Here is a 57,671-nt window from a genome sequence, read left to right as displayed (position 1 = left end):
GCAGACCGTCTGCACCGATACGCGCAGCTCTCGAGCAATCCTCGTATTCGGGTGTCCTTCGTGCGCCCACAGCGCGATGCGTGCCCGCATCACATCTCTCTGCGTCGCGGTCTTCCGCTCAATCAAAGACAGCAGTTCTTCTCGTTCTTTCTTCGCCAACTTCACTGGCGTTGCATGACGACCTTGGCTCATCCCGAAATGATAGCCAAGACAATTATTTAATCAAGCTATTTACTGGATGTTGTACTAGTTCCTTCAACTTCAAATCGGCGTGCACGTACATTGCGGTCGTCTCAACCGACTCGTGTCCGAGCCACAGTGCGAGAACTGAGCGGCCGACGCCGTGCTGTAGGAGATCCATTGCCAGGGTGTGTCTCAGGCAATGGGGCGTTATGTGCTTGCGAGCCAGTGAGGGGCAGTGACTCCGCGCGGTCGCAAGGTGTTTCGCAAGCACATATTGCAGTCCGTCATGGCTGAGTTCCGTGCCCCGCGCATTGGGGAAGACGGGATCGTCGGGGGCGCCGTGACGTTCTTTTAACCAGCGACGCATCACTGTGACAGTATCCTTACGCAGCGGTGTGCAGCGGACCTTGCGTCCCTTGCCGAGACAACGTACGTGGGCACCGGGGCCGAGGACGATGTCCTGACAGCGAAGGCCGATCAGTTCGGCGGCACGCAGTCCAGTTTGCACTGCGAGCAGCAGCATTGCGTGATCGCGACGTCCCGTCCAGTTGTCTAGAAGCGGTGCCGCCAGCAGCGCCTCAACTTCAACTCGCGTGAGGAACTCGACCGGGCGCCGAGTGTAGCGTTTGTTCGGCATACCCAGCACACGTTGAGCCAGCGCGCTGTATTGTGGCGCATGTAGGGCCACATAACGGAAGAAGGAGTGGATGGCGGCCAGGCGCACATTGCGGCTACGGGCACTGTTCTCACGTTCCTGTTCGAGATGATCGAGGAACGCGCCGATTAAAGGCGTATCAAGTTCCGGCATCGTCAAATCCGACGGGGCCTTGTGAAGTCGTCCCTGTGCGTAGTGCAGCAGCAGGCGGAAGGTGTCACGATAGCTCAGAATGGTGTGTGGACTGACTTGCAGCTGGCGCATCAGCCGATCGGTAAAAAACCCTTCCAGAAGAGCTGGAAAGTCTGATGTGCCGTTCATGGCCGATGCCCCCTCGTTCCTCCTTCCACCCTTCGCAACGCCTGTCGCAATAGCTGGGGAGTGGCGGTCAGATACCAGTAGGTGTCCGATATATGCGTATGACCGAGGTAGGTGGATAGTTCGGGCAGGTGCTTCTCGACATCAATACCGCGACGATACCATCCGATCAGCGTGTTGATGGCTAATCGGTGACGGAAGTCCAGCAGCCGGGGTCCTCGCGAGTCCCCCGGTTGGCGCAAGCCGATCTGGCGCGACAAGTTGACAAACGTGTAGCGTACGCTCCACTCAGTCAGACGGGTGCCACGTTCGGACAGGAAGAAACTTGGGCTTTGTGGGTTGGGACACAGACGGTCGCGGCAAGTGGCATAGCGCTGCAGGGCACGTTGCGTAGAAGGATGGACCGGTACATAACGAGACTTGCCGAACTTGGCGCCATGAATCGTCAATACTCCGCTTGCGAGATCCACTGCATCACGGTCCAGTTGTAATGGCTCGTTGGTGCGCATGCCGGTAACCGCGTACAGGCCAAATAGCGTGGAATATGTGAGCGGCCGCAGCCCGATGATGGATGGCAGGTGTCGCGCTGCAAGGATGAGGCGGGTGACTTCCTCATCGCGATATATGTACGGAGACGACCGGGCTTGCCGATAAGGGAGCAGATCCGGCGGTGGCACCACGGTGCGCGGATCGGTTGCGCTGCAGTACTGCGCGAAACGGCGCACCATGCCGAGGCGATTCGCCCACTGGGCCGCTTGCGTGCTCTCTGGCTGGGTGGCCCACTGCAGTGCCAACTCCGTCGTGATGTATGTGGCGCCGGCGCGTTCTGCAAAATCGACGAACCGTTGCAGCATTCGGCCTGGCTCGCGAAGCTTGACTCCGAGGGCGCGGCGCACGCCAAGATACTCAATGAGGGAGATTCGTAACGTGCTCATTACATGCCTCCCGGCCAAGGTTGCGCGATACCTCGCAGTGCCCGGATGTCCACCTTTGCATAGATCTGTGTGGTATCGGTTTGGACATGGCGCAGTAACTGACCTATCTCGTCTAGAGAAGCCCCCTTACGCAACATGTTTGTGGCGAGCGAGTGGCGCAGCAGATGGGCTCCTTTGAATGCCGGATCGAAACCGGCTCGCGCGAGCGCCCGGCGCACAACATCGCAAATGGCGGCGGATCCGGAGAATCCACATCGCGGGGCCCTGATGCGGACGAACACGCGCCGCGTCTGACAGGGAGGGCGAGCGTAACGGAGATAGTGGACCAGTGCGGAGCCGACATCCCGCGGCAACGGCAATCGTTCTGCGCGGTCGCCTTTGCCGTGTACAACGAACTCGCCAGCCTGCCAGTCGAAATCATCCAGGGTCATCGCCACCACTTCGCCAGCGCGCAAACCGAGCCTGGACAGAAACAGCAGGATCGCGAAGTCGCGCTGGCCTGTCAGGGTGCTGCGGTCACAGCAGGTGAGCAGGCGTTCGACCTGATCGCTCGTGAGCGACAGGGGTAGGTGCGACAACCGCCAGTTCGCTACGGCTGGCACCGCGGCGGCGAGATCCACTGTGATTGCGCCACGCTGATGCAGAAAGCGCAAAAAGCTACGCAACGCCGTGACCATTAACTTGGCGTAGCTTCGTCGAACATGGCGAACTCGTTCAAGAATAAACCGGTGAATGTCGTGCAGACGTAGTTCGTCAAGGCGCGGCTCCTCTCGCCTGAAACGATGCATCAGAAAGCGTCGTACCGTGCGCTGGTAATTCTCCACGGTAGCGGGCTTGAGCCCGCGCTCTGAATAGAGGAATCGTGCGAAGTCACGCTCAACCTGTCCCAATGCGGTGTCATCGATCGTCTCAGGTGGCGTTGGTATGCAACCGAGCCCGCGCAAACATAGGAGCAGTTGCCATCCGGTGCGCTCATCGCCGCGCCGGGTGCCACGTCGGCGGTGGCGTGCGAGAAATAGCCCAAGCCGTTCCTCATCGAGGTCGGTGACTAGCATCTTGCGACGCTGAAGCCAACCGCTGAGAGCAACGAGAAGTTGCAGCTTGGTCTTTACCGTTGACAGGGCATAGCCCTGCCTTCCAAGGAACGTTGCGAATCCCTCAATATGAATGCTCAACGGGCCCGCACATGAAGATGTCGCCCAGGCTCCGCCAACACCGTTCCGCTCTGACATGGTCTGTCTCCTCGTAACTCTGGCAAACTCGCCAGCTATAGGAGACCACAGGATTATGCCGAGTCGCACGCACCACCAACCGCGAGATTCGCCATACCGTCCGGCCATCTGTAAGAGACACTCGGAATAATTCGCCGCGCGGAATTATGCCGCAGGGTGTGCATGGAGACGCGCTTGTCGATGTGTGCGGCCTGCGCGGCGGCATGAATGGCGCGGTTCAACTGTCGCGTGCTGAGCGCGTCGACGGGATCGAGTCCGGGAAAGAGCCACCCACCATCCAGCATCCTGCCCTGGGTCCGGGCGACGTGCCACCAGGCGCGCAGGCGCTCCAGCAGCACCGGCGAGAGCATCGCGTAGCGGTCCCGACGGCCCTTGCCCTGCTCAATGCGCAGCGTCATACGCTGGCTGTCGATGTCGGTGACCTTTAGCGCCACCACTTCGCTGGCGCGCAGCCCGGCGCCGTAGGCGACCGACAGCGCGGTCTGGTGTTTGAGATTGCCGGCCGCCTCGATCAGCCGCCGCACTTCATCGGGGCTGAGCACGACGGGCAGTGTGCGGGGCACGCGTACCGGGTGCATCCTGACCATCAGTTCAGGCCGGTCGAGCGTGACTTCGAAGAAGAACTTCAGGCCGGTAATGGCATGATTCAGTGACACGGGCGATGTGCCGTGATCGACCAGATGCAACTGGTAGCGCCGCAGGTCCTCGACGGTGGCGGTGTCAGGCGAGCGGCCGAGAAACCGGGCAAATTCGCGCACGATGCGCAGATAGATGTCCTGCGTCTTCGGCGACAACTGGCGCATGCGCATGTCGTCGATCATGCGCTGGCGCAGTGGACTGGCGTTTGCCTGTGGGGAGGTCATGATTGGGCTCCTGCTGGAAAACGAGGCGGATTGCCTCATTTGCCAACATACGGAACCGCGCGACGGACCTCCCGTGAACCACACGCGCTGCCCGGAGCCCTTACCGCGCGAGCGGTTTCGTTCACCGACCCAGTTCGGCCTTCCGCAAGCCAGGCTCGAATGTCCACTATAGGGAAGGAAGGTGCCCGGCATTCTGCTTTGAATGGGCATTTTCTTTGCATCTATTGCCAGTTGGAATCACTGTTGGGCCGCCGAAGGTCTATAACTGAATCGGCAGTCCAGGGGGAACGTTTACCCAGTTGCTGCAGACGTGGAAGCGCGTGACTTGTGACTGTGGAAGGAGGTTTAGCGATTACGAGCGACGACCCCATGCTTTGCCTTTTCGAATCCCGATTAGCTTTGATATTGGAGGTCATCATGCAATGCGGGTACCGTGGGTGGATCATCGACGCGACGCCCGACTTCTCCCTTGGGAAATTCTTTGCGCACGCGCGACTGGTTCGCGTTTCGGCTGACGATGACGTGGATGGTGAAATGCACATCGAGCGGAATCTTTCCTATTTCGACACGGAGGATGAGGCGATCGAAGTTGCCCAACGATGGGCGTTTGCATGGATCTGTGAGCGCGACGGCGTCGATGGTATGCAGCATGAGACACCAGCATCCCTAGCGGCATTCCGGACGAAATTCCATCCAGCTGTAATGCCGCATGCAACGCGCACACGCTGAATTGTTCACGTCAGCGCGCCTTGCAATGGCCTAGCCTGAAGGGCGGGGGACATAAAAAGCGGCGCCGCCGGCCTGGTGTCGGGGCGCCGCCTGAGTCACACGCTCGCGGGACTGGGGAGACCGCACGAGTGACTTGAAGATATCGTTCGCCACTGCTCGCTTCAAGACGAAAAATGTTCGTTTGTAACAATGGAAAAGGCATTATTTACATCAATTAATCCGATGATTTTGGCGATGCAACCGGCCACAATGATCCTTTAGCAAGCGCGCGCGACGTCGCGTCTTTGTGAATTTACAAATTCAAGATTCTCTTACAAAACTGTTCGTCAGTTGTGATTGTGCCCAACCACACGGACGTCTGCTAGCCGCGAAACTGGCGCGCGGGTCGCAACCGGTCTGGGGCCCCCAAGCGATCGAAGCGCGCGTTCGCTCAGCGCTTGCGCTTGTTCGCAGCTTCTTTCTTACTGGCCGGCGGCCGGCGACACTACGCTCGGGGTTGCCAAGGTGTTGTTGCTCTTGGGAGCACTTGTGCCCGATGTCGCGCTGCTGTTCGTGCTATTTGGAAGGCCCGAGTTCGGCGCTCTGGCGGCCATGCCGCTGTCCGAACTGGTGGCGCCTGGCGTGCCGTAGCCGCTCGTTGCACCGTTCACCTGGTTTGCCGGACTAGCCGTGCTGCCCGACGAGCCGCTGCCGCCCGGACCTCCCGCCGTCTGTGCATATGCGCCGGCCGACAGGGTGAGTGCGGCGACGGCCGCGATTAATGCGCTGTTTATCTTGCTCATGATCGGTCCCTCCTTGCAATATGACGCAGACGATCGCCGCCTGCTTGATCACGAGTGCAGCAACCACCGTGCCGTCTGCTCTTATTCGAACCAAAACGACGCGCGTCGTCATGAGCAGTTCGTCGGCGCTTACCAGTTCCGCCACGCCCGTGCGGCCGCGCCGCCGCGTGAAATTTTGACGTCGGGCGTCGGGAAGACGCGGCGTGACCGGAATCCACCCGAACGAGCTAATGCAATGAAGTGGGAAGTGGGCGACATCGGCGCCGACGAAGTATCGAAGATCTGCGCACTTGTCCTCACCGACCGATACTGGCGGAATTCTGAAGTTCGTTGTCGCCCCGCTCGGGGAGTGAGAGCGTTGCACGCGGTCCCCAACGTCGCCGTTATCCGCGCTGCTCGGTTTCCAGCCACACTGCTTCGCGCGGGCAACGGTTGTCGGCCAGGATCGCCTTGACCGTATCGTCGCTGACCCCGCCCATCCCATGCAACAGATCGCGGCGATGCTCAAATTTCTCTAATCGACCCCTTTGAGCCGGTGGACGCCTTATCAGGCAGACGGCAGGTTTCCGGGCAGAAGAGTCACTCCTTTCCGCGCATTTGTGCACCGCACGCCGGCCTTCGGCGGAGCCGTTCGTCGTCTCGTTCTGGAGCGCGTCACAAAACGGCGCGGGTGTCTCGAAAGGCGCAAACTGCTTCGATAACACAGAACCCGTGGCGCCCCTTTGACGGGTGAGATTCGTCGAAACGGGTTTCATGCGCCCTACCGCTGTAGTCGAAGCCACGTGGCAGATGATCCATCGCATTGTCTTTTGGTGATATGCGCAGCGTTGCGTAGATGATATGACCGCGGGGCTCAGAATCGACTCTAACAGTCCGTGTGTATGAGCGGTCCAACGGAGGAAATCATGTCTGCGACCGAACCCTGGATATGTCCAACGTGTGCAAATCACGTCGCCACGCCTTTCTGCCCGATGTGCGGCGAGAGCCCAGTTCGGCCTCACGACCTTACGCTGCGCGGGATCGGAGCAAAGGTCCTGCACGCGTCGACGAGCATCGACGGGCGCCTGCTTCGCACGTTCTGGGTGTTGCTACGTCATCCAGGCGAGCTGACGGTCGCGCATCTGAATGGAAAGCGCATGCCTTATGTCCCGCCGTTCCAACTGTTTCTCATCGCAAACGCGTTCTTCTTCGCAATGCAGTCGCTGACCGACACCCAGGTCTTCGGCTCGACTCTGGAGTCCCATCTTTATCATCAGGATTGGAGTCCGCTCACGCGGTCGCTGGTGGCCGAACGCGTCGCGAAACTACAAACGGACCTGCCTCAGTACACGCCCACTTTCGACCGTGCGGCGGTGCTCAATGCCAAGTCACTCATCATTCTCATGGTGGTTCCGTTCACTCTGTTGTTGCGGATGGCCTTCCTCCGCGCGCGCAAGCCTTTTGTCACCTTTGTCTATTTCTCACTCCATCTCTATGCGTTCTTGCTGTTGCTGTTCTCGCTCGCGCTGGCCGTCGCAGCCATCGAGATCCGTCTAGGCGGCCTCGGACTCGATTCACCCGTCGTCGACAACCTTCTTTCGATCATCAATCTTGGCCTCTGTGGCGGCTATGTGTTTCTTGCTTTGAAACCCGTCTTCGGCTCTCACGGGATCCCACGGCTCATTAAGGCGGTAGCTACAGCGCTGGCGGCTGGCCTCATCGTTCCAGGCTATCGATTCGCAATCTTTCTGATCACGCTATTCACAGCGTAACCACCGAATATCTTGTGCAGTGCGCCTTTTCAAGGTGGGCCCAAGCAATGCGAAGTCGTTTGAAGCTCTTCTTTTGGCGCAACGCGGTGACATGGCACGTGATCTCCCGGCTTCCAATGCCGACGGTCTGCGGCTAGTGAACAGCGACGCCGTGCCTGACCGCAAGCGTGTCGAAGCACCGAGGAAGCGGCCCGAACGATCGGCGAACTAAGGTCCCGCTTTCTGGGCGTAGCCGACGTCAGAACGTCCCAGTGAAAGCATAAGTCAATGTCCGTAGTTGGCCCGCGTGCCGCCTCGTGCGATTTGCATACTTAGCTCGAACCTCACGGCGGGCCAGCCTCTGCCTCACGGAAAGTCATAGTGTCTTAAACGAACTGGGCCCAACAGCGAATGGATCAAGGGACACGGGTCCCTCGGTCGTATCCCAGCGGCCCAATCGTCGGCGACACGGTCAATGCTGCGCTCATGGCTGCGCGTCGACTCTCTTTTCACTCCGTAGCGAAATAGCTCCCCTGGCTCGCCGACTCGCCCCTCAAAAGTAGGAACGCCTTCGGGAACCATAAACCATGGCTGTTTGCGACGGGGGTGTATACGTGCGCTATTGGGGTAAATTCGCTTTGACTCTATAAAATCCCGGGTCTGACTGTCGCCAGCCCTACTCTCCAAACCCCTTCACGTTCCGGCGCCTTAGCTGCACCACATCGCGAAGTGGAGGCGCCCCAAACAGCCGGCTATATTCACGGCTGAACTGGGAAGGGCTGTCATACCCGACCCTGATCGCCACCGACCCGACATCCCCGTTCTGTCCGAGTAAGAGTTTCCGAGCCTCGTGCAGCCGCAGTTGCTTCTGATACTGCAGCGGACTCAGCGTCGTGACGTTCTTGAAGTGATGATGGAGCGACGACACGCTCATGTTCACCTCCTGCGCCAGCATCTCCACCCGCAAAAGCTCGGTGTAGTGATTCTGGATCCACTCGATCGCCCGCGCGATCCGGTACGTCTGGCTCCCGTTCACAGCGATGTGTCGCAGTCGCTTCCCCTGCTCGCTTGTCATCAGCCGGTAGAGCAATTCCTTCTCGATGAGCGGCGCGAGTACTGGAATGTCACCCGGAGTATCGAGCAATCGCACGAGCCGCAGCGCTGCATCGAAAACCGGTGCCGACAGCGAGCCTACGGCGATGCCTTCTCCCGCCGACACGGCACCCGGTTCCGGCAGATGCACCTGCGTCGCCAGTTCGACGATGCGCTGCGAATCAAGCGTGAGCTTCACGCAGAGATAAGGCGCGTCGGGCGACGCTCGCGTAACCTGCGACGTCATCGGCAAATCGACGGAAGTCACGAGGCAATGCAGATGATCGTAGTCGTAAGCCTGCCCCGCTACCACGACCCGCTTGGCGCCTTGTGCCGCGAACACGAACGCGGAGCTCGTCACTCCGCAGCCGAGATCGGCGGGCGCAGAGTATCGGTAGAAGGTCAGCGAGGGAATTGCCGTCTGATGCGCGCCGTCCACTGGCGCGAAGCGGCTGATGAGCGCGGCGAGTTCGCGGCGTGCCGTTTCTCGCGACGCCGAAGGATCGAACCAGGAAGAATTCTGTTTCATGTGCATTGAACTCCGTTGACGGAATCGAGCATACCTAACCGCTATCGGGCAGCCACGGCCGGCCTGCTCGATTTGCAGCATTGTTCAATAATTTTGCAGGATTGTGTAAGCGCAATGGCAGGCGGTCGGTCACACTGCCGCGTACACCCGGCGCCGAGTTCGGGCTTTCCCCACAGAGAGGTTCCATGTCTACATCGTTTGTCCTCAACGGCAAGAACGTTACGCTCGATGCCGATCCCACTACGCCTCTCCTCTGGGCAATCCGCGAGAACGCGGGCTTGCACGGCACGAAGTTCGGCTGCGGCATGGCGCAATGTGGCGCCTGCACGGTTCATCTGGAAGGCGAAGCCACCCGTTCGTGCGTGCTGCCGCTCGCCGCCGTCGCGGGCAAGCGCATCACGACCATCGAAGGCATCGAAAGCCGGCCCGCCAAAGCCATTCAGGTCGCATGGGTCAAGCTGCAGGTCCCGCAGTGCGGCTACTGTCAGTCCGGACAGATCATGTCCGCGACAGCCTTGCTCGAACATAACGCCACGCCCACCGACGCCGACATCGACGCCGCGATGAACGGCAATCTCTGCCGCTGTGCGACCTACACCCGGATTCGCGCGGCTATCCACGAAGCCGCTGCCACCCTGAAGGCCTGACCATGACGACCGATCTCGATCTCACAGGTGCGGTACGCCCATCCCGCCGGACCTTTCTGAAAGCAGCCGGCGCCGTCGCGGCAGTCGGTCTCACCATCGGCTTCGAATGGGCGGGCACGGGCCGCCGCGCGCTCGCTGCCACGATGCCCGAGGCGACGTTCGCACCCAATGCATTCCTACGCGTCGCGCCCGACAACAGTGTCACGGTTATCGCCAAGCACGTCGAGATGGGCCAAGGCGCGTACACCGGCATCGCGACAATCGTCGCCGAAGAGCTGGATGCGAACTGGCATGAGGTACGTGTCGAAAGCGCGCCAGCCGACGCGAAGCGCTACGCGAATCTCGCCTTCGGCACGATCCAGGGCACGGGCGGCAGTTCGGCGATGGCCAACTCGTGGATGCAATTGCGCGAAGCCGGCGCGAAAGCACGCGCGATGTTGGTCTCCGCCGCCGCTGCGCACTGGCAGTTGCCCGCGACCGAGCTGACAACGCGCGACGGCAGCGTTCATCACGCGGCCACGAATCGGACCGCGACCTACGGCTCGCTCGCGTCGGCCGCAGCCCGCTTGCCGGTGCCGGACAAGGTCACCCTCAAGTCGCCGAAGGATTTTCGTTTGATCGGCCATCAGCTGCCGCGCGTCGACGTGCCACCGAAAACCGACGGCACAGCGCAGTTCACGCTCGACGTGACGTTTCCCGGCATGCTGGTCGCACTGCTGCAGCGTCCGCCGCTCTTCGGTGCGACGGTCAAGTCGTTCGATGCGTCGGCCGCGAAAGCGGTGCCGGGCGTCGTCTCGGTCGTGCAGGTGCCGGGCGGCGTTGCTGTGGTCGCGAAGGGCTTCTGGGCGGCGAAGCAGGGCCGCGATGCGCTGAAGGTCGAATGGGACGATTCGAAGGCCGAAAAGCGCAGCTCGGACGCGATCATGGCCGAATACCGGCAGCTCGCCGAGCAGCCCGGCGCATCCGCCCGAAAAGACGGTGATGCGACACAGGCGCTCGCGGGCGCGGCGAAGAAAATCTCCGCCACCTATGCGTTCCCGTATCTCGCCCACGCGCCGATGGAACCGCTCGACGCGGTTGTCAAGCTCACCGCCGACAGTTGCGAAATATGGGCAGGCGATCAGTTCCAGACGGTCGACCAGGGCAACGCCGCACACACGGCGGGGCTCGATCCGCAGCAGGTAAAGATCCACACGCTGTATGCGGGCGGCAGCTTCGGGCGGCGCGCGAACACGCGGTCGGACTATATCGTCGAGGCCGTGTCGGTCGCGAAGGCGCTAGGTGCGAACGGCACGCCGGTCAAGCTGCAGTGGACCCGCGAGGACGACATCCACGGCGGCCTCTACCGCCCGATGTACTTCCACAAGCTCGACGCGGGTCTGACCGCCGACGGCAAGCTCGTCGGCTGGCGCCATCGCATTGTCGGTCAGTCGATCCTTGCCGGCACGCCGTTCGCAAGCGTGATGGTCAAGAACGGGATCGACGGGACGTCCGTCGAGGGAGCCGCTAACGTGGCCTACGCGATTCCGAACATCTCAGTCGAACTGACGACCACGCAGACCGGCGTGCCCGTGTTGTGGTGGCGGGTAGTCGGCAGTTCGCACACGGCATTCGCGGTCGAGGCGTTCATCGACGAAGCCGCACAGGCCGCGGGCAAGGACCCGTTCATCTTCCGTCGCGACCTGCTCGTCCACGAACCGCGCATGCGGGCCGTGCTCGAACTCGCCGCGGAGAAAGCGGGCTGGGATCCGGCCAAACCGTTGCCGAAAGGCCGCGGGCGCGGCATCGCGGTGGCCGAGGCGTTCAAGACGTTCGTCGCGCAGGTCGCGGAAGTCTCCGTCGACAAGGACGGTAACGTGAAAGTGGAACGCGTCGTCTGTGCGGTGGACTGCGGCACGCCGATCAATCCCGACGTCATCGCCGCACAAATGGAAGGCGGCATCGGCTTCGGTCTCGGCGCGGCGTTGCACAGCGCGATCACGTTGAAGGACGGCAAGGTCGAGCAGAACAACTTCGACGGCTACCAGGTGCTGCGAATTGCCGAGATGCCCAAGGTCGAGGTGCATATCGTGCAGTCGGGCGAAGCACCGACCGGCGTCGGCGAGCCGGGTGTCGCGCCGGTCGGGCCGGCGGTCGCGAACGCGGTTTTCGCGGCCACTGGCAAACGGCTTCACAGCTTGCCGTTTCCGGCCGCTGGGGAAAAAAGCGCCTGACGGTCGTTTCTTCAGGACCGTTCGACATGCGCCGTACCCCCGGCGGGGGGCGGCGTTTTTGTCAGGCATCCCTGGACCGCTTTCCTGCACCAACTGGAAACCGATGAGCCAACCAACAAACGCGTGTGCGTACTGAGATACGAACATCGTTGCAGCTCGGTAAGAGTCGTGATTGACTCCGCTGGCTGTGTTTAGGTCCGATTGACTTAGGCGAGCCGGCGGAGCCTCTTTACGGACAACTCTCCCGTCCAGGTCTTTCGATGTGTTGGAGTAAAACGGGTGAGTCGTGACCCCGCTGGCAAGCGCCGCCACGCCTCTATGGATGCCCCGACGCGCGAATCAACGTACCCAATGCTTTCGAGCACATAGCTAGACGGCACTGGTGGTCTTGCAACTCCCACAGTAAGATTCGAAATTCGCGCTCCGGCGGGCGGGCGTCATGAGTGTGGGCAACGACGGCTAACTTAGGTTTGGATATCGGGTCGGCGACTGAAGTTAGCGGCACCCAGAGTTATTAGCCGAACCCTGACCTGGTGTGGGTTGCCTTGGCCTGAAGGGCGACAATCGGACCCACAGCGGCCGCTCGAGCCGCCACAGCTCCAACGGCAATTATCAAAGTGGACCGGCCATTCGGGCCGGCCCGTCACGAGCAACAGTTCGGGCTTTGTGGACGTTCGTCGATTGACGGTAAGCACAGCTCAACACGGCGATATGCGCGGGTGACGACCAGTGCTTTCTCACCTTGATCGGAAACTGCGGAAAAAAGCGCTGGCGTGAATCGGAGTCATTGCAGTGAGTGCGGCTGCCACAGATCCCGCTAGCAGCCCAAGCTTACTGCATGAACCCTGCGTGACGCAGCGCCTCCTCAGCGGCCTCATGGTCTTGAACCGATGTTCCGCCAGAAACACCGATGCCCCCCACCAGACGCCCTTCGTGGAAGATCGGTACGCCACCGCCGACCGGCGTCAGCCGCGGATGGTGCGCCAGCGGCGCAACGGCGGGCTCGGTCATGTACTGATTCCATTGGTGCGTGGCCATGCCGAACGACGCGGCGGTCCATGCCTTGTCGATGGCTACGTCAACAGTCAGGAACGGGACGGAATCGGAGCGCTCGAAAGCGCGCAGATGGCCTCCTGCATCGGTAACGGCGATTGTCGCGGCGAACCCGCGCGCGGCGCAGGCGCGGCGCGCTTCTGCCAGCAATGCTTGCGCGGCTTCCAGGCTGATCGTTGTCGTGCTGATGATTTGCGATGTCATGTTGATGCTCGTTGTTAGAAGGGTTCAGCGATTGGCAACGACGACCTTGCCGATCATGTTGCCCGCCTCGACCAGCGCATGCGCCTCGATCAGACCTGCGGCGTTGATGCCGTCAATGCGTCGGGTCAGAGTGTGCTTGAGGCGGCCCAGATCGACCAACTCCGCGGCGCGGCGCAGCAAGGCGTGTTGCCGTGCGAGGGTGTCGGTGGTGAACATCGCGCGGGTGAACATCAGCTCCCAGTGAATCGAGATGGATTTCCCCTTGAACGGACCGATGTCCAGACCCACCGGGTCGTCGATGAGCGCGAACTGGCCCTCCGGGCGCAGCACGGCGGCGATTTGAGGCACATAGGCGGCGCTGTTGTTCAGCCCGGCAACGTGGGTGACGTGCTCGATGCCGAGCGCGGCCAACTGGGATGCCCAAGGCTGATGGTGATCGAGGACGTAATGCGCGCCATGAGCCAGCACCCACTCGCGGGTTTCCGGCCGCGAGGCCGTGCCGATGACGGTCATACCAGTCAGCTCGCGTGCCAGTTGGGTCAGAATCGAGCCGACGCCGCCCGCCGCTCCGATTACGAGCAGCACGTTGTTGTCGGTCGGGTCCACTGCCTGAACACGCAGACGGTCGAACAGCAGTTCCCACGCGGTGATCGCCGTCAGCGGCAACGAAGCGGCCTCTGCGAAGTCCAGTGATGTCGGCATAGGTCCGACGATGCGTTCGTCCACGGCGTGCAGCTCGCTGTTGCAGCCGGGCCGCTTGATGTCACCGGCGTACCAGACACGGTCGCCTGGCTTGAAACGCGAGGCCAACGCTCCGGTTGCGCGGACGATTCCCGCCGCGTCCCAGCCGGCGATGCGCGCCCCCCCTTCTGGAATATCGCCGCCGCGCCGGATTTTGGTATCGACCGGGTTGACCGACACCGCTTTCACTTCCACCAGCAGATCGTGGTCGCGCAGTTCCGGCGTCGGCAGCTCGATGTCCTGCAGCGCCTGCGGGTGGCTGATGGAATGGTTCTGATAGAAGCCAATGGCTTTCATACACGTGGTCTCCAAGGGTGTTTGAGGCCATGTTATCTTTCGTCGAGATGCGTATAAATACCCGCAGCGCCCAAACACTTTCTGCATTTCAATGAAAATGATTCGACTCGATGACGTTCAGATCTTCGTGCACGCGGTGGACTACGGCAGCTTCTCGGAGGCGGCGCGCCAGCTGAATATCGCGCCTGCACATGCGAGTGCATCAGTGCAACGGCTCGAAAAGGCACTGGACACGCGCCTGTTCACGCGGTCCACGCGAAGCATGCAACTATCAGAGGCCGGGGAGCGTTACCTGCCGCATGCGCGGATCATGATTGGTGCGCTCGAGCAGGGCGAGCAGGCCCTGGCAAACGGCCGGGGGGCGCTGTCCGGCCCGCTGCGGCTGTCCGCTCCGTCTGACTTTGGTCGAAACCTGCTGTTGCCCTGGCTGGATGAATTCCAGCACCGGCACCCTGGTTTGTCGCTGCACGTGAAAATGAGCGACCGTGCGGCCGACCTGATCCGCCAGCCGCTGGATGCAGTCGTGCGCTACGGAGCGCTGCCAGATTCATCCCTACTGGCCATGAAACTGGTTGACAACAACCGACGCGCATTGTGCGCCGCGCCTGCGTACATCGAACGGCATGGCGCACCGGCTAAAGTTGACGACCTGCGGCGACACAACTGCCTTCGGTACGTCTGGAGCGAGCAGATACATGAACGCTGGCGCTTTACCCCGCCTGGCGGCGAGCGCACCGTGGCAGTCACAGGCAATCGCATCAGCGACGATGCCGATGCAGTTCGTCGCTGGGCGATAGCCGGGGAAGGCCTTGTCTACAAGTCGCGACTGGACCTCATCGACGATTTGAAGGCAGGGCGACTGGTGGAGTTATTTCCACCAGAGTATTGCGAGCCTGCGCCGCTGCACTTGATTTGTGCTCACCGTGCGCAACTGACGCCGGCGATTAACGAGTTGCATGCCTTCCTGCGTGAGCGCTGTTCTGCATTGCTTGCCAGTTACCCATCGGGTGGCTCCCGATCTGCGTGACGGAGCTCGCCCTCCCAGGCGTCTCGACTTGACGCTGAGCGATGCGCAATGATTGGCTGAAGCCAGGGCGCAACGGACACCTGAATGTCTGAACCCTGTTGTCCGCGAAGGTCGTTTGCTGGCCGAACTCTGCCTTTACCTTGGGCACCCCCAAACACGTTGAAGCAATTGGTGAGGTTGACCCGGTTCGACGGATAGATCTGCAGTTGAGTTTAATGCGGCGTGGCACCTCCCGATAAGATCAAATCGCGGGTTGTCCACGGCCGGGCGGCGGGTCGCCTGTCACGACCATGACGCTGCCCGGCGGTGGACAACCCGCGCGACGATAAGCTTTGGTCTTGCGCATGCAGGTTTTCGAACTCGAGCGGCGAACAGTAGCCGATGCTGCTGTGGAGGCGGCGTATGTTGTACCAGCTCGTGCGACACGTGTCGCCGTCCGCCGGACGCAAATCGGCAATGTAGTGGATGGCAAAGTCTGTTTCTGTCTTGTCACGCGCGGCTTGCCGTGCCGTGACCTGCCGTACGACCGGCAGTTGTCTACCTGGACGTGCGTGACTGGTAACGGTCAGGTGCGAAGCTCCAGGGACAACGTCTCGTCGAAAGACGTCATCACTGGCGACAGTGAGTGACGACGCTGCAAGCCGCAATGCGGCGTGGAGGCCAGGCAAGTTCCGCATGCGCAACAGATGTGAACCGTTGATAAACCTCGTAAACAACAACGGGCCGAAGCGGCTTACAGGCCCGAGCCAAAAGGCACGCAGCTGGATGCTCCTTTGGGTTGTAGGAGCACGTCGTCGCGACGCTGCCGGGGAAAAGACGGGCGCTAAACGGACAGACCCGCTGCAAGGAGAAGTTCAACTTGCATCTGGGTCGGCAGGAACGGGAACGTGGTAAGCCCGATTCTCCGCCATCGGTCTGAAGCTGGACCTGTGGCAGGCGAGCCGTGAGGCAAGCTGTTGGGGGAGCGGGTAAGAGAACGCGGAAAAAGCGAATGCCGGACTGTAATCGCCCGGATAGGGGTTCAAAATTTGCCCCGACCTGAAAGGGTGCTGACTTCCGTATGGTGCAGCTGTCGCAGACGCGCACCTGAGGTCTCATGAAAGGCAGCTTGAGAGTGGCCGGCGCGAGCCGGTTCAGCGCCCTTCACCTGAGTGATCAGGCAGACCGACGACGCGAGGGTTTGCGAAGGCCCTGTGCGATTCCGGCAAGGCCGGCGTCAGTGCGACGCTTAACGCGGTGCTCGAGCCGTATGCGGGGAAACTCGCACGTACGGTTCTTCGGGGGCTCCGTGTCCGCAAGGGCACGGGGCTACCCAATTCCAGAAACGAGAAGAGACGCCGCCGTGCCTGTTCGTGCGTCGCGAAGTGTTCGCGACAGAGCAGTTCGGCTTCGAGTGTGCCGAAGAACGACTCGCACATCGCGTTGTCATAGGCGTCGCCGGCGGTCCCCATCGACGGTTGCACGCCGGCTTCGCGGCAGCGCCGCCCAAAGGCAATGGAGGTGTATTGACAGCCCTGATCGGAATGTAGAATCACACCGTCATGGCGTCGCTGCTGCAACGCCATGTCCAGCGCCCGTAACATCAGTTCGGTGTACAGATGGTTTGACATCGCCCAGCCGACGACGCGACGGCTGAATACGTCCAGCACAACCGCCAGATAGAGGAATCCTTCGCCCGTGGGTACATAGGTCGCATCTGCGACCCACAGCACGTTTGTCGCGTCGGCACTGAAGTGCCGACGCACCAGATCCGGCGCACGCCGGGCGCCTGCGCGTGGCCGTGTGGTGCGCGGCCAGCGCCGCCGGCTTGCCCCGCACAGACCCGCCATACGCATGAGGCGCGCCACCCGCTTGCGTCCCACGTGTACGCCTTCACGCGCGAGCTGCGCATGGATACGCGGTGCCCCGTATGTGCCGCGCGAGCTCGCATGTAGCGTGCGGATGCGCGCGAGCAGTTGCGCATCGCTACGCGTGCGCATCGCGGGCTCTCGCACCAGCCACGTGTAATAGCCGCTCGTCGAGACGCCGAGCAGCCGTGCCATCATCGCAATGGGCCAGCGGGCCCGGTTCGCTTTCATGAATCCGTACCGCCCTTCGGTGGAATGGATCCCGTCTCCCTCGCGAACCAGGCTGCCGCGTGAGAGAGGATGTCGCGCTCCATCTTCAGTTGCCGGACTTCACGACGCAACCGTGTAAGCTCCTGCCGTTCAGCTGTGGTCAGACCGTCATGCCGCACGCCTGTGTCGCGATCAGCCTGCGCCACCCAGTTGTAGATGGTCTGTGCAGTCGGCTCGAACTCCTTTTCCAGTTCCTCCGGCCTGCGTCCGGCCTTCACCAGCTCGACCATTTGCGCCCGAAATTCCGCCGGGTACGGGGTACGATGCTTGCCCATAATCGGCACCTCCTTCTCCAAAGGATAGATGTCCGTTTTTGCGGGTCAATCTCATGGTTGGCGAGCCTCTACTTCGCCATTGTCATTTGATTTCGGGGCTAATGCGCCCCCGGGATGACAACGCCTTCAACCGCCCACAGCACATCGCCTCATCGGATCCAGGCTTGAGCGAAAGCCTGGAAGCGGCCACCTCGGCGTTTTCGCTTTTACGAGAATCGAACGATCAGCTTTGCTCCCCGCTGCTGAGCTCTTCGAATTGCGTTGCTCACCAATGCAACTTGCGGATTCAATTTGCAAGGACTCCCCCCGAGAGTCAAGATCGGGGTTCGATTTTTTTTCGACGCTTGCAGACATTCGACGCGCGCATGCGGGTGGGCCGGTTGGCGTAGTCATTTCATTTTCCTCAAGTCGGCTGCTGCTGTGACGTCGAAGCAATACCAGCAACAGACTGCGTCTTTGCAAACGGCCTTGTTGCCCGAGACGTATCGGGCGGGCCATGATATGAGTCGCCCAGGAGAACCCTATTTGAAAACCGGCGAACAGGCGTCAGTAAGTAAGCCTCATGCGGTAACGACTCGCCAACAGAATCGTCGGGTTCTTCTCCTGTTCGGTCCGACCTCGTCTTGCTATCGCGTCGAGCAGTAGTTGAGCATTGTGGAGATCAGGTCAGGTGGTAGCGGGCGGTAACGGCGGATGCATGGGGTGGCGTTGCCAGGCGTCGGCATCGTAGTGTTCGTCCCTGGCGAGCATCGCCCACAGCATCCGGGCGTGCATGTTTGCAATCGCAATCAACGTCTTGTGATAGCCCTTGCGTTCATGGAGTTGCCTGATCCATCGTTGCAGTCGGCGCTGCGTGCCGACCCCACGCACGCAAGCCGCCTGCAACGTACTTCGGGCGCCCTGAACCAGCAGCGTGCGCAGATAGACATTGCCGCGCAGGTTGAAATGTCCGAGCCGCGTCCTGCCACCTGAGCTGTGCTGGCGCGGGGTCAGGCCAAGCCAGGCGCCGAACTGCCGGCCATTGCGGAAGACCTTCGCGTCGGGAACGGTCGCAGCCAGGGCACTGGATGTCACCGGACCGACGCCGAGCAGTTCGCCGGCGCGTCTTGCAACGTCACTGCTTCTGGCGTGAGTGGCAATCTGCTGGTCGCAGCGTGCAAGCCGCAGGTTCAGCGCCGCCAGTTGTTCCCGCACCTCCAGCAGCATCGCACTCACCGGGTCATGCAGCCTGGCGTCTTCGATCAGGATTGGCAACGCGCTGATAAAGCGGTCCGCAGAGCGTGCGATCACCACGCCGAATTCAGCCAGCAACCCGCGGGTCCGGTTCAGCAACGCGGTACGTTCCTCCTGCCAGCCATTACGCACGCTATGCCACGCCAGAATCGCCTGCTGCTCGACGGATTTGATCGCCACAAAACGCATCGTCGGCTGCCGCGCCGCAACGCTGATGGCCTCAGCATCGGCTGCATCATTCTTGCCATCCGGTCTGAACGGCTTGACGAACTCGGCTGGAATAAGCCGGGCCGTGTGACCAAGCGCAGCAAACCAGCGGCCCCAGTGATGGGAGGAGCCGCAGGCCTCCATCGCGACGCGGCACCGAGGCAGTTGCTCGGCCCATCGCATGAACGCATCGCGTCGCAGCACACGCCGCTGCAGCACAGCGCCAGTGGCATCGAGCACGCAGATCGCGAACACATCCTTTGCCAGGTCGATTCCGACGGTAGTAAGCTGGACCATGACTTCCCCTCCTGTTCAGATTGATGGCTGACACCTCAATCCTGGCACTCGATGCCGTCCGACCTCAACGTCGCCTCAGGTTGGGGAAGTCCCTCACATTTGAATAGGGCGCATATCGAAGCATCCGGCACGACGCTCTGCCATGTTGTAGCGTGTTGCGGCCGGGGTTCAAACCGGCAGGCCGGCACCCCACGGCTGTGAGACTATCTGACATGTAAATCTCTCCCCGATATTGCAGGTTGACTAGCATCCATGAACCTCCTCCGCGAAGCAAACGACGGCAGCGGAACCAGGCCAATCCCACTACCACGACGTCGCGGGCTCATCTTCCCCGCGTTCGCGTGGTCCGGCTTCTCGTCCGCGTTTGCCTCCATCATCGTCGGCAGTCATCTTCAGGCCTCGTTAGGCACGCTCGACGCACTGTTTGCCGCGACCCTCGGCAACTGGATCCTCTTCATCTATTCGGCGGCGATCGGTTTCGCTGCTGGCCGCTGGGGCTTGAGTTCGCAACTCGTACTTGAAGGAGTCTTCGGCCGATGGGGCGCCGTGATCCCGGGCACGTTGCTCGGGTCACTCGTCACAGGCTGGTTCGCCTTTCACGTTGCGGTGACGGCCTTAATCCTGGCCGCCGTACTGCATCTGCCGGGCGATTCGACACTCGCAATTTGCGTCATAGGCGTTCTGTTCGCGATGCCGGTCATCGTCCGCATCAGCCACGGCTTCAACATGACGGCGATCGCGATCCCCGCGATGACGCTGTTCGCCGCAATCGTCTTTGCTCATCAACTCGTACCTAAATGGGCTGTGCTGCTGGACGGTCCGATCGGAGGAACGCTGCCGTTCGGCACGGGCGTGTGCATTGCCTTCGGCACCTTCGTCGTGAGCGGTACGATGACCGGTGACATCGTGCGTTTCTGCCGCACCGGAAATGAAGCGGTACAGGCGACCGCGTTCGGCTTTCTGCTGGCGAACCTGCCGTTCCTGATCATCGGTGTGCTGGTCGCGGCGTCAGGCATCAGAGTGAACGACCTGTTTACTGCAGGCAATGCGCTGTCGTGGCTACTGCTGGTGCTCGTCATCGTTTCCAATTGGACCACCTGCGATGCATGCCTGACCAACGCCGGCGTGACGTTCAAAAGCGCATTTCCGACACTGCCGTGGATGGGAGTCGCGGGCGCCACCACGCTTCTCGGCATTTTTCTGGCCATTACCGACAGCGTCGGCGACGTGTCCAGCTGGACGCTGCTACTTACAGCCATTGCATCGCCAATCGGCGGTGTGATCGTCGCGGACTACTACGTCCTGAGGGTGCGCGTGGGCTTTTCGCGCACCAGGGTGGCGCCGGTGAACCTGGCCGCGCTATTTGCGACTGGGGCAGGCATGATGGTGGCGTTTCTTTGTCACCGGCTGATCCCCGGCGTAGTCACGCCTTTGATTAGCGCGCCCGCAGCCGGCTGCCTGTATCTCGTTTTGTCCGGTATCGCTTCGCATCGTCTGGGCGCAGATCTCGGCGCGGACTCTGCCGGGGCGGAAGCGCTCGACTGACACATATGTTCGGCACCCGAAAGAGAACGGTCACCCCGCGTCCTCCGGCCGAGGCGAGAACCGGCATTGTGGTCATCGTCCTGATTTCCTCGCTTGCGTTCCTGCTTTTCCAGGCACGCAAAGACGCGCTCGACAATCTTCGCTTGCATGAGGCACGTCTTGCGATCCAGTTCGCCTCTGCCGAAGCCCGTTCCAATACGTCGGACGGTGTAGCGCTCATCGATGACAGCGCACGCCATTCGACCAACCGGCTCGCAGGCATTGCCGCGTGGCCGGGGCAGAAGACGATCGCGGTTCCGCTCCCATCGGACTGCGCGGATAATCCCGCCTGCCGTCCTCTGGCAGAGGCGCAGAACGAAGACACCAAAGGTCGGTTCGTCATCCGCAACGGAGCACTGTTCGCGTCGCTTCGTGGCAGCAAGGTCGCCGTCATGACGTCCGCGCCGCTTTCCGCGCTGGCGGCTGGCCTGTTCGGCCGCATTGCGATGGACGTTGCCGGCGTGTTCTTCCTGGGGTGTCTGCTGCTGCTCGTGCGCGAGAGCCGGTTGAGCGACTACTCCGTACACCGCTTGCTCGACGCGTCGCCAATTCCGCTTCTGCTGGTTGATGCACAAGGGCAGATCGAATTCGCCAACCGCCAGGCTCTTGATCTCTTTGTGGACGACCCACCGCGCTCACTCGGCAGACTGCGGGAAGCCTTGCGGCGGGAGGCACAACTCTTCGCCTGGCTGATTTCTCAACAGGAAACTGGCGGCGCGATCGAAACCAGCGAATTCGAAACCGGCGCCGGCGCCGGTGCGGTGCGTCACCTGCTGGTCTCGCGGCAGTCATTGGTGGTTCGCTCGAAGCGGATGATCATCGCAAGTGTAGCGGACGTCACGGTGAGGCACGAAGCCGAGAGCGCGCTCGTCAAAGCGAAGAACGCGGCCGAGGCGCTCGAGCGGATGAAATCCGAATCGCTTGCGATGATAAGCCATGAGCTGCGAACACCCGTCAACGGAGTGCTCGGACTCGCGCAACTGCTCGTTCGCTATGAGCTTCCCGACGGTGCTGCGCAGATCGTGCGCCGCATGATTCAGGCGGGCAAAACGCTGGCCGTGATCATCAACGACATCGTCGATCTTGCATTGCTCGAAGTCCGGCACATCCGGCTAGACCGTCGCCGCTTCGATTTGCGTGAAGTGATCACGGGGGCCGCCACGCTGGCGAGTGCCGCCGCCGCGGAAAAAGGGCTAATGGTTCGCGTGAGCGCGCTCGCGCCGTTGCCGTCAGCCGTATTCGGCGACCCCGCGCGCTTGCAGCAGATCATCATCAACCTTGTCAGCAACGGCATCAAGTTCACCGAGTCTGGAGATATCGAGGTCAAGACGGATGTCGCGGCGCGCGGCGACGATTCGATCGAGATCGTCATCGAAGTGACCGATACGGGAATCGGCATCGCACCCGATGTCATCCCACGGCTCTTCCGGCCGTTTTCGCAGGCGGAAACCGGACACGAAAAGCGCTTCGAAGGAACCGGTCTCGGCCTTGCGATCAGCAAGGGGCTCGTTGAAGCAATGGGCGGCTCGATTTTGGTACGCAGCGAGGTCGGGCAAGGCTCGACCTTCGCGGTTCGTTTGTCGTTCGCATTGGCGGAGCGTGAAGAAAGCGCGCCGCAGAACCCGCCAGCATCGCGCGTGCTGGTTGTCGATGACGTGGCGCTGAATCGCGACGTCGTGAGCGAATTGCTACGCGCCGAAGGGTGCGATGTGATGTCGGCCGGCTCAGGGCAGGAAGCGCTGGATATCCTCAAGACGCAGCATTTCGATCTCGTGTTGATGGATATCCGCATGCCGGTGATGGACGGGCTCGCCACCACTGCCGCGATCCGGTCGAGTCACGAGCCGCATCGTCACACAGGCCCGATACTCGGGCTAACCGCGAATCCGCTGCCCACGGACAGACCACTCTATTTGCTGCGTGGCATCGACGGGATCATCGAAAAGCCGGTCGAGGTGGAAACGCTGCGATCGGCATTGAGACAGGCGGCGCTGCCGGCGCAATCTGGTGTGGTCGAGGAACCGGAGCGCATTGAACGGTTGCGCCAGAAGCTGGGACAAGATCGCACCCTGCGCATCGTCGCGGCGTTCGCGCAAACCGCCAGCGATGCGCTCGAAGGAATCGCGAACGGCTGCGCCCGGGCGAGCCTCGAAATCGTCGCCGAAAACGCGCATCGCCTGGCGGGCGCCGCATCGAACGTCGGGTTTCATCAGCTTGCGGATGCCGCTGCGGACCTCGAGCAGATCGCCCGAACAGGAAGCGCGCTGGAGGTCTCGGATGCTGCGCTGACTGTCGTCACCATTTACCGCGACGTGGAGCGCTGGGTGCGCGTCCTGTTGTCGTCTGCGGCGGCCTGGCCCGAGAACAGATACCCGGTGCCGTGAACGGTTTTGATGAGCTGCGGGTTGTCGGGATCCGCCTCGATCTTGCGACGCAAACGACGCACAAGCGTGTCGACCGTTCGGTCCATTGACTCGAAGCGGCGCCGCTTGATCGCCGAGATCAGCCGCTCCCGCGACATCGCCTGGCCTGCGTTCCTGACGAATACCAGAAGAAGATCAAACTCCGCGGTCGTGAGGGGCACGCTTTCGCCCGACGGACCGGTCAGGCTGCGGCCGCGCGTGTCGAGCCGGAACTGACCGAACGACAGCGTCGAGGGCGCATTGACGCTGCGGCTGTGCTCCACACGCCGCAGCAGGTTGCGCACGCGCGGCAACAGTTCACGTTCGTCGATCGGTTTTGCGATGTAATCGTCCGCGCCGTATTCGAGCCCGAGAATGCGATCGACCTTGTCGTTGCGGCCCGTGATCAGAATGATGCCCATCTCGGACTTCTCGCGCAGATCGCGTGTCAACGACAGGCCATCGCGCCCCGGCAGCCGGATGTCCAGCAGCACAAGATCCACGGGACGGACGCGGATCATGCGGTCCAGTTCGTCGGCGTCGGCCGCGCAACAGATTTCGTAGCCCTCCGCCTCCAGAAAGCCTTCAAGTGTTTCGCGAATCGACGGGTCGTCGTCGACCACGGCAATGCGCTGGGGAGTTCGGCTCGGCTGCATGTGTTCCTCGCGAATTCTTCGCTCGTCGATCCGGAAGTGCGCCACTGTTCGTTCGCGCCTGGACCGCCCCCACCTTCCCTGTAGCGGCCTTGCCTGTAGCGGTTTCGCGCTTCTGTTCACAAATTTTAACAAACCGCCATAGCCTGTTCAATTGACAGTGCAGACTCGTTCACAAGATCGCCCGATAGTTAGCACATCCCCCAAAAGAAACCGGATCAGGAGATGAGCATGGATGTCAAGCAACAGATTTGCGGCATGGACGCGGTCGCCCTCGCGAGGGCCATTCGCAGCAAGGAGCTTTCGCCTGTTGAAGTGGTCGAGGCACACCTGGCGCGGATAGAAGCACTAGAGCCGTCGATCCACGCTTTCTGCACGATTACGTCGCAAGCGGCGCGGGAGCAGGCACGCGAAGTGGAAACGCGCATTCTGCGCGGCAACGACGTCGGTTCATTGGCGGGCGTACCCGTCGGCATCAAGGATCTCGTTTCCACGGCAGGCATCAGGACCGCTTCCGGCTCGCCCGCATACAAGGATTTTGTGCCTGACGAAGACGACGTCGTTGTCGAGCGTCTAAAACGGGCTGACGCAATTATCGTTGGAAAGACCAATGTGCCGGAATTCGGATACAGCGGTGTTGGCCACAACCCGGTTTTCGAAACCACCCGAAACCCGTGGAATCTGGACATGACGCCAGGCGGCTCCAGCGCGGGTTCCGGCGCGGCGGTGGCAAGCGGAGAGGTTCCGTTTGCCATTGGCAGCGACGGCGGCGGATCGATCCGCATTCCGGCGGCGCACTCAGGAATTTACGGCATCAAGCCGTCAATGGGACGCGTGCCGCTCTATCCTGGCTGCCGCGATGAACGCTACCCGGGTGTGTCGAGCTGGGAGAGCCTCGAGCATATCGGTCCGATGAGTCGAACAGTTGCAGACAGCGCGCTGATGCTGTCCGTGATCGCCGGCCCTGATTCGCGCGACCGCCATTCGCTGCCGGCGGCTGGTTTCGACTGGCTCAACGCGCTCGACGGCGACCTGAAAGGGCTGCGTGTTGCGTACAGCCCGGACTGGGGCTACGCGGCGGTCGACCCGCAGGTGCGCCGCGTCGTCGATGATGCCGTGCGCGTGTTCGAGCGTGATCTGGGCTGCAACGTCGAGATCGCGCATCCCGGGTGGAGCGATCCCTTCGACGCGTTCTGGGCAATCGTCGCGATGGACACCGATCTCAAAGGCATGCGCGCGATGGCGGCGCAGTGGGGCAAAGAGATGTCGCCGCATCTGGTCGCGTTCCTGAATCATCCGTGGACCGCGGAGGACTTCACCAACGCGATGGTGACCCGCAAGAGCGTCGTGAACAAGATGTGGCGCTTTATGACGGACTATGACCTGCTGCTCACGCCGACGCTGACGGTCCCGCCGTTCCCGGTTCACTGTCAGGGACCCGAGAAAACCGACGGACGCATGGTCGCGCCGACACAGTGGCTCTCGTTCACCTATCCGATCAACCTCACCGGCCAGCCGGCGGCATCCGTGCCGGCAGGCTTTACGAACGACGGGCTGCCGATCGGGCTACAGATCGTTGGCCGCCATCTCGATGATCAGCTGGTGCTGCGCGCGTCGGCGGCATTTGAGCGGGCGCGTCCGTGGCGCAACACCCTGCCGCCGCTGCTCAAGGAACTCGGCCTCGTCCAGTAAACCGTGCATCCAGACCAGGAACCAGGGGAACATCATGACCAGTTCGACCGAACAGCACGGGCTCGACGAAGAGTTCGAGCACAAGCCCGTCCCGCTCTCGCATCGTCACCGGTTATCTTCGGTGGCGGCGGTGTGGTTCGGCTTTCCGATGATCATTACGAATTCAGTATTCGGCGGAGTTATCGCCTATAACCTCGGCTTTTCGCGAGCGCTGCTCGCGATCCTGATGGGCAACGCCATTCTGCTGACATACGTCGGTACGCTGAGTTTTATCGCCGGTAGTACCGGTCGCAATTTTGCGCTTCAGGCCGAGCGTACGTTTGGCAAAAAGGGCTACGCAATCACATCCGGCTTTCTCGCGAGCGTCGTCGTCGGATGGTATGCGTTTCAGACGGGCCTCACCGGCACGACGGTACATGCGTCTTTCGGCTGGAACGAAACGGCGACTATCATCGTGGCCACGCTGCTCTATACCGCTGTGACGTTCGTCGGCATTCGTGCGCTGTCGATCGTCGGCATGATCGCCGCGCCACTCTATGTGGCGCTCGGTCTCGTAGCGCTGTACCTGATCGGATCGGCGCACGCACTATCAACAGTGTTTCTTTACGACGGGCTTGGCATGAACAGCCTGATGTCCTTCGGCGGCGCCGTCACGTTGGTGGTGGCGACCTTTGCTGATTCCGGAACGATGACCGCGGATTTCACACGCTGGTCAAAGGACGGAAAGAGTGCGGTCTACGCGACACTCACCGCGTTTCCGTTTGCGAACCTGATTGCACAGGTGTTCGGTATCGCGATCGTATGCGCGGGGGCCGCTGCAGCGCCGGCGACGCAGGGTGGTAACTTCATGCCGGTTCTGACCAGCCATGGGGGCGTGCTGTCGGGCATTGCGCTGATTTTCGTCTTCGTGAACCTCGGGTCAGTGTGCACGCATTGCCTGTACAACGGCGCGGTGGGCTGGGGACGCATTGCGGGCAAAAAGATGAGAACCATGACGGTCCTGCTCGGATTGCTTGGCGGCCTGCTGGCGTTGGCTGGCGTGTGGAGTCTGTTCCTGAACTGGCTGAACCTGCTCGGCGTGCTGGTACCGCCAATCGGCGCGGTGATCATCGTCGATCAGATCTTCGTCCGTCATTATTCGTACGATGAAGACGTACCGAACTTTCGTGGCAGCGCGTTCGCGGCGTGGGCACTCGGCGCGCTCGCCGCGTTGCTCGTTCACGGGATGGCACCGTGGTTTTCCGAAGCGGTCGCGGGGATGGTCGTAGGTGCGGTAGCCTATTACGCGCTGTCGCAGGGGGCGAAGCGCGCAGTGCGTCAGCGCAGCGGGTTGCTTTAGCGGACGGTTGCCGTTTGGCGGGGTCGCCAAACGGTAGCTCAGGCTCCATTCAGATCTGCTCCGTCGCACTTCAGTCGCCGCGACGCACGCACGTCTCTTACGTCTGTCACGTACCCGCAGTGTCAGGTCGCGGCGGCTAGCGCCCGCCTCATCGTGGCAACGACCACATCGACGATGGGTCAAGAGGCTGACTTCGTTAAGCGTTGTTCGACGCCTGCCCTTGTCCGCCACCCCTGAGTGCGCGAGCACGCGTGCGGGCAGGCGTTGGACAAAGCTCGAGGGAGGAAACCGCGGAGTGTACCGGGGGCAGTTATGGCGTTTGATGAGTCCGCCTTGCAGCGCTTGAAACCAGGGAGCAGCACATGCCTCTCGCGACGATCACAGCATTCGGGCTGGTGATACACCGACTCATTCAGGTTCAAACAGTACCTGGCCGTCACGGCCGACGTTCAATATCCATTTTCAAAAACGCATCCCGTCTTCGCGGCCTTATTTGAGGATTCGCTACTTTCAGAAAACCTAAGGACTAAGGCATTGGCGTTAGCCGATAACCCAAGTTTGGACACGCAACTGGAATCTTTCGCTAAATCGATCAGCTATTATTTTGGTTACCCGACTAAAGAACCGCTGATCCGTATCGCGGGCGATGTTATACCCGGACACGGCAACGTAGCGCGTTACTGAACTTATGAAAACGCTTTCGGAGATCGCAGAGCAACCGATCGCCGATGAAGAAAAGCAACTCAAAGCTCGCGAGGCTTTAGCCAGCAAAGTGTTTGACCTTCAAAACGCACACAACTTTGTCTGCTACCGGTTCAATCGCGTAAAAGAGACGTTATTGTCCGCGATATAAAGACATGCATCTGAGGCAATGGCCGGATATGTTTTCTTTTGGCGTGTATGTTTCCTTGCTGACGACGTACATCGCAAAACGCGACCGAGACGGGAAATAAGCTCATGAAGAACATAAGAGCCAGAGAGGACGCGTCCTCTCTGGCTTCCATGACGGTTCAGCACGGCACATACTCCATTACGAAGGAGACGCGCCGGGGGGCCGTGTCCCACCTGAATGAAGGAGCATAAAATGCCTGTCGCAACGCTCACGGCTTTTGGGCTTTTGATGGACCGGCTCATTCAGCTGGTCCAACGCCGCGAAACCCTCAACCGGAACACGTTTACTGATTTTGTCGCTCCGGCAATGACAGACTTTGAAGCCGTTCATAAGGAGTTCGCGGCATAATGCACCTCATCTGTCATTTCAGGGGGAAGTTACGTCTGCAGCCGCCTTGCGGCGAGCTTTGTTCTTGTGCGCAAACCTCCTGGGAGCGTCGACGCCAGGGCGCTCGTAGAGGCACTGGCCGTTATCGTTATATTGGTATGCCTTGAGCAGCCCCGCCCGTCGCCAATCGGCAATGGTGGCCGTGCATACCTTGAGATACTTCGCTATCTCCGTGGCGCTCAACAGTCCGCGCGCCCGCAGGCGCTCATATTGCGTCTTCAACCCGTAATCGATACGGATGCGCCGTACCATCAGCCTGCTGAACGACAAGCCTTCACCGGAGCGCATACCACTCGCATTGAGTAGTTCTGCTGTTTCGCGGTCAGTGTGTCCTTCCAGCAGATGATCGATTTCGGCAACGACCGCTGCCGGAGTCTGTCTCAACTGCCATGACGGTTTGGGCAAAGGCAGACGCAGTTCACGGGTTGCGCCACCCTTGAAACGCACGTGTGCGATGATCTCGGTGTCCTTAAGCAGCGTCACGTCGGCGATCAGCAGACGGGCCATACGCTTTTTCTCACGCGCGGGTGTGTGTGGGTCGTTCCACAGGCGCGGGAAGTCCTGTGCGAGAGCCATGATGCTCTCGCGCTGCTTTTTATCGAGCTGTACGGTCCCGCTCTCGCATTGCTTCTCATAGCGTTCCTGGGCAGCAGCAAGCGCTCGCAGTGCCTGGTTCCACTCGGCTTCCAGCGAATCGGCTACGAGACGGTTGTCGGGGTCGACACGCATGTAACGACGACGGGCCAGCTCGACTTCATAACCCGCCCGTTCGATCTCCTGCCGTCGCAACCGGTCGAACTCTCCTGATCGATCCTCGAGCTCTTTCTGCACCGCGAGCGCGACCTGAAGCGTCACGGGTGTAACGGTTTCCACCAGAAGCCTGCCGATTGCCTGATCAAGTTCATCACCGTTGATTTGCTGGCATGGCCGTCCTGCTGCTTCGTTGATGCTGCGCCTTTGGCACATGTAGTCAGGCACGCGCTGCGTGTCGTGGATATGGTAACGGACCGTCATCCGGTCACCACAACGCCCGCATATCGCCAGTCCCTGCAGCAGCGCCGGCCCTTCGCGAGGGGCACCGAGGTCCCGCTCACAGCCGTGGGCCTGGGCATTGTGGCGCAGGATCTGCACATGCTGCTCGAACTGTTCCCACGTAATGTAACCTTGGTGCGCGTCACGAATGAGGGCGGTCCATTCGTCCAGGGGTAATGTCTGCGATACCTGATGGCCGTCGGGAAGCTTGCGCGTGCGTGTGCGTCCAAAGCAGAATGCTCCCGTGTAGCGGGGATGGTGAAGGACCCACAGCGCACGCGAGTGATCGAGTTCGTCCCACTGGACGTCGCCCTTGCGTGGACCCCGATAGATCCGCCGCGGAAACTTTAGCCCCGCTCTACGAAAGGCCTTGACGGTAGCCGTGGCCGAAGCGGTGCGACGAAACGTGAGGAAGAAGTCGCGGATGCTTTCCTGAATGCGCTGATCGGGATCCAGAATTACGCGTCCTTCGCCATCGTAGACAAAGCCGATTGGCAGACGTACTTCAAGCTCACCACGTCGAGCCTTGTTAAGGATTCCTCCACGTAACCTTGCCCGCAGAATATGCAACTCTGCTTCGCTCATCGTTCCCTTCAATCCCAGAACGAGGCGGTCGTTAAAGTGCGCAGGATCATATACGCCATCTCCGTCGAGCAGGAGAGTATCGGTCAACGCACAGATTTCCAGGAGCCGGTGCCAGTCCGACGAGTTGCGTGCCAGGCGAGAAACCTCCAGGCCCATCACGATTCCAGCCTTGCCCATGCTTACCTCGGTGACCAGCCGCTGGAAGCCCTCGCGATCGACTGCGTACGCGCCGGATTGTCCGAGATCGGAGTCGATCACGAATACCTGGTCAATTCTCCACCCGAGGGAGACAGCACGCTCGCGCAGCGCATACTGCCGCTGGGTACTCTCCGTGTTTTCGAACACCTGCCGCAAGGTCGACTGGCGGTAATTCCGAGATCGGAATTACCGCCATAATTCCGTGTAAAAAAATACGGCCGAGCACTTATTGATGACGTAATAAAGGATCTTATTTGTAGGTTGCCGCCGCAGCATGAGGCGGCACAATGCTCGGCATTATTCTGGCACGCTACAATCCATTGAGGAAAGCCAGCAGCTGATCATCAGGCCGGTAAATTCCGAGGTTACAGTCATGGGGTGTGGCTTTCTCCAGCATTTTCTTCTTTAGTTCGAGGTCCGCATCTAAATAGATTTGTGTGGTTTCGGGGGACTCGTGACCAAGCCACAGGGCAATCATGGTTCCGTCGAAACCCGCTCGCAGCATTTCCATTGCCGAGGTGTGTCGAAGCTGGTGGAAAGTCACGCGCTTTTTTCGCAGGGAGGGACAGGTCTTGCGGGCCGTCTCAATATGTTTCGTCAGAATGTAACTCACTCCATCCGCGCTAAGACGACCACCTCGTGCATTGGGAAACACGATGTCGCTATCTGCCTTGGCAGTCTCCTGCAGCCAGCTCTCGACGATCGCACGAGCCTGCTCGGTGAGAGGTATACACCTGGCCTTTCGACCTTTACCCGCTACCCGAACATGGGCGCCTGTGCCCAAGGTCACGTCCTGCCGCTTGAGTCCTGTCATTTCAGACAAGCGCATGCCGGATTGCACCGACGTCAGGAGCAACGCGTGATCCCGACGACCACTCCACGTCCTCCTATCGGGCGCGGCCAGTAACGCATCCACCTCTGGTCGTGTCAGAAATCCGACCTGAGTGCGGGTATAGCGCTTGGTGGGAATAGCGAGTGCGCGTTGAATCTGTTCGGATCGGGAAGGTACTTCAAAGGCCGCATAGTGAAAGAAGGAGCGGATGGCGGCGAGACGAACGTTGCGGCTTCGCGCGCTGATACCACGTTGCTTTTCCAAATCGTCGAGAAATGCGCAGATAAGTGGTGCATCGATGTCTTCGAACAACAAACGGGCCGGCTGCTTGTGTCGACTCTTTTGGATGAATTTTAGTAGCAACCGGAACGTGTCACGATAAGATTCGATCGTGTGTGAACTGACTTGCTTTTGCTGCATGAGTCGCTGGGTGAAGAAGGCTTGCAGTAGCGTGGAAAATCGGATGGTCGATTTCATGATGGGTTCTCCCAGTGATGTTCGAGCAGTTTTGCCGCGAGCCCCATCAGCTCCGGGCACAAGCTGAGGTACCAGTAGGTATCGCTCGGATGAACGTGCCCTAGGTAAGCGGACAAAAGCGGTTAGCGGCGTTCGACGTCTTCGCCATTGCGGTACCATTGCAACAGGGTCTCTGTGGCAAATCGGTGGCGAAAATCATGTAAACGCGGTCCGTGGGTAGCGGTGGGGCTGCGCAAACCGATTTGGCGCGACAACGAATGGAACGTTCTGTACACTTCCGCGCGATGTAATGGATTGAGCGTGCTGGACACAAACAGGTGGGGCGCGGAGCGTCCAGCAAGAAAACGCTCACGACGTGTGACGTAAGCAGCAAGCACTTGCCGGGTTGACTCATGCAGAGGCACCATCCGTATTTTTCCGAATTTCCCCCGAACCGTCATAATGCCTTCCTTCAGGTCAACATCCTCCCGTGTCAAATCGAGCGCTTCACCGAGGCGTAATCCCGACACACTCAGCAGACCGAAGAAACAATAATATGTCCACGGACGCAGGCCCATTCCGCCGGAAAGAGTCAATGCGGCTTGAAGTAGAGTCTCAATTTCTTCGCTACTGTAAAGGTAGGGCTTCGCTCGGCGCGGCCGATACGGCATCAAGGCGCACGGTGGAATCTCCGTGTGTGGATCGAAGGCACTGTAGTACTGGGCAAATCCGCGGACATAACCTAATCGTGCTGCCCACGTCGCCAGCTGAGCGTGCTTCGGTTGCTGTGCCCACTGGAGCACGCGGCGTAGGGTGATGTGAACAGCCCGCCGCTTTTCCATAAAGGTGACGAAATCCTGCAAAGCGTTGCCGGCAAGAAGCAGCTTGAATCCCAGGCCGCGGCGCAACGCTAAATAGCTCTGAACCGCTTCGCGCAGTGTGTTCATTGCATACCTCCCGGCCAAGGCAAGCCCAGTGTGCGCAAGGCAGCGAGGTCGATCTTCGCATAGATCGCCGTTGTTTCTGGTTGACGATGGCGCAACAGCTCGCCAATCTCTGCCAGGGAAGCACCCTGGCGCAAGAGATCGCAGGCCAGTCGATGTCGAAACTGATGCGCACCCTTGTGAGGCGTATCAACACCCGCTCGTTCCAGCGCCTGCACAACGATAGATCCAATGGCTTCCTGCCCCTTAAACTCCCCCACCGGCGCTACGCTACGCAAAAATACAGAGCGGCTGGTACTGTGCGGTCGCCCCTTCTGCAGGTAGTCGGCGATCGCCTCACCCACATCGGCCGGTAGGGGCATGGGGCATCCTCTTGCGCCCTTACCATGCACATACAGACTTCCACTATCCCAATCGATGTCATCCAGTTTGAGCGCGACGATTTCGCCCGCACGCAAACCCAGTCGGGCCAGCAGCAATAAAATTGCATAATCTCGGGAGCCCACGGCGCTTTGACGGTTGCAAGATGCGAGCGCTGCTTGCGCATGCTCCACCGCAATCGCACGAGGGACCGATGCCATCGACCAGTTGGCAACGGTAGGTACCGCGGTAGCCAGATCACACTTGACGGCGCCGCAGTAAAGCAAATAGCGGAGGAAAGATCGCAGCGCAGTGACCATCATTTTTGCCCGCGCCAGATGGAGGAGTTTTACCTGCTCCTGCACAAATGCGATGACGTTAGCGGCGCGCAGCGAAGCGAGTTGTATTTTTTTACGGTCAGGGAAACAGGCCGTCAAAAAGACTCGGGCAAAAGGCACATAGATATCGATCGTCTCGGCCGAAAGTACCCGTTCCTGCTGCAAGTACGCCGTGTACTCATCCAATAACTGCCGATAGGGCGTCACCTCGACGGCAACGGTCGGCAATTCTGCGATGGCACCCTGTTGGCGCAGGAAATCCAGCATCCGTTTCAATACACAGGTGTCGCTTGATCTGCGACATCGATGACGAGCCCGATAACGCAGATAGCGCGGTATATGCTCGTCCGTAATCGCTGGTAAAACAGCATGTATTTGCTTGAGCCAGCGGCTGAAATCAGCAACCAATCGGGTTTGCACGTGGCTCGACTCTAGAGCAAATCCTTGGTCGTCCAGTGATTTAGTAAAGGAACTGATATAGGGCGCGAGCGGCCCCTCTAGCACACACCGCAACGACCACGAACCACTGTATGACGGCTCCATGATGATCTCCTTCCAATCAGGATTGCCTTGAGAGGAGTCAGGATAATGCCGACTTCGTTGGGACGAAAACGCTGCCAACGCAATAAAAATGGAACTACTCGGCCATATTTTTTTGCCCGGAATTATGGCGGACATACAGGTATGCGTTTCTCGAGAGATGCCTGGCCTGTATCTTGTCGGGTGTACTGGCAGTCATGCCGTCTCCTCCAGTGCATTTGCGAGCACCATCGATGTCAGGATATCGATCAGGTCCTGCGGGATGCCCGCGCTCGGGCCTGCATCGTGAGTTGTGGCGCGTGCAGCAGGTGTGCGTGGGACGATCTCACGCATGCCCGACATCCACGCCACCATGCCCTTTAGCATCAGGAGCGTGAGCCCACGCCCCGACGGGCAGCACCCCCGTCTCTCGACCACATCGATGCGCAAGGCTTCGTAGCCCTCGACCAGCGCATCCGGGTCTGACGTTATGGGCGCAGGGAAATCACTGGCGTTTTTTTTTCGGCTCTCGGCGCAGCGCGCGCTCCACGGTGCGCCGGTGCACATTCAAACCGAACTTCGCTGCTATGCGTTCGAGCAACTCCTTCGTGCTCAGGCTGCCCTCTGTGGCGCGCGCCTCTTCGATGAAGCGCAGCACCTCTCCAGTGAGCTTGTGGGCACCGCGAGGCCCACGCTTGTCCGGCAGAAGCCCCGCCAACCCCTCACGATCAAAGTCGACCTGCGCCTTGTAGAAAGTCGGGCGCGATACGCCAAATCTTGCTGCCACCTCGGCTATGGTTTGACCTTCAGTACGAACGCGGCGAAGCATCTCATAGCGTACCTGCACCAGATCCCGGGAATCGAAGAAGTCGCTGGCAATGAACGCAGGATCGTGTACATCCCGCGCATGCGGGTTCAGGGTGCCACTCTCCAGCAGAGCAGCCAGTTTCACGTCGGGTTTCTTGGCTCGTTTCATGTAATATAAATTATGCCCGGCATGTAGAAATGTCAAGTTTTTATTTGATCGCTTCCAGTTTGGCATTCAACGATAATCGCAGTTAATTTTCGTGTCATCGGTGAGTTATAAAGGATCAAGGAGGGCGTTAATCTTTAGCTTATCCAGAGTAACATGGGCTTATTTAAATTTACACATGCGGCGTTATTTCCTTGACGCCTTGCGTTTGCCCGATTTGCTGCCGGCATTCGTATTGGCTTCCCGGTGTCGGGCGATGAGCCCAACCAGATGCAGTAGGTCTTCAACCCGGAATGCGGATCGTCCCGCGGAGAGGACTTCGAATGCATTGGGCGCTGCGGCGCTCGTCCACGAAGCCGGGAGGCGTCTCAGCCTGCCTGTTTCATCGTGGAAATACACGCGCTCTTCGCCCCAGGTGCTGCGACGCTCCAGCAGCACGAACTCCTGTCCGCGCAGGGGATGGAAAGGGTGGGTGACACGGACGATCTGTGTGTCGCAGATTGGATCGCGTGCAGTTGACGGTCTATGGGAAAGACTATCTGGAAAGATTCAAGCGTTATTGGGAGAAGCTCAAGGACGAGACGATTCCAGTGGATGATAAAAATCCGGTATTTGAGGAGATTTCCCGCGACATCAGCTTTCCCTGAATCTCAGGGCAAAGGCTTTGGCACTTCGTCACCATGATGGTCTGGATAAGCGACTGATTCCTTTCTCTGAATCGATTGAGGAGTACTTTCATTTTGTTTCGGTGGAGCCAAGTGGCGAGGATGGTGGCGGCTTCAGCAATAGCGGAGCCTGGCCGCAGGCGCCCGGATCATTTCTCCCTGCTGATCCTCCTTCTGACGATCCTACCATTGGTGATATCGACCCGTGGACCGGCATGCAGCGTGTTGCCGATGAGAGCTATGGGGGCTCCATTAGTAACGCACGCGCCGCGTTCCGAGTTAATCTGCACGCTATCCGACATTGCGCGCCAGGCCATACCCGATAACGGTCGGCGAAAGCAAGCGCTTGCAGCCCTGGATAGGTCAATCGAAATCCTGCAAGATAAGTATCAGAGCGTTCTCGCCACGTTCAATGCACTGAAGGCCAAACTCCTAACACCAATCTAACGTCATAAGAGCCAGAGTGGACGCAGTGTCCACTCTGGCTCTTATGACGTTACGCTTTCGGGGTACCGACCGCCCAGCCGGGCCGGCCTTCTTCAATCAGGCGCTTGAACGCCACGTCGAGATAGCCGGTGATCCGCTTGCGATCCAGCATCCCCAATACCTTCACCGGCTCAAAACCCGCACCCTGACCGTAGCGCAGCCGTGGACACGGCTAGCAGAATTAACGAACATCAACAGCTTCTGACCTTGGTCCACGCGACGCCCCGAAACAACGACATGGGCGCCTTCACGGGCAAAAGCCAGCGCGGTTGCACGGCCAATGCCGGTCAACGCACCTGTGATCAGAACGACGGGATGGATAGACATTGCGTTTCCTTGGTGAAGTTTGCGAAATCGGATGGCGGAGCCGCTCAAGGATTGGAGCCGGCGTCAGTGCCTGAGCCGGCTGTCGGGCTTAACCAGGCGTGCTGAACGAGAGGGGGACACGCTGGCCCGTGCGATTCGACTCAGCGATCTGGTCAATCAGTTCATGCATCCGGATCGCGTCAGCGAAGGTGGGCGCAAGCGTTGAACCGGTCTTGACGTCGCGTGCATGGGCGGCGTACAGGTTCGCCAATTCCAGCACACTCGCGCCAAGTTCGCTTGGCGGCAGCCATTCGTACTCTGCCGGAATCGTCAGCCCGGTAAGCGGCTGGCGGTCACCCCGCGCGATTTCGATGCGGTTGAAGGCATCGCCGAAGCTGGTGGTATTCCAGATTTTCAGGTCGCCCTTGCTGCCTGTCACGTCGAGCTGCATACCGAAGTTATTGCGCTTTCCCGCCTCGATATGGACCGTCAGCACGGCGCCATTGGCGAAAGTCCCTGCCAGTACGACCTGGTCGGCGCTGACATGCGGGAATGTTTCTCCAGTTTCAACCAGCGTAACTTCCTTGAACTGGTTGACAGTCAGCGCCGACAAGCTCTGAGGATAGCCAACCATCGTCGTGAACAAGGCGTCCAGGAAGTGGCCGCCGTAGATCGACAGCAGGCTGGAGAAGTTCTTTTCGGGAATCGTGAAGTACAGTGAAGCAGGCCGTTCACGCTGGAAGTACTCGACGCTCACGTGCAAACGCACCGAACGTACTTCGCCAATCTCGCCCTGCTCCAGCAGATCGCGCACATAGCGGTAGCCCGGATTGAGGCGCCGTTGCAGGCCGACGATGGTGCGCACGCCGGCCTTCCCGGCCAACGCAAGCAACTCGTTCGACAATTCAGTGGTCGGCGTCAGCGGCCATTCGCAGTAGACGTCCTTACCCGCCTCGATGGCCGCGCGGATGCCCTCTTCGTGCCGGAACGCGGGTGTCAGCACGAGTACGAGATCGACGTCCGGATGCGATACCAGTTCCTGCAACGAGGCTGCGGCGTATTTGAATCCATGACGCGCGACCAGTGCTGCCGCCTTTTCCGGGCTGCGGCTATACACCGCCGTCAGTTCATATTCCGGCAGCAGTTTCAGCGAAGGCAGGTGCCCATATTCCGACCAGTTGCCTAGCCCAACAACGCCTACCCTGATTTTGCCGGAGCCTGTGGCTCGCCTGACGATACTGTTCACAAGAACCCTCCAGTTTGAGGCTGTGCAGACCATCTGCGCAGCGACAGGGAATAGTAGAGTTCAAGAGATTGGAGATAAACGGGCTGAGATTCCGATCATTTCGGACACTTCAGTCCGGCACCGCGACTTTTAGCTGATTCGTTGCTGTCGCGATCAGATCTGCAGATTCTGACTGACATAGTCGATAAAGACGCGCAGCTTCGGCGAAGCGTAGCGGCTCGCCGGCCACAAGATCCAGAAGGTGACGGTCTGGTCGATGAAATCGTCAAGCACGATCTGTAACGCACCGCTCGCCAGCGCGTCGCGCACAAGGAAGGTCGGCAGGAAGGCAAGGCCCTTGTTCTGAAGCGCCAGAAAGCCCAGCACTTCAATGGTGTTGGCGACGAAGGTTTGCGGCAGCTCCGGCTCCGCCTCCGACGCAGCAAGCTGAAACGGCCAGCGTTCCAGCTTGCCGCTGACGGGGAATTTATGTAGCAGACAGGCATGCTGCACGAGTTCAGACGGATGCCTGGGTACGCCGTACTTCCCGAGATAGCCGGGCGAAGCGACCAGCACCTGACCGCAGGAGCCGAGGCGCCGCGACACAAGCCTCGAATCGTGCTGGTCACCCGTGCGTATGACCACATCGAAGCCTTCTTCGATGATGTCCACCATGCGATCGGAGAGATCGACGTCGAGTTCGATGTCCGGGTATTGCAGCATGAAGCCGTCCAGCGCCGGCATGATCAGCTCGGACAGTTGCGGCGTACTGATCCGCAGTCTGCCGCGCGGACTGCCGGCGGCGTCGGATAGTTCGGCTTCCGCCGCTTCGAGCTCGCCGAGGACGCGCCGGCATCGTTCCAGAAACAACGCCCCTTCAGCCGTCAGCGTGATGCTGCGCGTGCTGCGGTGAAAGAGCCGCACGCCGAGGCGCTCCTCAGTGCGCGCAACGCTCTTGCCGACCGCCGAAGACGATACACCGAGCAGCCGTCCCGCCTCGGTAAAACTGCGCGTTTCCGCGACCTGCACAAACACCGAAATACCACTGAGGCTGTCCATTGCCGCATCCCGAGGCCCGAGGCCGATTTGTGCCAGCTGGGCGACGCGGGCAAGCGTTCGAAACCCGGCTACGACTCGTTTTGTAGCAGCGAACGACTCGATTGCGGACTTTATTGTCCGAGATATTCGGAACCTTAGCCTATTTTTCTTATCCCCGTCCGTCCATACACTGCTCCTCAAGGTCGAAAGGCAGCTGTTGATTGAACGCCACCAGCCACTCAATCTCGAGGAAATCATGTCCAAGCTTCATTCCGCAATCAAAGTCGGTCCTTACGAATTTGCACATCGCGTGGTGCTGGCACCGCTCACCCGCATGCGCGCCGAAGAAAGCGCCAGGCCCGGCCCGCTGATGGCTGAGTACTATGCGCAGCGCGCGTCAGAAGGCGGTTTCCTGATCGGTGAAGCCACCATCGCCGCACCCAACGGCAACGGCTACCTCGGCGCGCCTGGCCTCTACGACGACAGCCAGATCGCCGGCTGGAAGCAGGTGACGGACGCCGTGCATACCAAGGGCGGCCGCATCTTCCTGCAGCTGTATCACGCCGGGCGCCAGTCCAACAGTCAGTTGCAGCCAGGCGGCGTGCAGCCGGTGGCGCCCTCCGCCGTGCCGCATGGCGGCGTTGCCTACACCGAAGCGGGCTGGATCCCGAACACGCCGAGCCGCGCGCTGACCATCCCCGAGATCGCCGGGCTGGTGGAGAGATTCCGCACTGCCGCGATTCGCGGCAAGGAGGCCGGCTTCGATGGTGTCGAACTGCACGCCGCCAATGGTTACCTGTTCGATCAGTTCCTGCAGGACGGCAGCAACAAGCGCACCGACATCTACGGCGGCTCGTTCGAAAACCGGGCCCGCTTCCTGATCGAAGCCACCCAGGCCGTTATCTCGGTGTGGGGCGGCGACCGGGTGGCCGTGCGTCTTGGCCCGAGTGGCACCTGGGGCGATATGTCGGACAGCAATCCTGAAGGTCTCTTCAGTTACGTCGCGGAAGAACTCGCCAAACTGAACCTGGCCTATCTGCATCTGATCGAGCCGCGCGTGCTGGGCAACGTCGACGACGACAGCAAGGATCCGAACCCGGTCGCCGCGCAGCTGATCCGCAAGCACTACAAGGGCATCATCATTGCCGCTGGCGGCTTCAAGGCCGATACCGCCGAGGCCATCCTCCAGGCAGGCGACGCCGACCTGGTTGCATTTGGCCGCGACTTCATCGCCAACCCAGATCTGCCCCAACGCCTGCGCCTTAAGTTGCCTCTGAACCCGTATGACCGCCCCACCTTCTTCGGCGGCACAGATGTCGGCTATACCGACTATCCGTTCTATAGCAACGACACCACCGACGCAGTAGTAGCGTAAGCGGAGCACGCGATGAACAACACCACCCACCCAACATCCCTTGCTCCGCTTTACTGGCTGGCGTTAGGGACATTCGCGGTCGGCACCGAGAGCTTCATGATTGCCGGCCTGTTGCCCGACATTGCCACGGACCTGCATACCAGCATCGTCGCCACGGGCCAGCTAGTCACGGTGTTTGCATTGGCCTACGCACTCAGCTCGCCGATCCTGACGGCCCTGACCGGCGCGTTCCATCGGCGCACGCTGATGATCCTGTCGCTCTCCGCCTTCACGGTGGCGAACATCTTCGCCTGGGCCGCCCAGAACTATTGGGAATTGATGGCGGCCCGCATCCTGCTCGCCGCAGCCGCCGGACTGTATGTTCCCGGCGCCAACGCGCTGGCCGGCGCCATCGCCGGTCCGGAACGGCGCGGCACGGCGCTCGCCATCGTCAACGGCGGCATCACGATTGCGGTTGCCTTTGGCGTGCCGCTGGGCGCATTGGTCGGAGACCGGCTCGGCTGGCGCATGACCTTTGCGGGCGTCGCCGCCCTGTCCGCTGCGGCCACGGCAGGCTTGCTGCTCGGCCTGCCCCGCAATATCGGCGCAGGATTGCCGGTTGCCACGCTGCGCGAGCGTATCCAGGTTGCGCGCCAGCCGGTCATCCTGATGACCCTGCTCGTCACCACGCTTTGGGCGATGGGCGCCTACACGATCTATACGTACCTGGCGCTGTTCGTCGCTAAAACCACGCCATTGCATGGCGCACAAATCGGCTACGTGCTGTTCACCTGGGGCGTAGCGGCAGCCATCGGCGTGGTCATCGGCGGCAAGGCAGTGGACCGCCTCGGTCCCAGCCGCGTGATCATCCCCTGCCTGGGCGTGTCGATCCTGGCTTTCTCGCTCATGTCGGCGAGCGCGCACTGGCTGCCGGCGACGTTGGCGCTGGTCCCCATCCTGATCGGTGTCGTGGGCTGGGGTGTTGCGCACTGGTCCTTCTACCCCGCGCAGCAAGCAGGACTTATCAATCTGGCCGGGTTGCGCGGCACGCCGATTGCCCTGTCACTGAACGCTTCGTTCATGTATCTCGGCTTTTCGCTCGGCGCCGCACTCGGTTCCCTGACCTTGAGTTTCACCTCGGTGAACAACCTGGGTTGGACCGCCGCTCTCTGCGAAGTCACGGCGCTGATCCTGACAGCCAGCATCGGCAAGCACCTGGTTCGTGTGCAAAAAGGTGCGGTCACTGCCGCATAAGGTGAAACATGGCTATCCCACGCCGTACTTTCAAAATTGGCGGCGACACGGAAATCCACCGGCTCGGATTTGGAGCGATGCGAATCACCGGCCCGGGTATCTGGGGCGCGCCCGTAGATCGCGCCGAGACCATTCGCGTGCTGCGTCGCCTGCCTGAACTCGCCGTGAATTTCATCGACACGGCGGACGCGTATGGGCCGAACGTTTCGGAAGAATTGATCCGTGAAGCGCTGCATCCGTATGGCGCAGAGATGCTCGTGGCAACCAAGGCGGGATTCGCACGCACAGGTCCCAACCATTGGACCCCGCATGGCCGGCCGGACTACCTGGTTCAGCAGGCCCACGGCAGCCTGCGGCGGCTTGGTATCGAACAGATCGGCTTGTGGCAGTTGCATCGCGTCGACCCGGCGGTGCCTCGGGATGAGCAGTTTGGCGCCGTGCGCGACCTGATCGACAGCGGCGTGGTTCGCCACGCCGGCCTGAGCGAAGTCTCGGTGGCCGACATCAAGGCTGCGTCGAAATATTTCAAAGTGGCGACCGTGCAAAACCGTTTCAACCTGGGTGACCACGGTAGTGAAGACGTGCTGGACTACTGCACGGCCCACGGCATTGGCTTCATCCCGTGCTTCCCCTTGGCGGCCGGCGAGTTGACCCGCACCGGCTCGCTTCTCGACACCATTGCGCGCAACCATCAGGCGAGCGTCGTGCAGATCGCCCTCGCGTGGTTATTGCAGCGCAGTCCAGTGATTTTGCCGATACCGGGGACCTCCCGCGTCGCGCATCTGGAAGAGAACGTTGCGGCCAGCGCGATCACCTTATCCGACCGTGAATTTTGCGAGCTGGATCGCGCCACCTCACAGCGGCAGCAGCGCTAGTTCGCCGCTGCGCCAATTGCATTCGACATTCATCACGGATTGACGATGACCAGACTCTTCTCGCCGCTCCAACTCGGCCCTTACACATTAAATCACCGCGTGGTGCATGCGCCGACCACGCGCCTTCGCGCCAACAGCGACGACAGTCCCAGCGAGATGATGCTGGAGTACTACAGCCAACGCGCTTCCGCCGGTGGCCTGATCATCACCGAATCGACGCACGTGTCTTACGATAGCCGCGGCTACCTCGGTGCACCTGGCATCTATGAAGACTCACACATCGCGGGGTGGAGGAAAATCGCGGACGCCGTCCATGCGAAGGGCGGCCGCGTCTTCATGCAGTTGGGGCACGACGGACGCCAGTCGCACGTCGACCTGACAGGCGGTGCGGCGCCGATAGCGCCGTCAGAGGTGCCGTTTGAAGGCGAAGCGTTGACGCATAACGGCTGGGTGCCGGTCTCGATGCACCGGGCGATCGATGTCGCCGAAATCCGGACCGTGATCGAGTATTACCGGAAAAGTGCCGAGCGCGCATTGGCTGCCGGCCTCGACGGGGTTGAACTGCACTCGGCGAACGGCTACCTGGCCGATACATTCCTGCAGGACGGCACCAACAAGCGTACAGATGCGTACGGCGGCACCATCCAAAAACGCGCGCGCTTCCTGATCGAGGTGGTGACTGCCCTGGTATCGGTGTGGGGGGCGAACCGCGTGGGCGTGCGCTTATCGCCAAGCGGACAGTGGGGTTCAATATCCGACTCCAATCCCGAAGCGACGTTTACCTATGCGGCAGAGCAATTGAACAGGTTTGGCATCGCCTATCTGCACGTTATCGAACCACGCATCAAAGGCGTCGAAACGCTCGACGAGCATGAGAAGCCTGTGGCGTCTGCTCTGCTACGCCACGCTTTCGACGGCCCGATCATTGCCGCCGGCGGCTTCAACGGCGATAGCGCGGAAGAAATCCTGCGCAAGGGCGATGTCGACCTCGTCGCATTTGGCCGGCACTTCACTTCCAATCCCGATCTGCCACGTCGTTTGCAACATAGGCTCCCCCTCACCCAATATGATCGTTCGACATTCTGGGGAGGTACGCATCTCGGTTACACCGACTACCCGAGCTACCAGGATGAGGAAGACAGGCGCTCAGCCTGATAGCCGCGTTGGTCACGATTGATTCACCAAGCTGATAGTTCGCTTCCTGAGCATGTTCCGGTGATTGTGACCCACGGTTCCCGTGGGTCATTTCAGATCAGCGAGAACGCCAGCCAGGAACTCAGTAAACGATCGTACTTTCTGGGAGGGTATTCGCCCGGCAGGAAAGACCGCGTGGATTTCAACAGGGGCGAGCGCGAACCTCGGAAGCAACGCTATGAGCTGTCCAGTTTCAAGCTCTGTTTTGCACATGAGGACCGACGCCCGCGCGATACCCAGACCCTCGCGCGCGCACGCGATCAGCGCTTCAGCAGACGTGAACGAGTAACGCGGATCAATTTTGACCGCTATTTTTTCAGCGCCCTTCGTGAATTCCCAAGGCAGAGTCGGCACTCCGGTGGGGCCGAAAATGCAATCGTGGTGGGCAAGCTCGGCAGGCGTTTTCGGTGCCCCATGCTGTTCAACATATGACGGCGACGCCATCAACAGCCGCCTGAGTGTCGCGAGTTTCTTTACACCGAATGCCGAATCCGGCAAGGGCCCGAAACGGATTGCCATGTCGACGCCCTCCGCTACCAGGTCATGCATGACGTCTGCAGTGAGGAACTCCAGCTTCAACTGCGGGTGACCGTCCAGAAAGTCTCGCAGGTTAGGGAGAATAGTTCGGATACACAAGGTCTCGGAGACCGCCACGCGCAATGTGCCCTTGAGGCTGCCGCCTCCGCGAGCTGCTTCATCTGCCTCCTCGAGATCCAGCAGAAGCTGCTTCGCTTTCTTCAGATACGCGTGGCCGGCTTCAGTCGGAACGATCTTGCGTGTGGTGCGAAGCAACAGACGCACACCGAGCCTCGCTTCGAGCCCGGACACGATACGCGACACCGAGGGCTGCGACAGTCCCATTTCGCGCGCGGCGGCTGAAAAACTGCCGGACTCGCCAGCACGCACGAACAGCCTCAATTCCTGGAAGCGATCATTCATTTGGCAAACGAATAACTCATCTTCGTTGCAGACGGATAGTCACCATAGCACAAATAGATCACACTGGATTCATGGAAAACGATGGTCGGAGAAGGTTCTCCGGCTATCGGACAAGCATCGAATTGAAACCAGGAGTTGTGATGGAGCTGCTCAAAGGAAAAGTAACGCTGGTAACCGGCGGCACGTCTGGGATTGGTCGTGCAAGCGCAATCCTCTTCGCAAAGGAAGGCGCCAAAGTGGCACTGACCGGGCGTCGCGCAGACGAAGGCCATGCCGTCGTAGCGGACATTGTCGCGGCCGGCGGCGAGGCCATTTTCATTCAGGCCGACGTGATGAAGTCGGGAAGCATGACTGATGTGGTTGACCAGGTCGTGGCGCATTTCGGCCGGCTCGACTACGCCTTCAATAACGCCGGCGTCTCCGGCGGCGGTCCGCTAGACAAGCTGGATGAAGCGACGTGGGACCGCGTAATCGATACGAACCTCAAAGCGGCGTTTTTTGGCCTTCAGGCCCAGGCGGCACAGATGCGCTCGCAGGGCAACGGTGGATCAATCGTATTCAACGGTTCGGTTCTCGCCAGCATCGCCTATCCCGGCACGACGATCTACAGCGCCAGCAAAGGTGGCGTCGTTGCACTAGCCCGTGCGGCTGCTGTAGAACTGGGTTCGCAAGGCATCCGAGTCAACTCCGTTAATCCATCGATCACGAAGACGCCGATGACATCTGCACGGATCGACGCAAACGTTGACGGTACCGAGTCCCACCCCTTCGCGGTCAATATTCCGCTTGGCAGACTGGCCGAGCCTGATGACATCGCCAAGGCCGCGCTGTTTTTGCTGTCCGACCTGGCTTCCTATGTGAATGGACACGCGCTGATTGTGGACGGCGGTCAAAGCGCCAACTGAGGTCGCAACGCATTGCCAGCGAACTGGCAAAACGCCAACGTACTACCTACCGCTAAAGGATTCGTGATGAACACATTGAACTACTCAACTCAAACTACCGCCCTGATATTGGTCGACGTGCTGAACGACTTTCTGGCGGAAGACGGCAAGCTCAATGGCATGATTGCGCCGATGCTTGAGGAAACCGCACTGGTGGAGAATCTCAGGCGGCTTTTGCACGGTGCACGTTCCGCAGGGATGAAGATTTTCTTTTCGCCGCACGGGGTCGACGAACATAGCTTCGACGACGTCCGTCACGTGCATCCGCGCTTTCAGTTCGGTATCGACAACCAGGTGTTCTGGAAAGGTAGTCACGGGGCGGACTTCTTTGCGCCGCTTCGGCCCCGGGCAGGCGAAACGATCATCAGCCAGCATCGCATGTTCGATTCGTTTATCGGCACCGATCTGGAACAGCAACTTCGCGCTAACGGCATCGAAAAGGTCGTCCTTGCCGGACTGACCTCCCAAACCTGTGTGGAAGGTACGGGCCGTCATGCCCTGGAGACAGGTTTTCATGTGACCTTCCTCAAGGATGCGGTTGCTGACTTCACCGAACTGGCTCATCGCGCGGCGATTGACGTGTCCTATCCGACCTTTGGCCACGAGGTCCTGACGATCGACGAGTTTTTGAAAGCCGTCGCGACAGCCTGACTGTCATCCGGTCGTGGGACTACCGTACCGGATTGCGCTTGAGAAAGGAACACGCGCTTGACGCGCCAGAGCTCGAGGTCTATTCATGTCTTGCGCCAGCATCCGGTCAAGGCGACGCTTCGAAGCCCTTTGCCAAACGCTGGAAATTGACGCAGCTTGAAGGAGTGCCGATAGTGGGCGCGGGCATCCTTGAGTTGCCAGCGTGGTGGATGCGAAAACCTGGTACCACAGCCCACACTATCAGGAAGCGCTAACCACATGTTTCCCTGTGCGCTATTGGTCAGTCAACGGTCCACGTACTGTCAATCAATAGCGGTTTACTGTCGTCAACGGAGATACGAAAATGCCACTCGTACGAATCAATCTGTCAAAAAACGCCCCGGATGAAGTCGCTCGCGCAGTCAGTGACACTGTTTATGAGGCGATGGTAAATGTCGCGAACGTTCCAAGGAACGATAAGTTTCAGATCATCTCGCGCCACTCGTCCGACGAACTGATCTATCCCGCGGAGGGCTATTTGGGTATCACTTATACGCCCGCCATTGTTTTCATTCAGATCACCTGGAATTCCGGTCGGACCATTGAAGTCAAGAAGGCTTTCTACAAGGCCATTGCGGACGGCATTCATGCCAAGACCGGCGTTCGTAAGGAAGACGTCTGGATCAGTCTGGTCGACGTCGCTCGCGAGGACTGGTCGTTTGGAAACGGCGAAATGCAATACGCTCCGACAGCGTGATCCGGAACGAACCGCCAAGCACCATTACTCCAAAGGCTATCGGAGCTATCGACGCTGAAAATCAGCGATTCGGGATGCAGCAGGCGGGGCTGCTGGCAAACTGGGCGGGCGGTTAAATGAGTTCATGCCGGATCGCAACCTTTCAAGGAGCATCGAGGATGTCACAACGCACATGGTTCATCACAGGCGTCAGCACCGGCTTCGGCCGCCAGCTTTCCGAATAACACCGTCGTGATAACGCCCGAGTAGTTGCGGGCCGCGGCCTGTTCGAGGACGCGCACCATGTCGCTCGTGTCCCCTGTCGGCGGATTGCGATAGTCGACCGGGACATTGAAATCCTCACCAGCATCGTGCATGCCGTTCTTGACCGTGTTCCACCATATGTTCGATGTCTGGACACTACTCGCAATGGGACATCGCGAACGATCCCAGCAAACTATTGCATCCACCGGTTGAATCCGCCATGCGCCACAGCCATTCCTTCGCTAGCAAAGTCATTGAACACGGCTAGCAGAACTAGCGAACATCAACAGGAAGCCGTTAAAAAGGCTGGGATGTTCGTTGCCGTAGAGCGAAGTAAAGTCGTCACCAAAAAAGACGTAAAGTCGTCAACACCCAGTTTTGCGTGGCGCGCACGGCAGTTTTGTGGCGTCGGTCATTGGAAGCTTCTCAAGCGCCGCCTTGCTACCTGAGCCCGCGAGCTACAGGTCGCTGTCGTCAATTCCAAGGCAAAAGCTGCCTGCCACGCGATTATGGAAATGTCGCGCGATGGCAATACGATGCTCTTTGCGCATCGCTGGCTTTGTTGCAAAAGCTGGAGGATATCGGGTCGCGTAAAGCGCGCCGCAGCGCGCACAACGATACGGCGAGCCCACAAGACACGCGTTGATGATGTAGGGAGTCTCCTGCCCGCAATGCTAGCATTTCGTCTCAAGCTTTTGTCGGTGAGCGGGACAGCGGTTTTCACTGAACATCTGGTACGTCACGCTGTGATGACCAAGCGATGTGCATTGCCTGCAGTACCGGAAAACCGGGTGATGCCGTCCCGCTGGCCGGTGTCAAGGAGTGAAGCGCGCAACACCTTGCCGGGCAGTAGCAGCATGCGCTTCAGATGCTGAAGATCAACGGCATCACGTATCGGCTCGACGCCTTCATACGGGTCAATGCCCACACCCATCAGCCGGACCAGTGCGTGCCCGGGAAGTCCATTTGCATGCGCGAACTTCCACAGGATCGATACGATCGATTCACCAGGCAACAGCCACCTTGCATCGAATATGAAGCCCAATGCTGGGGTCAGTCGTCGCTCTTCGAGGCTGAGGGTCGAAAAGCGCGGCGCAATGAGCGCGGGCGCCTCCTTACGCGTGGACGAGCACACCGCCGGTTGCATGGCGCGACTGGACATAGCCGGAGCGGCGCATCGCGTGTGCCCACAAGGGTGGGTCCGGGCAATACCCTGGAGCATCCCTGAGTTGGCTATCCTTGAGCACAACCTCGACGGCCCGTGTGAACGATTCCATCGGCGCCTCCAGACGGCCAGGCAGGCTCGCCCTGTGATGCGCGGCCTCGAAGGCATTCCAGAGTACGGCCGCATCGTTGACAAGTCGATAACCTGCATCGAACGCCTGTGGCAAGTAGAACCTCGTGAAGCTCCACTGCGTGCCCTTGAGATAGGCGGTCTGATCGTAACCGTTCAGACACGTGGCGACATCTTCGGCATTGTGGATGCCATGGAAAGCAAGTTCTTCGACCATCGGGCGCGCGACAATCTGCGTCTTGCCGTCGATCTGCAGCGCGCTCTTTTGGGCGAGCAACTCCTGCTGACCAACAAGGAACGTGAACAGCTTGATCTGCTGGCGGTCGAGTGCATCGTGTACATCCCTCAGCCACTCGTATTCGTTTTCGTTGTGGCGTTGCGCCTCATCGCAAAAGAGCAGAACTGTCCCGCTGCCAGCGCGCGCAGCCGCTTCCCGGATCCGCAGCGAAAGTCGCGTGCGTTTCGCGGGGTTGGTGCCCGCGTTCGGATCATGATCGCCGACAGCTTCCAGCAGGCAGGTTTGAAAAGAACGGTCCTTCAGTGTGCCGCGGCTTGTGCTCGCACCGGGCATGATAGCTCGTCACTTTGGGATATTCCCTGGCAAGCAGCAGGTGCACGTATTCTATCGAACGCGTCTTGCCGATCCTCGGAGCGCCGTAAATGAGCGCGCCCGTTACGCGGTAGCGAAGACAGCTCACGACGAGTTCGGAGGTAGTTTGCGGTGACGAGCGGGTGCAGCGACGGATCGACTGGACGCGATACCTGAAGCGACATGCCTCCCTCCTGTGAATATCACCTGTCAGAACTACCTGTTAAAAGACCTGCCCCGTCCCGATACCAAACGTGCGCGGACGAATCGGTTCGACGGGTGCTGTATTGGCGACCACGTCGGTCCCCTCCGCTGCTTCCGCTGACGGCGTTTCTGGAAATGCGTCTGGTCGTGGCGGGCCTGTCGGTGTTCTGGCCGTTGGTGAGTTTGCGAGAAAGCGCAGCGTCCGCGCTGCATCTGAGGCCGCCCTGCGTGACCTGACGTTGTTCGAGGCGTCGGTGTGCTGCATCGAGGCGTTCATCGACATAGCGCTCGCCGATCCCGCCGGCAATGACGGACACGTCAATTTCCGGGCCGGCGAAAGAGCATCGCGCCATCCTCCGTCTGTCCAGCCTCTATTTTTGAGCTGCCAGACTGAAGGACTCCTGTGCGGCCTGGAATTTTCGCCTCCATTCTCCGTATCAATAGCACGGGCGGCGGCTTCCCATCCGGCAACGCCATCATCGTCATGAACCCTGCGCCTGCCTGACGAGCACCTCTTTGAACGGGGCCACGTTGCAGGATCGCTCCAGGATTGGACACTTTCATAAAATGCATCACAGACCTGATGGCCCACGGTTCGGTCCCAATCTCGATCGCCGCAGGATTCGATCCGCTGCGCCAGCGTATCAGCGATGAAATGAGGCCGTTGGGATGTAGTATCCTTTTCGCAGGATTTCCTGTACGCGGCATATTTGGACGTCTTCGATGGCGGTCAATCGATCCCGGTGGGGGGAGCCCCAGGGGAACAGCATGAGGTGCTTGCTTCTGGCATGGGCATGCGCGTGTATGCCATCGATTGCCACGGCGCAGGGCGCGTTGACCGATCCCGTGCCTGGGGCCTCGGTGGTCGCGCAGGAGTATCTGACCGAAGCGAAGCGTGTCATCGACGCCGCAGCGCAACCCGCCCCACACTGGAACGGACCGCGCAACGGGCCGCGCGCCGCATCTGGAAAACGCATCGCCGTCGTCGCCGAGGATCTGCGCAACGGTGGCATCCTCGGCGTGGTCGACGGTGTGCTGGAGGCGGTCAAGGTCATAGACTGGAACGTGAAGATATTTGACTCCGGTGGCATGCCGGACCTGCGGTTGAAGATGCTCGCGAATGCGCTGGCAAGTCGTCCGGACGGTCTGATCATCGTCGGCGGCGACGCACGCGCCCTGCTGCCCGCACTGCAGCAGTTTGCCACGCGGAATATTCCGATCGTCGGCTGGCATGTCGCGGCACACGCGGGACCGGTGCCTGGCACGCCCGTGGCGATGAACGTGTCGACGGATCCTCTCGAGGTCGCGCGCGTGACCGCGCTGGCGGCCATCGCGCAGTCTGGCGGGCATGCGGGAGTGGTCATCTTCACTGACAGCAGTTACCGGATCGCGCAAGACAAAGCGGATGCAATGGCTGCCGTCGTTCGCGCGTGCAGCGGCTGCACCTTGCTCGAAGTGCGCGACGTAGCAATTTCGCGCAGCCAGGAACTGATGCCGGGCACGACACGCGCCTTGCTCGCGGGTTATGGCAAACGATGGACGCATGCGCTGGCGATCAACGACATCTACTTTGACTACACCGCCCCAGTGCTAACCCAGGCCGGAATTCCGAACACCGCCATGGTCATGTTGTCGGCCGGCGACGGCAGCGAGTCTGCCTTCCTGCGCATCCGGACGGGCACGTTCCAGACGGCCACAGTGGCCGAGCCCCTGAATCTGCACGGCTGGCAGCTGGTCGACGAGATGAACAGGCTCTTCGCCGGGGAACGCGTCACGGGTTATGTATTTCCGGTTCATCTCGTGACGGCGGATAACATCGCCGTGGACGGTGGCAATCACCTGCTCTACGATCCCGCCAACGGCTATCGCGATATCTATCGCCGCATCTGGCAACGCCCATGAAACTTCCGCTTCCACAGTCGCTCACCGCGCAGTTCGCGCTCGTGGTTTCGTGCCTGGTTGCCCTGGTGGTCGCGGTCGGGGCCACGACCATCTATTCGTTGGCCGGTTCGGCCTACGCGATCGGCCAGTTGGCCGAAGAGCGACTGGCGCGCCTGCAGGACGCACAGGACCTGGCGCAGCACACGGTGAAGATCGAGCGCCTTGCCTTGCAGTTATCCAGTGACGATACGGTTGGTGCCGTGCGCGAGACGCACCGGCAGGTCATCGAGCGGCTGGCATCCTTCGACCGCCTGGTGGACCGCCTGGCCTCCGGGACTGCGAGCGATGGCGTCGGTGTCGACGCGCTGGAGATGCATCGATCGAGCCAGCGCTTCCGCAATACGGTCAACATCGCGGCGCAGGTGCGCGAAACTGCGCTGGGCACCGAAGCCGCGTCGGACTCTGCGCCGCGGCCCGGCGTGTCATTGGCGAGCCTCGACGATGATCTGCGCCGCCAGGCTGACACCCTGGCCATCGCGGCACGTCAGCAATCGGACCATTACACGCGCGACTACCTTCAAGCGGTGCGGGATGTTGCCGAAGAGTCGGACCGCACCCGTAGCTGGGTCATTGGCGAAGTCGCAGTGAGCCTGCTGCTCGCCTGGATGATCGCCCGCGTATTCCTCGGTCGCCAGGTCGTCGCACGGCTGCGCCAGGTCAGCCACACCCTTCGGCACGGTGACGTCGACAGCGCGCAGGCCGGCGTGCCCGTGCACGGCGGCGACGAGATTGCCGACATGGCGCGCGCCGTGGAACAGTTCCTCGAAGACCGGCGTCAGCGCAGGCAGGCCGAGGATGCGGTGAAGGAGCTTAACGCCGAACTCGAGGAGCGCGTCAGCCAGCGCACGGCTCAACTCAGCACGGCGCTTGCAGGCCAGGCGGCCGAGATCGTCGAACGCCAGCATGCCGAAGAGGCTGCGCGAGCAAGCGAACTGTTCCTGAATAGCATCATCGAAAACATCCCGGACACGATTTTCGTCAAGGATGCGGCGACGCTGCGCTTCGTGCGCTTTAACCAGGCGGGCGAACAACTGCTCGGCTATCGGCGCGAGGAACTCATCGGCAAGTCTGTCTACGAGCTGTTTCCGGCGCAGGAGGCCGAGTTCTTTGCGCTGAAGGACCGTGCAGTGCTGGAGTCGCGACAGATGGTCGATGTGCCGGAGGAGCCGGTTCAGACGCGTCACGGACCGCGCCTTCTGCACACGATGAAGATCCCGATCGTCGATGCGCGCGGCGAGGCGAAGTTCCTGCTCGGGATCTCACGCGACATCACGGAGCACAAGCGGGCCGAAGAGGAGCTGCGGCGCCATCGCGAGCACCTCGAAGACATGATCCTGGAGCGAACAGCTGAACTGGCTGTCGCCAAGGAACACGCCGAGGCGGCCAACCAGGCCAAGAGCGACTTTCTGGCGCACATGAGCCATGAGCTGCGCACGCCGTTGAATGGGATTCTGGGCTTCGCGCAGATCCTCAGACGCGACAAGAGCCTCGATCAACGACAGATCGACCGGCTCGTGGTGATCCAGCGCAGCGGCGAACACCTGCTTAAGCTCATCAACGACATGCTGGATATGGCCAAAATCGAGGCTGGAAAGATGGAACTCAACCTCTCGGACATTCAGCTCGACCGGTTCATCTATTTCATCGCCGAGACGATTCGGGTGAAAGCAACGGAAAAGGGCCTGGACTTCGCTTGCGAGATGGCGCCCGATCTGCCGGCGGGCGTAAGGATCGATGAAATGCGGCTGCGCCAGGTCCTGCTCAACCTGCTCTCCAATGCAATCAGATTTACCGAGAAGGGAAGCGTGAGCCTGCACGTCGGTTTCCGGCAGCCCGGCCGGCTGCGTTTCGAGGTGCAGGACACGGGAATCGGAATAGACGAGGCGCAGCTTGAGGCGATCTTCCGGCCTTTCGAGCAAGTGAGCGAGGCCCGGCACCGGCTTGGCGGCACGGGGCTGGGCCTCGCCATCAGCCGGCAGCTTGTGCGCCTCATGGGCGGCGAGATCCATGTGGAGAGCCACCGCGGAGCTGGCAGCGCCTTCTCGTTCGAGCTCGATGTCCCGGTGGTGGTACCTCAGGTACCTGTTGTTCCGCCCGAACGGACGATAAGCGGATACAAGGGTCCGCGCAAGACCGTTCTGGTCGTGGATGACGTGGTGGAAAACCGTGCCGTGGCGGTCGATATGCTTGGCCCGCTCGGATTCGACACCGCCCAGGCCAGTGATGGACTGGAAGCTTTGGAGAAAGCGAAATCCCTGCGACCGGCGCTTGTCCTGATGGATGTCGTCATGCCCGGAATGGACGGGCTCGAAGCCACGCGCCGCCTGCGCCAGATGCCGGAGTTCCGGGATCTGCCCATCGTCGCAGTCTCCGCTGGCGCCGCGGGGACCGATGCGGCGCAAAGCCTCGCGGCCGGTGCAACTGCCTTTCTGCCAAAACCGATCGACTTCAGCAGGCTGTTGTCACAGGTCGCGGCCGTCCTGAATGTCGAGTGGAGTGACGAACTTCAGGAGGCGCAAGCCACCGAACAGGGCCGAACAGCTATACCCACCGCCGCTCCTTCCGAAACCTTGATCGCACCGCCGCCGGAGGAGATCGAAGCACTACATCACCTGGCGCGACTCGGCGACATGCGTGCCATCGAGCAACACGCCGCACACGTAACCGGGCTTAACGAGCTCTATCGCCCTTTCGGCGATCACCTTTGCCGCCTGGCAAGGGGCTACCAGTCCAAGGCAATCCTGAGTTTTGTCGAGCAATATCTGGAAAAGAGACAAGTCCCATGATCGCGACCGCAGACCCCGCGTCCTTCACCCATGCGACCCGCATCGCGGACGACACGCCCGAGAGTCCGCGCGTGACCAGCGGCGCAGCTATCCGGCGGCGCACGCCGACATTCCTGAGCTTGCTCAGGTGAAGCACGTGTTCGTCAAAGCGGCGGCACGCGTGAACAACCGTGCCGAGAACAGATCCTATGAAGCATCCAGGTCGTCGCGCCATACTCAAAGAACGCCTCGCCACCTGGCATGGTTGGACAATGGATGCTGCAGTCGAGGAAATTATCTGATCAGGATAACTACATTTTAGACGGGAACATAGCCTACGCTCGTCAACTTGGCAAAACCCAGCGAGACGCGGAAAGCGCTGATGTGAATGGGTGGCCATCGTCCGCAAGTTGGCACGTAGCACTCGGACGGCATCAGGCGAGCTAGCGGCCGCACGAGCATCGAACTGCTTTGGCGTGCGGCCGGAAACGGCGGCGCTAGATCTCTGTCTGCTCTGAGATCTCCAGTGGGTCATCGACGTCGACGATGCATTGGAAATGTCCGAACAGACTGATGTGTGACAGGCAAAAGTGAAGGCCGGCTCGGGATGTCTCGGGTCGGCCATAGCAGTCGCTGGGACGACCATCGGCCAACCGCGGCTGAACCTGGACGGAATGGTCTGAAAGTTGTGTTTCCCCGTTTTCCCTTCGCGAGGATTCTGCGTGACCCGGCAACGGAGACAAAATCTGCTTGCTGTGTGGTGGCCACCTGCATCGACGTGCTCAACGGCAGGCTGTTAGGTGTATCGCAGTTCCCGACGAATCCCAAAGAAGATCGCTGCCGTCAGTCTGCGTTAGTTGCCAACGAGCGCTGCCCGACCTTAACGCGCCCCGTCGAGCGGTCCGCGGTGCCTTGTGCAACATCCATCGACGAAGTCCCGCAAGTCGACAGTGCCACATGAGGCGCTGCGCGAACAAATCGATGAGGAGGACCTCAAGGAGCGCTCACCCACCTCGGTAAGCATATGATCAGAACGCGTTCTTGCCACTCGCACCGTGTGCCACCGGAACCTCTCTCCGTCTGAATTGTCGATATCTGATATCGCCCTTGTTGGGGGTTCCGTCATGGCCGCCACACACTCAGAGACGATGCGGCTCTCCGATGAGGACGCTCGGCGCCAGTTGCGCCGAGCTGTCATCGCAAGCACCATCGGTACCACGATCGAGTGGTATGACTTCTTCCTTTACAGCATCGTGACCGGGCTCGTTTTCGCGAAGCTGTACTTTCCAGAGTCGGCCCCACTCGTCGGCACACTGCAGGCTTTTCTGATCTATGCCGTCGGCTTCGTGGCCCGGCCGGTTGGCGCGGCCATTTTCGGCCATTACGGCGATCGCATCGGACGCAAGGCCACGCTGATCGTGACGCTGTTGCTAATGGGACTCGCGACGTTTGCCGTGGCCTTTGTTCCGACTTATGCAACGATCGGCATCTGGGGCGCGGTCGCGCTCACGGTGCTGCGCTTCATTCAGGGGGTGGGCGTCGGCGGCGAATGGGGCGGCTCGGTCTTGATGTCGATGGAATGGGCGCGCACTAACGCGCATCGCGGCTTCGTCGCCTCCTGGCCGCAGTTCGGCGTGCCGGCGGGACTGTTCCTTGCCAACCTGGCAGTGCTCGCCATGAGCCAGATCTCTGGCAGCGGTTTCCTCACGTGGGGCTGGCGCGTGCCTTTCTTCCTGAGTATCGTGCTGGTCGCGATTGGCCTCTACATTCGCCTGAATATTCTCGAGACACCGACCTTTGCGCGGCTCCTGGCTGAACGCAGGATCGAGAAGACACCGATGCTCGAGGTGCTGCGGCGCCAGCCGAAAGACATTCTTCTTTCGGCCTTTGCTCGCATGGCCGAACAGGCGCCTTTCTATATTTTCACCGCCTTTGTTTTCACCTATGGCGTTACGACACTGGGCGTGACACGCAACCTGTTGCTGGCGGCGGTGCTGGTGGCTTCAGTGGTGGAATTCGGTACCATCCCGCTCTTTGGCCATGTGTCCGATCTGATCGGTCGGCGGAAGATGTACATGATCGGTGCCGCCGCCGTCGGCATCTTCGGCTTCCTCTATTTCGCGATGGTCGACACCAGGGATCCGATGTGGATCTTCTCTGCGATTGTGCTCTCGCTGGTACCGCATTCGATGATGTATGGTCCCCAGGCAGCGTTGATCGCTGAATCCTTCACGGGGCGGCTGCGTTACAGCGGTGCGTCCCTGGGCTACCAGTTGGCTTCGGTCATTGCCGGCGGCCCTGCCCCGCTGATCGCAACCGCGCTCTTCGCTTACTATCATTCGGGCTATGCAATCGCGGGTTACATTCTGTTGTGCGCGGTGGTCAGCCTGATTGCCGCTTCGCGGCTGGGAGACTACACGAACAAGGACATCTCGCGGGAATACGACGATGCCCGGACGAAGGGCGGCAGCGGACACGCAACACCCGCTGCATGATCAACTGGCTTGCCGCTGCTTCCGCCGATAAGCAGGGGTACGTGCGTTCCAGGGCCGCGCCGGTGCCTTGTTACGATGGGAAGGCAGCAGAAAAACGATAGCGTTGCCATCCGTGCCGAGCACTTCGGGGACCGCCGGACTGACCGCTTCATCCTTATTCGTATCATTCTGTACGGCCCGGCAGCGTGTTAGCGCGCGCTAGTGCTAATGAAAATGATGGTGCACCACCGATTCATTTGCGTCCCGTCCCCATACCGCGCAAGCAGTTGTGGCAGCGACGGCGGCACGCATGGCTCTTCTGGCGTGACAGCATCGAAAGTTATGGCTTTCGCGCCGGCACGTTGCCGGGAGCGCTCCGGTTATCAGGCTGTGGCTGGGCCCCTTGAGGGTCTGCCGCACGATCCTGACGCGCATTGTTGTCGTCCGAAGCGTTCTTCTTTGTGGGCGCGCCCTGCGGTGCCATTCGATTTAGGGTTTGCAATTGCAGCAGCTTTAAAAGCCGGTCGTCTGCTTTCGCATTGCCCGTACCGGCCAGGCCGCATGCGCATGCCAGGCCAATCGTCAGCATCCATCTGGTCATCATGGTCATTGTCGACTCCATCGGGCCAACACTGGCGGCGCTCAATACGTGCGGTTCGATGCCTGTTCCAGCCGCGATGCTGCAGGCGCAGCAAAGCAGACCGGGTCCGGGGCATGGCCGCATTGACCGAACCTCCCGCACACGCACCGCGCCGCCTCGGCATGGCTGTTGAACGCGTGATCCGCGCGAACAAGGCCGACTGGGATTTCGCAGCAAAGCGGGTAATCGTGCGGGATCCGCAAGCTGCGCTCGTCATCGGAAAGGACTTTCCGGGCAAATACCTAACCGTGTGGATACCTGACCTTATCCGCCGTGGCCGCCATGTCCACCGTGGCCGCCTTGCCCACTAAAGCCGACACCGATACCAAGGTCGAAGGCCGGCGCCGCGTAATAGCCGGGCGTATATCCGTAGTAGCGGGCCCCGATTCATATGCGGGCGACGGCTCGTAACCGTACCCAGGCGGCGGAGCGACGACACAGCCCGCGAGACCTGCTCAAAGAACCACGATCGCGAATAGTCTGATCATGACTTTCACCTCCCTATCACTTTCACCTCCCTATCAGTTAGAGAGATGAGGAATGGCCTTTGTTCGACATTGGCGCGGAAGCCGGAAAGGAGTTGTATCGAAACGTTACGGCTGGAACGGCGACAAATGCCGCGCGCGGCCACTAACCAGCTGTGCGGGGGGTGTCGCAGAGCTCTCCATAAGACGCATGCCAAGTGTCCCGATTCGCGACTGGTCCCCTAGCAGGCTGCGGAAATACACCCTCGAGAAACAACATTCCTTGCTGTGCGCGGCTACGGCCGCAACTTTTTTGCATTGCGAAATTTAAACGCGAATCCAGCTTCTTGTTCGACAGTTTGAGGCCTGTTTTTCGCCTCATTACCGTGATTGCCGCCACTACGGGCGGACCTGTCCTAGCGAACGCATGCGCACAAGGTTGTAGGCGGCCATGTTCAACACGAACATCTGGTCGACTTTCTTCAACCCGCGCACCATCACCTGGCGCATGTGCCCCACGGTCTTCACCCACCCAAAACCTTGTTCGATCAGCTTGCGCTTTTGCTGCGATAACGCGTAGCCGACGCTGCGCGCAATCCCATCGGGCACCGCCGAACGGCGACCCGATGAGTTCTGCGCCACGTGCGGCGTGACCTTCATCTGCTGGCAAGCTTCGATGAACTCCTGTGCGTCGTAACCCTTGTCCGCGCCCAGCGTGATTTGCGCAGCCGCATCGTTCGCCGCTTGCCGCGCATCGTTGATCATGACCTTGGCCGCTTCACGTTCGGCGTATCCGTCAGCACAACTCACGCGGGCGTTGACCACCAGCCCATGGCGGTTGTCAG

Annotated in this window: 48 protein-coding genes and 5 pseudogenes (1 of these 53 running past the window's edge); 22 read left to right on the top strand and 31 right to left on the bottom strand. The window is 60.4% G+C overall.

Annotated elements, in window-relative coordinates:
• From FVF58_RS20440 to FVF58_RS20405, 8 genes are all read right to left on the bottom strand, one after another.
• Positions 1-192 carry the beginning of an IS630 family transposase gene (locus FVF58_RS20440; RefSeq protein ID WP_149671685.1) on the bottom strand. It extends 891 nt beyond the left edge of the window, so the window shows 192 of its 1,083 coding nt (coding positions 1-192); it begins with the start codon at positions 190-192; its stop codon lies off the left edge, out of view.
• 22 nt (positions 193-214) lie between these two features.
• Entirely contained in the window at positions 215-1,159 is a 945-nt protein-coding gene (locus FVF58_RS20435) for a tyrosine-type recombinase/integrase (protein WP_149671684.1), read from the bottom strand.
• Positions 1,156-2,091, bottom strand: coding sequence for a tyrosine-type recombinase/integrase (locus FVF58_RS20430; protein ID WP_149671683.1), 936 nt, complete (start codon positions 2,089-2,091; stop codon positions 1,156-1,158). The genes FVF58_RS20435 and FVF58_RS20430 overlap by 4 nt, the downstream gene beginning before the upstream one ends.
• The gene (locus tag FVF58_RS20425; protein WP_246217131.1) at positions 2,091-3,323 is read right to left on the bottom strand and encodes a site-specific integrase; all 1,233 of its coding nucleotides are present in this window, start codon (positions 3,321-3,323) and stop codon (positions 2,091-2,093) included. Before FVF58_RS20425 ends, FVF58_RS20430 begins: the two co-directional genes overlap by 1 nt.
• Positions 3,324-3,376: 53 nt before the next feature.
• Positions 3,377-4,186, bottom strand: coding sequence for a tyrosine-type recombinase/integrase (locus tag FVF58_RS20420; RefSeq protein WP_246217130.1), 810 nt, complete (start codon positions 4,184-4,186; stop codon positions 3,377-3,379).
• Between the two features lie 393 nt (positions 4,187-4,579).
• Positions 4,580-4,837, bottom strand: coding sequence for a hypothetical protein (locus tag FVF58_RS51530; protein ID WP_188130878.1), 258 nt, complete (start codon positions 4,835-4,837; stop codon positions 4,580-4,582).
• Positions 4,838-5,376: 539 nt separating this feature from the next.
• A complete protein-coding gene (locus tag FVF58_RS20410; protein WP_149671681.1) occupies positions 5,377-5,697 on the bottom strand; it encodes a hypothetical protein in 321 nt (106 codons plus the stop codon).
• Positions 5,698-6,080: 383 nt separating this feature from the next.
• Positions 6,081-6,452, bottom strand: coding sequence for a hypothetical protein (locus FVF58_RS20405; RefSeq protein WP_149671680.1), 372 nt, complete (start codon positions 6,450-6,452; stop codon positions 6,081-6,083).
• A 150-nt stretch (positions 6,453-6,602) separates the two neighbouring features.
• Here FVF58_RS20405 and FVF58_RS20400 point away from each other — a divergent pair, with 150 nt between their 5' ends.
• Positions 6,603-7,448 carry a DUF3667 domain-containing protein gene (locus FVF58_RS20400; protein ID WP_149671679.1) on the top strand — a complete coding sequence of 282 codons (846 nt, stop codon included), beginning with the start codon at positions 6,603-6,605 and terminating at the stop codon, positions 7,446-7,448.
• Positions 7,449-8,103: 655 nt separating this feature from the next.
• On the opposite strand, the gene FVF58_RS20395 is transcribed toward FVF58_RS20400, so the two are convergent.
• Positions 8,104-9,048, bottom strand: a complete 945-nt coding sequence (locus FVF58_RS20395; RefSeq protein WP_149671678.1) for an AraC family transcriptional regulator — start codon at positions 9,046-9,048, stop codon at positions 8,104-8,106.
• A gap of 185 nt (positions 9,049-9,233) precedes the next feature.
• Here FVF58_RS20395 and FVF58_RS20390 point away from each other — a divergent pair, with 185 nt between their 5' ends.
• Together FVF58_RS20390 and FVF58_RS20385 are read left to right on the top strand one after the other, a co-directional pair.
• Positions 9,234-9,695, top strand: coding sequence for a (2Fe-2S)-binding protein (locus FVF58_RS20390; RefSeq protein ID WP_149671677.1), 462 nt, complete (start codon positions 9,234-9,236; stop codon positions 9,693-9,695).
• Positions 9,696-9,697: 2 nt separating this feature from the next.
• Positions 9,698-11,908, top strand: a complete 2,211-nt coding sequence (locus FVF58_RS20385; RefSeq protein ID WP_149671676.1) for a xanthine dehydrogenase family protein molybdopterin-binding subunit — start codon at positions 9,698-9,700, stop codon at positions 11,906-11,908.
• Positions 11,909-12,739: 831 nt separating this feature from the next.
• Here FVF58_RS20385 and FVF58_RS20380 read toward each other — a convergent pair.
• Together FVF58_RS20380 and FVF58_RS20375 are read right to left on the bottom strand one after the other, a co-directional pair.
• Positions 12,740-13,165, bottom strand: a complete 426-nt coding sequence (locus tag FVF58_RS20380) for a GlcG/HbpS family heme-binding protein (protein ID WP_149671675.1) — start codon at positions 13,163-13,165, stop codon at positions 12,740-12,742.
• A gap of 24 nt (positions 13,166-13,189) precedes the next feature.
• Entirely contained in the window at positions 13,190-14,203 is a 1,014-nt protein-coding gene (locus tag FVF58_RS20375) for a zinc-binding alcohol dehydrogenase family protein (RefSeq protein WP_149671674.1), read from the bottom strand.
• A 97-nt stretch (positions 14,204-14,300) separates the two neighbouring features.
• Between FVF58_RS20375 and FVF58_RS20370 the strand changes: the two genes are divergently transcribed.
• On the top strand, positions 14,301-15,230 hold the full coding sequence (locus tag FVF58_RS20370) for a LysR family transcriptional regulator (RefSeq protein WP_149671673.1): 930 nt from the start codon (positions 14,301-14,303) through the stop codon (positions 15,228-15,230).
• Positions 15,231-16,513: 1,283 nt separating this feature from the next.
• Here FVF58_RS20370 and FVF58_RS54780 read toward each other — a convergent pair.
• Both FVF58_RS54780 and FVF58_RS20355 read right to left on the bottom strand, forming a co-directional pair.
• Positions 16,514-17,622 (bottom strand): annotated as a pseudogene (locus FVF58_RS54780) (IS3 family transposase); the annotation flags it as partial.
• Between the two features lie 666 nt (positions 17,623-18,288).
• Complete coding sequence (locus FVF58_RS20355) at positions 18,289-19,359, bottom strand: IS110 family RNA-guided transposase (RefSeq protein ID WP_149671670.1); 1,071 nt, start codon at positions 19,357-19,359, stop codon at positions 18,289-18,291.
• A gap of 252 nt (positions 19,360-19,611) precedes the next feature.
• On the opposite strand from FVF58_RS20355, the gene FVF58_RS20350 reads away from it, so the two are divergent.
• Together FVF58_RS20350 and FVF58_RS20345 are read left to right on the top strand one after the other, a co-directional pair.
• The gene (locus FVF58_RS20350; protein WP_149671669.1) at positions 19,612-20,904 is read left to right on the top strand and encodes a purine-cytosine permease family protein; all 1,293 of its coding nucleotides are present in this window, start codon (positions 19,612-19,614) and stop codon (positions 20,902-20,904) included.
• Between the two features lie 5 nt (positions 20,905-20,909).
• Positions 20,910-23,327 carry a hybrid sensor histidine kinase/response regulator gene (locus tag FVF58_RS20345; protein WP_246217129.1) on the top strand — a complete coding sequence of 806 codons (2,418 nt, stop codon included), beginning with the start codon at positions 20,910-20,912 and terminating at the stop codon, positions 23,325-23,327.
• Here FVF58_RS20345 and FVF58_RS20340 read toward each other — a convergent pair.
• Positions 23,246-24,001 (bottom strand): response regulator transcription factor, encoded by a 756-nt coding sequence (locus tag FVF58_RS20340; protein ID WP_149671668.1) that lies wholly within the window; start codon positions 23,999-24,001, stop codon positions 23,246-23,248. The two genes, FVF58_RS20345 and FVF58_RS20340, sit on opposite strands and share 82 nt — an antisense overlap.
• A 228-nt stretch (positions 24,002-24,229) precedes the next feature.
• Here FVF58_RS20340 and FVF58_RS20335 point away from each other — a divergent pair, with 228 nt between their 5' ends.
• The 3 genes from FVF58_RS20335 to FVF58_RS51525 all read left to right on the top strand — a co-directional run bounded on the left by FVF58_RS20335 (position 24,230) and on the right by FVF58_RS51525 (position 28,269).
• Complete coding sequence (locus FVF58_RS20335) at positions 24,230-25,690, top strand: amidase (protein WP_149671667.1); 1,461 nt, start codon at positions 24,230-24,232, stop codon at positions 25,688-25,690.
• A 34-nt stretch (positions 25,691-25,724) separates the two neighbouring features.
• Positions 25,725-27,029 carry a cytosine permease gene (locus tag FVF58_RS20330; RefSeq protein ID WP_149671666.1) on the top strand — a complete coding sequence of 435 codons (1,305 nt, stop codon included), beginning with the start codon at positions 25,725-25,727 and terminating at the stop codon, positions 27,027-27,029.
• Between the two features lie 1,084 nt (positions 27,030-28,113).
• Positions 28,114-28,269: a hypothetical protein gene (locus tag FVF58_RS51525; RefSeq protein WP_188130877.1), complete on the top strand. Its 156-nt coding sequence runs from the start codon at positions 28,114-28,116 to the stop codon at positions 28,267-28,269.
• 18 nt (positions 28,270-28,287) lie between these two features.
• On the opposite strand, the gene FVF58_RS54220 is transcribed toward FVF58_RS51525, so the two are convergent.
• The 8 genes and pseudogenes from FVF58_RS54220 to FVF58_RS54775 all read right to left on the bottom strand — a co-directional run bounded on the left by FVF58_RS54220 (position 28,288) and on the right by FVF58_RS54775 (position 35,031).
• Positions 28,288-29,439: a recombinase zinc beta ribbon domain-containing protein gene (locus tag FVF58_RS54220; RefSeq protein WP_281291241.1), complete on the bottom strand. Its 1,152-nt coding sequence runs from the start codon at positions 29,437-29,439 to the stop codon at positions 28,288-28,290.
• Positions 29,437-30,282 (bottom strand): annotated as a pseudogene (locus FVF58_RS54215) (recombinase family protein); the annotation flags it as partial. The pseudogene FVF58_RS54215 and the gene FVF58_RS54220, both read right to left, overlap by 3 nt.
• Positions 30,283-30,433: 151 nt before the next feature.
• Positions 30,434-31,432 (bottom strand): site-specific integrase, encoded by a 999-nt coding sequence (locus tag FVF58_RS20320; RefSeq protein WP_149671664.1) that lies wholly within the window; start codon positions 31,430-31,432, stop codon positions 30,434-30,436.
• 122 nt (positions 31,433-31,554) lie between these two features.
• Complete coding sequence (locus FVF58_RS20315) at positions 31,555-32,358, bottom strand: tyrosine-type recombinase/integrase (RefSeq protein WP_246217128.1); 804 nt, start codon at positions 32,356-32,358, stop codon at positions 31,555-31,557.
• The gene (locus FVF58_RS20310; RefSeq protein ID WP_149671663.1) at positions 32,355-33,596 is read right to left on the bottom strand and encodes a site-specific integrase; all 1,242 of its coding nucleotides are present in this window, start codon (positions 33,594-33,596) and stop codon (positions 32,355-32,357) included. The genes FVF58_RS20315 and FVF58_RS20310 overlap by 4 nt, the downstream gene beginning before the upstream one ends.
• Positions 33,597-33,788: 192 nt before the next feature.
• A complete protein-coding gene (locus tag FVF58_RS51520; protein WP_188130876.1) occupies positions 33,789-33,926 on the bottom strand; it encodes a hypothetical protein in 138 nt (45 codons plus the stop codon).
• Positions 33,927-34,077: 151 nt separating this feature from the next.
• On the bottom strand, positions 34,078-34,614 hold the full coding sequence (locus FVF58_RS20305) for a helix-turn-helix domain-containing protein (RefSeq protein WP_246217127.1): 537 nt from the start codon (positions 34,612-34,614) through the stop codon (positions 34,078-34,080).
• A gap of 117 nt (positions 34,615-34,731) precedes the next feature.
• Positions 34,732-35,031 (bottom strand): DUF5372 family protein, encoded by a 300-nt coding sequence (locus FVF58_RS54775; protein ID WP_188130888.1) that lies wholly within the window; start codon positions 35,029-35,031, stop codon positions 34,732-34,734.
• Positions 35,032-35,054: 23 nt separating this feature from the next.
• Here FVF58_RS54775 and FVF58_RS51515 point away from each other — a divergent pair, with 23 nt between their 5' ends.
• Entirely contained in the window at positions 35,055-35,192 is a 138-nt protein-coding gene (locus tag FVF58_RS51515; RefSeq protein ID WP_188130875.1) for a hypothetical protein, read from the top strand.
• A gap of 627 nt (positions 35,193-35,819) precedes the next feature.
• On the opposite strand, the gene FVF58_RS54210 is transcribed toward FVF58_RS51515, so the two are convergent.
• From FVF58_RS54210 to FVF58_RS20285, 3 genes are all read right to left on the bottom strand, one after another.
• Complete coding sequence (locus FVF58_RS54210) at positions 35,820-36,023, bottom strand: SDR family NAD(P)-dependent oxidoreductase (protein ID WP_281291236.1); 204 nt, start codon at positions 36,021-36,023, stop codon at positions 35,820-35,822.
• Between the two features lie 88 nt (positions 36,024-36,111).
• On the bottom strand, positions 36,112-37,248 hold the full coding sequence (locus tag FVF58_RS20290; RefSeq protein WP_246217126.1) for a Gfo/Idh/MocA family protein: 1,137 nt from the start codon (positions 37,246-37,248) through the stop codon (positions 36,112-36,114).
• A gap of 153 nt (positions 37,249-37,401) precedes the next feature.
• Positions 37,402-38,286, bottom strand: a complete 885-nt coding sequence (locus FVF58_RS20285) for a LysR family transcriptional regulator (protein WP_149671661.1) — start codon at positions 38,284-38,286, stop codon at positions 37,402-37,404.
• A 235-nt stretch (positions 38,287-38,521) separates the two neighbouring features.
• On the opposite strand from FVF58_RS20285, the gene FVF58_RS20280 reads away from it, so the two are divergent.
• The 4 genes from FVF58_RS20280 to FVF58_RS20265 are packed head-to-tail and all read left to right on the top strand — an operon-like array spanning position 38,522 to position 42,903.
• Entirely contained in the window at positions 38,522-39,640 is a 1,119-nt protein-coding gene (locus FVF58_RS20280) for an alkene reductase (RefSeq protein ID WP_149671823.1), read from the top strand.
• Between the two features lie 12 nt (positions 39,641-39,652).
• Positions 39,653-40,873, top strand: a complete 1,221-nt coding sequence (locus FVF58_RS20275; RefSeq protein WP_149671660.1) for an MFS transporter — start codon at positions 39,653-39,655, stop codon at positions 40,871-40,873.
• A gap of 8 nt (positions 40,874-40,881) precedes the next feature.
• Positions 40,882-41,748, top strand: coding sequence for an aldo/keto reductase (locus FVF58_RS20270; protein WP_149671659.1), 867 nt, complete (start codon positions 40,882-40,884; stop codon positions 41,746-41,748).
• A 45-nt stretch (positions 41,749-41,793) separates the two neighbouring features.
• Positions 41,794-42,903, top strand: coding sequence for an alkene reductase (locus FVF58_RS20265; protein ID WP_149671658.1), 1,110 nt, complete (start codon positions 41,794-41,796; stop codon positions 42,901-42,903).
• 87 nt (positions 42,904-42,990) lie between these two features.
• Here FVF58_RS20265 and FVF58_RS20260 read toward each other — a convergent pair whose 3' ends face one another.
• Positions 42,991-43,881 (bottom strand): LysR family transcriptional regulator, encoded by an 891-nt coding sequence (locus tag FVF58_RS20260; protein ID WP_149671657.1) that lies wholly within the window; start codon positions 43,879-43,881, stop codon positions 42,991-42,993.
• A 140-nt stretch (positions 43,882-44,021) separates the two neighbouring features.
• Here FVF58_RS20260 and FVF58_RS20255 point away from each other — a divergent pair, with 140 nt between their 5' ends.
• The 3 genes from FVF58_RS20255 (at position 44,022) to FVF58_RS20245 (ending at position 46,212) form a co-directional block, all read left to right on the top strand.
• A complete protein-coding gene (locus FVF58_RS20255) occupies positions 44,022-44,786 on the top strand; it encodes an SDR family NAD(P)-dependent oxidoreductase (protein WP_149671656.1) in 765 nt (254 codons plus the stop codon).
• Positions 44,787-44,852: 66 nt separating this feature from the next.
• Positions 44,853-45,476 carry a cysteine hydrolase family protein gene (locus FVF58_RS20250; RefSeq protein WP_149671655.1) on the top strand — a complete coding sequence of 208 codons (624 nt, stop codon included), beginning with the start codon at positions 44,853-44,855 and terminating at the stop codon, positions 45,474-45,476.
• Between the two features lie 343 nt (positions 45,477-45,819).
• Complete coding sequence (locus FVF58_RS20245) at positions 45,820-46,212, top strand: tautomerase family protein (RefSeq protein WP_149671654.1); 393 nt, start codon at positions 45,820-45,822, stop codon at positions 46,210-46,212.
• 161 nt (positions 46,213-46,373) lie between these two features.
• On the opposite strand, the pseudogene FVF58_RS20240 reads toward FVF58_RS20245, so the two are convergent.
• The 3 genes and pseudogenes from FVF58_RS20240 to FVF58_RS52840 all read right to left on the bottom strand — a co-directional run.
• Positions 46,374-46,601: pseudogene (locus tag FVF58_RS20240) on the bottom strand (substrate-binding domain-containing protein); the annotation flags it as partial.
• Between the two features lie 593 nt (positions 46,602-47,194).
• Positions 47,195-47,602, bottom strand: coding sequence for a hypothetical protein (locus tag FVF58_RS20235; protein WP_149671653.1), 408 nt, complete (start codon positions 47,600-47,602; stop codon positions 47,195-47,197).
• Positions 47,571-48,523 (bottom strand): annotated as a pseudogene (locus tag FVF58_RS52840) (AAA family ATPase). The gene FVF58_RS20235 and the pseudogene FVF58_RS52840 overlap by 32 nt, the downstream one beginning before the upstream one ends.
• Positions 48,524-49,310: 787 nt before the next feature.
• Here FVF58_RS52840 and FVF58_RS20225 point away from each other — a divergent pair.
• From FVF58_RS20225 to FVF58_RS20210, 4 genes and pseudogenes are all read left to right on the top strand, one after another.
• Positions 49,311-50,444 (top strand): substrate-binding domain-containing protein, encoded by a 1,134-nt coding sequence (locus FVF58_RS20225; protein WP_149671652.1) that lies wholly within the window; start codon positions 49,311-49,313, stop codon positions 50,442-50,444.
• Positions 50,441-53,269, top strand: a complete 2,829-nt coding sequence (locus FVF58_RS20220; RefSeq protein ID WP_149671651.1) for an ATP-binding protein — start codon at positions 50,441-50,443, stop codon at positions 53,267-53,269. Before FVF58_RS20225 ends, FVF58_RS20220 begins: the two co-directional genes overlap by 4 nt.
• A 73-nt stretch (positions 53,270-53,342) precedes the next feature.
• Positions 53,343-53,450 (top strand): annotated as a pseudogene (locus FVF58_RS54770) (IS6 family transposase); the annotation flags it as partial.
• A 922-nt stretch (positions 53,451-54,372) separates the two neighbouring features.
• The gene (locus tag FVF58_RS20210) at positions 54,373-55,743 is read left to right on the top strand and encodes an MFS transporter (protein WP_149671650.1); all 1,371 of its coding nucleotides are present in this window, start codon (positions 54,373-54,375) and stop codon (positions 55,741-55,743) included.
• 319 nt (positions 55,744-56,062) lie between these two features.
• Here FVF58_RS20210 and FVF58_RS20205 read toward each other — a convergent pair whose 3' ends face one another.
• Positions 56,063-56,332: a hypothetical protein gene (locus FVF58_RS20205; protein WP_149671649.1), complete on the bottom strand. Its 270-nt coding sequence runs from the start codon at positions 56,330-56,332 to the stop codon at positions 56,063-56,065.
• A 104-nt stretch (positions 56,333-56,436) separates the two neighbouring features.
• Here FVF58_RS20205 and FVF58_RS51505 point away from each other — a divergent pair, with 104 nt between their 5' ends.
• Positions 56,437-56,673, top strand: a complete 237-nt coding sequence (locus FVF58_RS51505; RefSeq protein ID WP_188130872.1) for a hypothetical protein — start codon at positions 56,437-56,439, stop codon at positions 56,671-56,673.
• Positions 56,674-57,225: 552 nt separating this feature from the next.
• Here FVF58_RS51505 and FVF58_RS20195 read toward each other — a convergent pair.
• The coding region (locus FVF58_RS20195) for a transposase (RefSeq protein ID WP_149671648.1) at positions 57,226-57,671 on the bottom strand (446 nt) is incomplete at its 5' end.

The sequence above is a fragment of the Paraburkholderia panacisoli genome, from assembly GCF_008369935.1.
In the GTDB taxonomy this organism is placed as follows: Bacteria; Pseudomonadota; Gammaproteobacteria; order Burkholderiales; family Burkholderiaceae; genus Paraburkholderia; species Paraburkholderia panacisoli.
Note: the sequence above shows the minus strand (reverse complement) of the source record. Positions and strands in the feature narration are given on the sequence as shown.

Excerpts from the sequence above, each read along its gene's own strand:
- FVF58_RS20270 (WP_149671659.1), top strand. The coding sequence starts at position 40,882 with ATGGCTATCCCACGCCGTACTTTCAAAATTGGCGGCGACACGGAAATC.
- FVF58_RS20370 (WP_149671673.1), top strand. The coding sequence starts at position 14,301 with ATGATTCGACTCGATGACGTTCAGATCTTCGTGCACGCGGTGGACTAC.
- FVF58_RS20390 (WP_149671677.1), top strand. The coding sequence starts at position 9,234 with ATGTCTACATCGTTTGTCCTCAACGGCAAGAACGTTACGCTCGATGCC.
- FVF58_RS20435 (WP_149671684.1), bottom strand. The coding sequence starts at position 1,159 with ATGAACGGCACATCAGACTTTCCAGCTCTTCTGGAAGGGTTTTTTACC.
- FVF58_RS20235 (WP_149671653.1), bottom strand. The coding sequence starts at position 47,602 with ATGCAACCGGCGGTGTGCTCGTCCACGCGTAAGGAGGCGCCCGCGCTC.
- FVF58_RS20310 (WP_149671663.1), bottom strand. The coding sequence starts at position 33,596 with ATGGAGCCGTCATACAGTGGTTCGTGGTCGTTGCGGTGTGTGCTAGAG.
- FVF58_RS20380 (WP_149671675.1), bottom strand. The coding sequence starts at position 13,165 with ATGACATCGCAAATCATCAGCACGACAACGATCAGCCTGGAAGCCGCG.
- FVF58_RS20425 (WP_246217131.1), bottom strand. The coding sequence starts at position 3,323 with ATGTCAGAGCGGAACGGTGTTGGCGGAGCCTGGGCGACATCTTCATGT.
- FVF58_RS20275 (WP_149671660.1), top strand. The coding sequence starts at position 39,653 with ATGAACAACACCACCCACCCAACATCCCTTGCTCCGCTTTACTGGCTG.
- FVF58_RS51505 (WP_188130872.1), top strand. The coding sequence starts at position 56,437 with ATGGCCGCATTGACCGAACCTCCCGCACACGCACCGCGCCGCCTCGGC.
- FVF58_RS20265 (WP_149671658.1), top strand. The coding sequence starts at position 41,794 with ATGACCAGACTCTTCTCGCCGCTCCAACTCGGCCCTTACACATTAAAT.
- FVF58_RS54210 (WP_281291236.1), bottom strand. The coding sequence starts at position 36,023 with ATGTCTATCCATCCCGTCGTTCTGATCACAGGTGCGTTGACCGGCATT.
- FVF58_RS20245 (WP_149671654.1), top strand. The coding sequence starts at position 45,820 with ATGCCACTCGTACGAATCAATCTGTCAAAAAACGCCCCGGATGAAGTC.
- FVF58_RS20210 (WP_149671650.1), top strand. The coding sequence starts at position 54,373 with ATGGCCGCCACACACTCAGAGACGATGCGGCTCTCCGATGAGGACGCT.
- FVF58_RS20430 (WP_149671683.1), bottom strand. The coding sequence starts at position 2,091 with ATGAGCACGTTACGAATCTCCCTCATTGAGTATCTTGGCGTGCGCCGC.
- FVF58_RS20345 (WP_246217129.1), top strand. The coding sequence starts at position 20,910 with ATGTTCGGCACCCGAAAGAGAACGGTCACCCCGCGTCCTCCGGCCGAG.
- FVF58_RS20225 (WP_149671652.1), top strand. The coding sequence starts at position 49,311 with ATGAGGTGCTTGCTTCTGGCATGGGCATGCGCGTGTATGCCATCGATT.
- FVF58_RS20285 (WP_149671661.1), bottom strand. The coding sequence starts at position 38,286 with ATGGACAGCCTCAGTGGTATTTCGGTGTTTGTGCAGGTCGCGGAAACG.
- FVF58_RS20330 (WP_149671666.1), top strand. The coding sequence starts at position 25,725 with ATGACCAGTTCGACCGAACAGCACGGGCTCGACGAAGAGTTCGAGCAC.
- FVF58_RS51520 (WP_188130876.1), bottom strand. The coding sequence starts at position 33,926 with ATGCGTGAGATCGTCCCACGCACACCTGCTGCACGCGCCACAACTCAC.
- FVF58_RS20335 (WP_149671667.1), top strand. The coding sequence starts at position 24,230 with ATGGATGTCAAGCAACAGATTTGCGGCATGGACGCGGTCGCCCTCGCG.
- FVF58_RS20385 (WP_149671676.1), top strand. The coding sequence starts at position 9,698 with ATGACGACCGATCTCGATCTCACAGGTGCGGTACGCCCATCCCGCCGG.
- FVF58_RS20410 (WP_149671681.1), bottom strand. The coding sequence starts at position 5,697 with ATGAGCAAGATAAACAGCGCATTAATCGCGGCCGTCGCCGCACTCACC.
- FVF58_RS20205 (WP_149671649.1), bottom strand. The coding sequence starts at position 56,332 with ATGACCATGATGACCAGATGGATGCTGACGATTGGCCTGGCATGCGCA.
- FVF58_RS20320 (WP_149671664.1), bottom strand. The coding sequence starts at position 31,432 with ATGAAATCGACCATCCGATTTTCCACGCTACTGCAAGCCTTCTTCACC.
- FVF58_RS20400 (WP_149671679.1), top strand. The coding sequence starts at position 6,603 with ATGTCTGCGACCGAACCCTGGATATGTCCAACGTGTGCAAATCACGTC.
- FVF58_RS20250 (WP_149671655.1), top strand. The coding sequence starts at position 44,853 with ATGAACACATTGAACTACTCAACTCAAACTACCGCCCTGATATTGGTC.
- FVF58_RS20255 (WP_149671656.1), top strand. The coding sequence starts at position 44,022 with ATGGAGCTGCTCAAAGGAAAAGTAACGCTGGTAACCGGCGGCACGTCT.
- FVF58_RS20340 (WP_149671668.1), bottom strand. The coding sequence starts at position 24,001 with ATGCAGCCGAGCCGAACTCCCCAGCGCATTGCCGTGGTCGACGACGAC.
- FVF58_RS20305 (WP_246217127.1), bottom strand. The coding sequence starts at position 34,614 with ATGCCAAACTGGAAGCGATCAAATAAAAACTTGACATTTCTACATGCC.
- FVF58_RS51530 (WP_188130878.1), bottom strand. The coding sequence starts at position 4,837 with ATGCTGCATACCATCGACGCCGTCGCGCTCACAGATCCATGCAAACGC.
- FVF58_RS51525 (WP_188130877.1), top strand. The coding sequence starts at position 28,114 with ATGCCTGTCGCAACGCTCACGGCTTTTGGGCTTTTGATGGACCGGCTC.
- FVF58_RS20420 (WP_246217130.1), bottom strand. The coding sequence starts at position 4,186 with ATGACCTCCCCACAGGCAAACGCCAGTCCACTGCGCCAGCGCATGATC.
- FVF58_RS20220 (WP_149671651.1), top strand. The coding sequence starts at position 50,441 with ATGAAACTTCCGCTTCCACAGTCGCTCACCGCGCAGTTCGCGCTCGTG.
- FVF58_RS20280 (WP_149671823.1), top strand. The coding sequence starts at position 38,522 with ATGTCCAAGCTTCATTCCGCAATCAAAGTCGGTCCTTACGAATTTGCA.
- FVF58_RS20260 (WP_149671657.1), bottom strand. The coding sequence starts at position 43,881 with ATGAATGATCGCTTCCAGGAATTGAGGCTGTTCGTGCGTGCTGGCGAG.
- FVF58_RS20375 (WP_149671674.1), bottom strand. The coding sequence starts at position 14,203 with ATGAAAGCCATTGGCTTCTATCAGAACCATTCCATCAGCCACCCGCAG.
- FVF58_RS20315 (WP_246217128.1), bottom strand. The coding sequence starts at position 32,358 with ATGAACACACTGCGCGAAGCGGTTCAGAGCTATTTAGCGTTGCGCCGC.
- FVF58_RS20405 (WP_149671680.1), bottom strand. The coding sequence starts at position 6,452 with ATGAAACCCGTTTCGACGAATCTCACCCGTCAAAGGGGCGCCACGGGT.
- FVF58_RS20355 (WP_149671670.1), bottom strand. The coding sequence starts at position 19,359 with ATGGTCCAGCTTACTACCGTCGGAATCGACCTGGCAAAGGATGTGTTC.
- FVF58_RS20395 (WP_149671678.1), bottom strand. The coding sequence starts at position 9,048 with ATGAAACAGAATTCTTCCTGGTTCGATCCTTCGGCGTCGCGAGAAACG.
- FVF58_RS20350 (WP_149671669.1), top strand. The coding sequence starts at position 19,612 with ATGAACCTCCTCCGCGAAGCAAACGACGGCAGCGGAACCAGGCCAATC.